The following is a 57,671-nucleotide window of genomic DNA, read 5'->3' on the forward strand; positions in this document are numbered from 1 at the left end:
CGAGGTGTTCATGCCACCCGAACTGACTTGCGTCATCGAGCTTTTGTTCGGACCGGCGTTGCTGGTGTTGCTGATGCCGGCGTCCAGGCGGCCGTACAGGGTGACGTTCGACTGGGCGTGGGCGCTGCCAGCGGCGGCGAGTACCGCCATGGCGGCCAGCGAGAATGCAGTTTTCTTCATGTAGAGTGTCTCCCTTAGATATAGTTATTAGTGATATGCCTGATCAATTTCATGAATCAGGATCACACTATATGATCGTGATCCTTTCAATTCGCTTTCAGACTGACAGGTGTCGCCGGCCAGCCACAGGCAATACCAACAAATTCATTGCGGCCCCTGTCGGCGGCGTGCCGAGAGGCTTACACTGCACCAATTCAAACGAATGGCGGAGACCATGCGCATATTATTAGTGGAAGACCATCTGGAGCTGTCGCACTGGCTGGCAAAGGCCCTGCGCGACGCGCACCTGACGGTGGAGACCGCCCACAACGGCGCCGATGCCGACGCCCTGCTGCATACGCAGGAATATTCCCTGGTGCTGCTCGACCTTTCCCTGCCGAAGATGGATGGCCTGGACGTGCTGCGCCGCCTGCGCGCACGCGGCGGCACGCGCGGCAAGACTCCCGTCATGATACTCACGGCGCGCGGCGGCCTCGATGACAAGGTGCAGGGCCTGAACCTGGGCGCGGACGACTACATGGCCAAGCCGTTCGAACTGGCCGAACTGGAAGCGCGCGTGAAAGCCCTGCTGCGCCGCAGCCAGGGCAACGAAGCGCTCGTGCACACCTGCGGCGCCCTAAGTTTCGACACCGTCACGCGCATGTTCAGCTATGCCGGCGCCCCTTTTCCCCTGACGCCGCGCGAACACGCCGTGCTCGAAGCGCTGATCACGCGCTCGGGACGCGCCGTCTCGAAGGAAAAGCTGTTCGACGAAGTCTTCGCGCTGGCCGACGACGCCAACCTGGACGCCATCGAACTGTATATCCACCGCGTGCGCAAGAAACTGGAAAACGGCGTGGAAAGCGGTTCGCCCGACGGCGCCGTCATCACCACCCTGCGCGGCATCGGCTACCTGCTGCAGCCGCGCAGCGCGATGGCGCCCGCCGCCTCAAAATGACCGTGCGCGCCCCCAGCCGGCCCCTGTTCGAGCGCCTGCGCCGGCGCTGGGCGCAGGGCCGGCCGCTGGGCAGCCTGCGCAGCCAGCTGCTGCGCTGGCTGCTCATTCCGCTGGTCATGCTGGTACTGCTCGATGCCGTTTTTGTCTACCGCAACGCGCTCGACGCGGCCGACATGGCCTACGACCGCTCCTTGCTGGCGTCGACGCGGGCGCTCGCCGAGCGCGTCTCCATCGTCAACGGCAAGGTCGTGGCCGAAGTGCCCTATGTGGCGCTCGACAGCTTCGAGACCGATACCCTGGGCCGCATCTACTACAAGGTCACGGGCATCAACGGCGAACTGGTGTCGGGCTACGGCGACTTGCCGCCCGTGCCGAAAAACGTGCCCCGTTCGCAGAATTATCCGGCACTGGTGCGGTTCTACCACGCCGACTACCACGGCAAGTCGATCCGCATCGCCGCCCTGCTGCAGCCCGTGTACGACGACTCGATGCGCGGCATCGCCCTGATCCAGGTGGCCGAAACGCTGGATGCGCGGCGCGGCCTGTCGAACCAGATCCTGTTCGACACCCTGATCTGGCAGGCGGCGATGGTGCTGGTGATGGGCGCCCTCGTGTGGTTTGCCGTGCGCCTGGTGCTGCGCCCGCTGATGCGCCTGAAAATGGAAGTCGAGACGCGCACCCTGTCCGACCTGTCCGACGTCGATCCCGCGCTGGTGCACAAGGAAATGCGTCCGCTGGTGAGCGCCATGAACGGTTCCATGTCGCGCCTGCAGCAGCTGATCGCCAGTCAGCGCCGCTTCATCGCCGACGCCTCGCACCAGCTGCGCACGCCGTTGACGGTGCTGAAAACCCAGGCCGAACTGGCCATGCGCGAGTGCGACCGCCAGGCGGGTGCGCCGCCGGACATCGCCGCCCTGCGCGACATCGTGCGCTCGATCGCCGTCACCACCGATTCGACCGTGCTGCTGGCCAACCGCCTCCTGACCTTGGCGCGCATCGAGCATGGCGGCGAAAACCTGGCGATGGACACCGTCGCGCTGCGCGATGTGGCGCAGCAGGTGGGACTGGAAATGGCCATGGCCGCCGTCGCCAAAAATATCGACCTGTCGCTGGAAGCGCCCGACGAAGCGCCCGTGCATGGCCAGGCGCTGCTGCTGCACGAACTGGTCGCCAACCTGGTCGACAACGCCCTGCGCTACACGCCACAGGGCGGCAGCGTGATCCTGCGCGTGCGCGCGGGCGGTCATGGAAACGAAACGGTGCTGGAAGTGGAAGACAGCGGCGCCGGCATCCCGCCAGCCGAACGCGAGCGCGTGTTTACGCCGTTTTACCGCGTCGGCGCGGCGCTCGAGAGCAACCCCGGCGGCGCGGGACTGGGCCTGGCCATCGTGCGCGACATCGCCGCCCTGCATGGCGCCAGGCTGGAACTGGCGACGGCGGCGAATGGGCACGGCTTGAAAGTCAGCGTGCATTTCAGCGGCGCCGCATGAGGCGCCAGACAGATATGTCTTCGATATTGAATGTTGCATCAAAACAACAAGTACATTATTTGTAATATTTTTTAAATAATTGCCTTACATAAACATATTCATCCCTATACAATTCGGTTCCCATTAAGCGGCGAGGCAGTCTCTCCGCATTAATTATCTAGGATTAATATGAAAAAGCAATTGTTTGCAGTAGTTGTTGGCGCCGCCCTGGCATTCCCATTGTTCGCCCAAGCTGAAGGCGCTTACGTCGGCGTTAACGTCGGCCGTTCCGAATTGAAAGCATCGGACGAATTTGATTCGATCAAAAAAAGCGACACCGGCTACAAAGCTTACGCTGGCTATGACTTTACGCAAAACTTCGGCGCGGAAGCTGGCTATGTTGACTTCGGCAAACTGACAGAGAAATTTGACGGCGGAAAAATGGAAGTGAAAAGCCATGCATTCTACGTCGCCGCCACCGGCACCCTGCCACTGAACGAACAGTTCTCGCTGTTCGCCAAGGCTGGCGTATCGCAGAACCGCACCAAAGCCACCGTCAGCGAACTCAATTTCAGCGAGAGCGTGTCGAAAAACAAAACTTCCGCCCTGTTTGGCATCGGTGCTGCTTACAACATCAATAAAAACCTGTCGGCTGTTGCGGAATACGAAAACTTCGGCAAAGTAGCAAACGAAGATGGCTCCAAAGTGAAAGCCGACCTGCTGTCGATCGGCCTGCGCTACAAGTTCTAATTCGCACTTGCGCGAATGAATCTCCTGCCGATGTAATGGCGGATAAGAAACCGGCTGCACAGCCGGTTTTTTTTATGGGCGAATGGCGTGCAGGCGGCATGGATGCTAAGATCGCGCCCTGAGATTTTAAGAAGGCACCTTGCCATGATGACCAAAGACGATGTAAGCGAACTGTTTGACAATATCAGGGAAAACGCGCCGTGGGATTTGTCCCAGCCACTGCTGTGGGGCTATTACTTCACCAACCCGACGTCCGAGCCGCTGGAACAGGCCGCCACCTTGCTGGCGCTGCAGGGCTACCGCCCCGTGGAACTGTACCAGCCCGAGCTCGACGACCCGGCGACACCGCCCGTGTGGGTGCTGCACGTGGAAAAGGCCGAAGTGCACGGCGTCGACAGCCTGCATGCGCGCAATGGCGAACTGATGGCATTTGCGCAGGACAACCAGCTGGCCAGCTATGACGGCATGGACGTGGGCCCGGTCGCTACGGCGGCGTAATCCGACGACATTACGCATAAAAAAACGGCGCCCGCGGGCGCCGTTTTGCATGGATCGCTGACAACGATCAGCTGAGGTTTTCCAGGCGGATCTTGGTGACCGTGCCCACCACGCTGTTCAACGCTTCCATCTTCTCGATGGCGGCCGTGACGTTCTTTTCCTGCGTCTGGTGCGTCAGCATGATGATGTCCGTATGCGTCTCGCCCTCGGCCGGCTCTTTTTGCAGCATGGCGTCGATCGAGATTCCGCGTTCGGCCAGGATGCGCGTCAGGTCCGCCAGCACGCCCGGCTGGTCGGCCACGTGCATGCGCAGGTAGTAGCTGGTGGTGATTTCCGACATCGGCAAGATCGCGATATCGGTCATCGCGTTCGGCTGGAACGCCAAGTGCGGCACGCGGTGTTCCGGATCGGCCGTGGCCAGGCGCGTGATGTCGACCAGGTCGGCGATCACCGACGAAGCGGTCGGTTCGGCACCGGCGCCGCGGCCCGAATACAGGCTGGCGCCGACGGCGTCGCCATGCACCAGCACCGCGTTCATCGCGCCTTCCACGTTGGCGATCAGGCGCTTGGCCGGGATCAGGGTCGGATGCACGCGCAGCTCGATGCCTTCCACGCCATTGACGGTGGCGCGCTTGGTGATGCCCAGCAGCTTGATGCGGTAGCCCAGCTGCTCGGCATAGCGGATGTCGACGGCATTGAGGTTGCTGATGCCTTCCACGTAGGCCTTGTCGAACTGCACCGGAATGCCGAAGGCGATGGCCGACATGATGGTGGCCTTGTGTGCGGCATCGACGCCTTCGATGTCGAAGGTGGGGTCGGCTTCCGCGTAACCGAGTTCCTGCGCCTGTTTCAGCACGGTGGCGAAATCGAGGCCCTTGTCGCGCATCTCGGACAGAATGAAATTGGTGGTGCCGTTGATGATGCCGGCGATCCATTCGATGCGGTTGGCCGTCAAGCCTTCGCGCAGCGCCTTGATGATGGGGATGCCGCCGGCGACGGCCGCCTCGAAGGCCACCATCACGCCCTTGTCCTGGGCGGCGGCGAAGATTTCGTTGCCGTGCACGGCCAGCAGCGCCTTGTTGGCCGTGACCACGTGCTTGCCGTTGGCGATGGCCTGCATCACCAGGGTTTTCGACAGGTCGTAGCCGCCGATCAGTTCGACGACGATGTCGATCTCGGGATCGTTGACGATCAGGTAAGGGTCATTGACGACCTTGCAGCCGCCGGCGACGAGCGCTTCGGCGCGCGCCACGTCGCGCACGGCGACGGCGACGACGTCAATGCCGCGGCCCGCGCGGCGCTTGATTTCTTCCTGGTTGCGTTTCAGGACGCTGAACGTGCCGTAACCGACGTTGCCCAGGCCCAGCAGGCCGATCTTGATGGATTTCATAGTTGTGCTTGACTGCTCATAAGTGGCGCCCCCTTGGGCGGCGCCAGGTTGATCGAGATTGCTGCTGGCTTTCAGCCCCGGCCGTGACGCTTGCGATAGCCTTCGAGGAAGCGCGCAATGCGCCCCATGGCCTCGGTCAGGTCATCGGAGTTGGGCAGGAAGACGACACGGAAATGGTCGGGCGCGATCCAGTTGAACCCCGTGCCCTGCACGATCAGGACCTTGGCTTCGGCCAGTAATTCATAGGCAAACTGCTGGTCGTCGGCGATCGGGTAGATCTCCGGGTCCAGGCGCGGGAACATGTACAGCGCGGCCTTCGGCTTGACACAGGTGACGCCGGGGATATCGGTCAGCAGCTTGTGCGCCAGGTCGCGCTGTTTCAACAGGCGCCCGCCGGGCCCCACCAGGTCTTGTATGCTCTGGTAGCCGCCTAGCGCCGTCTGGATGGCAAACTGCCCCGGCGCATTGGCGCATAGCCGCATCGAGGCCAGCATGTTGAGGCCCTCGATGTAATCTTTGGCGTGGCGCTTTTCGCCCGAGACCACCATCCAGCCGGAACGGTAGCCGCAGGAGCGGTAATTCTTCGACAGGCCGTTCATGGTAATGAACAGCACGTCGTCGGCCAGCGAGGCGATCGACACGTGCTCGGCTTCGTCGTACAGCACCTTGTCGTAGATCTCGTCGGCGAAAATGATCAGTTGGTGCTGGCGCGCCAGTTCGACGATCTGCAGCAGCACGGAAACCGGGTACAGCGCGCCGGTGGGATTGTTCGGGTTGATGACGACGATGGCGCGGGTACTAGGCGTGATCTTGCGGCGCATGTCCTCGATGTCGGGATACCACTCGTTCTGCTCGTCGCACACATAATGCACGGGATTGCCGCCCGACAGGCTGACGGCGGCCGTCCACAGCGGATAATCGGGCGCCGGCACCAGCACTTCGTCGCCACTGTTGAGCAGGGCGTTCATCGACATGACGATCAGTTCGGAAGCGCCATTGCCCAGGTAAATGTCATCGATGGTCACGCCGGCGATATTCTTGCCCTGCGTGTAGTGCATGACGGCCTTGCGCGGCGCGAACATGCCTTTCGAATCCGTATAGCCGGCCGCGTTCTGCAGATTGAGCATCATGTCGCGCACGATCTCGTCGGGCGGATCGAAGCCGAATACGGCCAGATTGCCGATATTGAGCTTGGTGATCTTGTGGCCTTCTTCTTCCATTTGCCTGGATTTTTCCAGGACCGGGCCGCGGATGTCGTAGCAGACGTCCGCCAATTTATTCGATTTCTGAATCGGTCGCAAAATAAATCCCTGTCGTGATGCGGCGCGGAGACTTGAGCTTGCAGCGTGGCCGCCGCGCCAGAACTATGAACCCGTGAAACTGCGATGCGAAAGACTGCAAGGCGAAAACAACCATTCTCGCCGAAAACAGGCCATTTTATCAAATTAAACATGGCGAACTGCAGCATTTGACGCCGATTCTGCCACGCCGGCGCAGCCGGACGACTATCGGGCGGGCGCCATCTTCATCTTCCCTTAATCTTGCAGCATTACCATGGCGCCAGCATGCAGCGCCACTGTGGCGCCGAACATTGCAAATTGGAAAGGATGTTGCTTTTCAGTCGCTCTTTTCTGTCATTTATGGCATGCTTACGCCCTTGGCCGCGGCACCCAGTTTGGCCGCGCGCGTACCGATCAACCGACACGACCAGCCCCGATATCGCCATGAAACTCCACGCCAGCAGCACCCAACAATACCAGACTGTCACCGGCTATGACGAAAACGGCGTCGAGATCAATGCCCAGCCGTACAACTACAGCCTGATCGTCATGCCGGAAACGCCGCCGCGCGCGTGGGAAGTGGACAGTTTCGAACAATTGAACGAGGCGCATTTCGCGCAAATCCTGGCCGATGCGCCCGACGTGGTCATCCTCGGCACGGGCGAGCGCCAGCGCTTCGTGCACCCGAAGCTGACGGCCGCGCTGACCATGCGCCGCATCGGCGTCGAATGCATGGATAGCCAGGCTGCCTGCCGCACCTACAACATCCTCATGGGCGAGGGCCGCAAAGTCACCCTGGCACTGATCCTGGCCCCGGCCGCAGGCAAGCCTGCATGAAAATCAATGTCAACGAACTGCACTCGTCGCGGGTGCTGATGTGGTCCCTGCTGGGCATCTTCATCGTCGTCACCCTGTATGCGCTGGGCGTGCGCACCCTGGTACCGCCCGACGAGGGCCGCTACGCCGAGATGGCGCGCGAAATGTTCGTCACGGGCGACTGGATCACCACGCGCCTGAACGGCATCAAGTACTTTGAAAAACCGCCGCTGCAAACGTGGATGAATGCGCTGACCTTCGCCGCCTTCGGCCTGGGCGAGTGGCAGGCGCGCCTGTGGACTGGCCTGTGCGGCATCATCGGCGTGTGCATGACGGCGTACGCGGGCAAGAAGGTCTTCGGCCCGCGCGTGGGCCTGTATGCGGGCCTGGTGCTGGCGTCGAGCCTGTTCTGGCTCGCTTCCGGCCAGATCAATTCGCTGGACATGGGCCTGTCGGGCATGATGACCCTGACCCTGGGCAGCCTGCTGATCGCCCAGCGCGACGACGCCACGGCGACGGAGCGGCGCAACTGGATGCTGGCCTGCTGGGCCGCCATGGCGCTGGCCGTGCTGGCCAAGGGCCTGATCGGCATCGTCTTGCCGGGCGCCGTGCTGGTGCTGTATTCGCTGTGCGCGCGCGACTGGCGCATCTGGACGCGTCTGCACCTGGTCAAGGGCTTGCTGGTGTTCTTTGCCATCGCCACGCCGTGGTTCGTGCTGGTCGCCCTGCGCAATCCGGAGCAGCCGCATTTCTTCTTCATCCACGAGCATTTCCAGCGCTTCCTGATGAAGGGCCACAAGCGCGAAGGCGCCTGGTATTACTTCCTCGTGCTGCTCATTCCCGGCATCTTGCCATGGATAGGCCTGCTGCCGCAAAGCCTGGCCGCCGCCTTCCAGCGCCAGCAAGGCGCCTTCCAGCCCCGTTTGATGCTGCTGGTCTGGGCCGTCTTCATTTTCTTCTTCTTCAGCTATTCGACCTCGAAGCTGCCCGGCTATATCGTGCCCATCTTCCCGGCGCTGGCATTGCTGGTGGCGCTGTACCTGGAATCGGCGTCGCGCCGCCAGCGCCTGTTCGCCGCCGGCCTGCTGTGCGTGCTGGGCGCGGCCATCCTGATCGGCGGACCGATCGCGTTCAGCAAGGCCAGCGCGCGCGATCCGGCAGCATTGATTGCATTGAAAGGCTACCAACCATGGCTGATGGCGGCCGGCTTCTTCGCCCTGGCCGGCGGCGCCCTGGCCTTGCTGCATGCGCGCCAGCTGCGCCGCGACATGACGGTGCTGACGATCGCCGGCGCCGGCTTCCTGGCCACGCACTGCATCCTGGCCGGCTCCGAACTGTATGGCCAGAACCGCGCAGGCACCGACATGCTGCCGCAGATCCAGGCCGAACTGACGGCCGATACCAAGCTCTATTCGGTCGGCATCTACGAACAGTCGCTGACCTATTATCTGCAGCGGCCCGTGATCCTCGTCGACTACTGGGATGAATTCACGTTTGGCCTGAAACAGCAGCCGGAACTGTCGATCCCGAACATCGAGCCTTTCATCACGCAATGGACGAACGATGCCAACGCCGGCGTGCGCGACATGGCCATTATCAGCCTGGGCCGCTACAAGGAATTGCAACAACGTGGCGTACCCATGCGTGTCATTGCCGAGGACGCGCGCCGCATGGTCATTGCCAACAAATAATGTTTAACTGGGGCGCGAGGCAGCACGGATCGCGCCCCCGGCCAGCTTGCCCCGCCCCCGCATCGGCATGATTTTTTCACCGCTGAACCGGCTGCGCCGCCATACTGACGATATAAAATAGCCATGCCTGCCGGCCGCTTTTCACCGTACGGCAGCCTCGGCAACACAGATACCCTGACACCATACCGACTCAAGAACCGTGCCCCATGACCTCTACCCTGCCCTTTTTGCCTTTTTCCAAACCCACCATCGATGAGGCGACCATCGCCGCCGTCGGCGAGGTGCTGCGCTCGGGCTGGATCACCAGCGGCCCGAAAGTGCAGGCATTCGAAGCCCAGCTGTCCGAGTATTTCGGCGGGCGTCCCGTGCGCACCTTCAATTCGGGCACGTGCACCATGGAAATCGCGCTGCGCATCGCCGGCATTGGCCCCGGCGACGAAGTCATCACCACGCCCGTGTCGTGGGTCGCGACGGCCAACGTCATCATTGAAGTGGGCGCCACGCCCGTGTTCGCCGATATCGATCCCGTCACCCGGAATATCGACCTCGACAAGCTGGAAGCGGCCATCACCCCGCGTACGAAAGCCATCATCCCCGTTTACCTGTCCGGCCTGCCCGTCGACATGGACCGCCTGTACGCGATTGCTGAAAAGTACAATTTAAGGGTCGTGGAAGACGCGGCGCAGGCGTTCGGCTCCACCTGGAAAGGCAAGCGCATCGGCGCGTTTGGCGACTTCGTCTCGTTCAGCTTCCAGGCCAACAAGAACATCACCACGGGCGAAGGCGGCTGCCTCGTCCTGAACAACCTGGAAGAAGCGAAGCTGGCCGAGAAATACCGGCTGCAGGGTGTCACCCGCAGCGGCGTGGACGGCATCGACGTCGACGTGCTGGGCGGCAAATACAACATGAGCGACATCATGGCCGCCATCGGCCTGGGCCAGTTCGCCAATATCGACGCCATCACGGCCCACCGCCGCGCGCTGGCACGCCACTATTTCGCGCAGTTCGGCAGCGACTTCGAAGCACAGAGCGGCGCCCGGCTGCCCGTGCAGGACTTTGAAAACAGCAACTGGCATCTGTTCCAGATCATCCTGCCCGACAACGGCCCCGGCACGCGCGCCGCGTTCATGCAAGCCATGGCGCAGCAAAACGTGGGAACGGGCTATCATTACGCACCGATCCACCTGTTTACCATGTACCGCGAACGCGGCTTTACCGAGGGCATGTTCCCCGTCTCGGAACAGATCGGCCGCCTGACCGTGACCTTGCCGATGTTCTACGCCATGACGACACAGGACGTGGAACGCGCCGTCGCCACCGTCAAATCCATTCTCATCAAATGAGCAGCGCGCCGATGAAACCTGAACTGTCCGTAATCATTCCGATCTACAACGAGCAGGATGGCCTGGCCAGCCTGTTCGCCCGCCTGTATCCGGCCCTCGATGCCTTGCAGACGAGCTACGAGATCATCTTCATCAACGATGGCAGCCGCGACAACTCGGTGGCGATCCTGGCGGAACAGTTCCGCCAGCGCCCCGACGTCACGCGCGTGATCTTATTCAACGGCAATTATGGCCAGCACATGGCCATCCTGGCCGGTTTTGAAGCCTCGCGCGGGCAGATCATGGTCACGCTCGACGCCGACCTGCAGAACCCGCCCGAAGAAATCGGCAACCTGGTGGCGAAGATGCGCGAAGGTTACGATTACGTGGGCTCGATCCGGCGCAAGCGGCAAGATTCCGCCTGGCGCACCCTGGCCTCGAAGATGATGAACCGCTTGCGCGAACGCATCACCAACATCAAGATCACGGACCAGGGCAACATGCTGCGGGCGTATGGCCGCAATGTGATCGACCTGGTCAACCAGTGCGCCGAAGTGAACACCTTCGTGCCCGCCCTCGCCTACACGTTCGCCCGCAAGCCCACGGAAATCACCGTCGAGCACGAGGAAAGGGCCGCCGGCGAGTCGAAATATTCGCTGTACAGCCTGATCCGCCTCAATTTTGACCTCGTCACGGGTTTTTCGCTGATTCCCCTGCAAATCTTTTCCATGCTGGGCATGGCGATGTCGCTGGGCTCGGCGCTGCTGGTGGTCTTCCTGCTGGTACGCCGCTTCCTGCTGGGCGCGGAGGCCGAAGGCGTGTTCACCCTGTTCGCCATCGCCTTCTTCTTCATGGGCGTGATCCTGTTCGGCATCGGCCTGGTGGGCGAATACGTGGGACGCATCTTCCAGCAAGTGCGTGCCCGGCCCCGCTATGTGGTGCAAACCATCTTGCAGGATGGCATGGTCCAGGCGGAAGCCGAGGCGCCATCGTACGTGCGCCTGGAAAAGCGCCAGGTGAGCCGCTGATGGGCGCCCCGCGCGCCGTCGTCTTCGGCTACCACAATGTGGGCGTGCGCTGCATCAAGGTGCTGCTGGCCGGCGGCGTCGATATTGCCCTCGTCGTCACGCACGAAGACAGCCCCACGGAAAACCTGTGGTTCGAATCCGTCGCCAGCCTGTGCCAGGCCGAAGGCATCCCGTACATCACGCCTGCGGACGCGCGCGCGCCCGAGCTGCTGGCGCAGGTGCAGGCGGCCAGGCCGGACATGCTGTTCAGCTTTTACTACCGCCACATGCTGCCGGCCAGCATCCTGGAAGTCGCGCCCGCCTACAATATGCACGGCTCGCTGCTGCCGCAGTTCCGCGGCCGCGCGCCCGTCAACTGGGCCGTGCTGCATGGCGCCCCGCAAACGGGCGCCACCCTGCATGAAATGACGGTCAAGCCCGATGCCGGCGCCATCGTCGCGCAAACGGCCGTACCCATCCTGCCCGACGACACGGCGTTCGAAGTGTTCGGCAAGGTCACGGTGGCGGCGGAGCAAACCTTGTGGAACGTGCTGCCAGCCTTGCTGGACGGCACGGCGCCGCGCCAGCTCAACGATCTGCGCCAGGGCGGCTACTTTGGCGGCCGCACGCCGGAAGACGGCCGCATCGACTGGAAGTTACCCGCGCAGCAGGTGTACAACCTGCACCGGGCCGTCGCGCCCCCCTATCCCGGCGCGTTCACCGAAGTCAACAATGTTATTTACACCATCGAAAAAGCCCGTTTAAGCAAGCATTCAGCAGGAAGTTTGCCACCAGGCTTGGCGGTAGTGGATAATTGCATCTTTGGCGTCTGCGGAGACGGCCGCATGCTGGCCATTTCCGCGCTGAGGGCTGCCGGGGAGCCGATTTCGGCTCAGCAATTGCAAGCAAGTCTGACCGCCCGCGTCAGCACACACTGATATCACTCAAGAGAATCTCATATGAAAAAAGTCCTCATCTTAGGCGTCAACGGCTTCATCGGCCACCACCTGTCCAAGCGCATCCTGGAAACCACCGACTGGCATGTCTACGGCATGGACATGAACACGGACCGCATCACGGAATTGCTGGAAGATGACAACTACAAGTCGCGCATGCACTTCTTCGAAGGCGACATCACGATCAACAAGGAATGGGTCGAGTACCACGTCAAGAAATGCGACGTGATCCTGCCGCTGGTGGCCATCGCCACGCCGTCGACCTACGTCAAGCAGCCGCTGCGCGTCTTCGAACTGGACTTCGAAGCCAACCTGCCTATCGTGCGCTCGGCCGCCAAGTACGGCAAGCACCTGGTCTTCCCGTCGACCTCGGAAGTGTATGGCATGTGCCATGACGAGGAATTCGATCCGGAAAACTCGGAACTGATCTGCGGCCCGATCAACAAGCCGCGCTGGATCTATTCGAACGCCAAGCAGCTGATGGACCGCGTGATCTGGGGCTACGGCATGGAAGGCTTGAACTTCACCCTGTTCCGTCCATTCAACTGGATCGGCGCGGGCCTGGACTCGATCCACACGCCAAAAGAAGGTTCCTCGCGCGTGGTGACGCAATTCTTCGGCCACATCGTGCGCGGCGAAAACATCTCGCTGGTCGACGGCGGCGCGCAGAAACGCGCGTTCACCTATATCGACGACGGCATCGATGCGCTGATCCGCATCATCGCCAACAAGAACGGCATCGCCAGCGGCAAGATCTACAACATTGGCAATCCGACCAATAACTATTCGATCCGCGACCTGGCCGGCATGATGCTGACCCTGGCCGCCGAGTACCCGGAATACGCCGAAGGCGCGAAACACGTGAACATCGTGGAAACGACTTCGGGTGCCTACTACGGCGCCGGCTACCAGGACGTGCAGAACCGCGTGCCGAAAATCACGAATACCTGCGAAGAGCTGGGCTGGGCGCCGACCACCACCATGGCCGATTCCCTGCGCAATATTTTCGACGCCTACCGCAGCCAGGTAGCCCAAGCCAAAGCCCTGATGGATTAATGTTGAGCAAGCCGTTCCTGACCCTGAAAATCGACGTCGATACCTATCGCGGCACCCGTGAAGGCATGGGCAATCTGGTGCGCATGCTGGCCGCGCACCAGGCCAAGGCCACCTTTCTGTTCTCGCTGGGCCCCGACCACACGGGCTGGGCCCTGCGGCGCGCCTTGCGGCCCGGCTTTTTCAGCAAGGTGTCGCGCACGTCGGTGGTCGAGCACTACGGCTTGAAAACATTGATGTACGGCACCTTGCTGCCGGGACCCGATATCGGCAAGCAGTGCGCGGCGCAATTGCGCGCCGTGCGCGATGCCGGTTTCGAGTGCGGCATCCACACCTGGGATCACACCCTGTGGCAAGACAATGTGGCCAAGCGCAACGCCGCCTGGACCATTACCATGATGCGCAAGGCCGCCAACCGCTACGAACAGGTGTTCGGCAGCAAGCCGCACACGCACGGCGCGGCCGGCTGGCAAATGAATGTCAGCGCCTTTGTCGAGCACGACACGGCCGGCTACCGCTTTGCCTCCGATGGCCGCGCCATGCTCGACGCGCGCGGCGCAATGGTGCATCCGGGCAATGGCCCGCACCGCGTGCGCAATGGCAACACCATCCTGCGCTGCGTGCAATTGCCCACCACCCTGCCCACCCTGGACGAACTGCTGGGCTGCGAAATCGACGGCAAGCTGATCACCACCGGCAATGTTGCCGCGCATATCCTGTCACTGACGGCGGACAACCCGCGCGATCATGTGTATACCTTGCATGCGGAACTTGAAGGACAGAAACTCGCCCCCATTTTCGAACAACTGCTGACTGGCTGGAAAGCCCAGGGCTACCAGTTTGCGGCGATGGGCGATTATTATGAAAAGATAAAAGATGCGGACTTGCCAATTTGCCCCATCACCTGGGATGAGTTGCCCGGGCGTTCGGGACGCCTGATTGTGCAGGGCAAAGCGGCCTGAATGCTGTATTGTTGCACCTGGATGCGTTGCCAGATTAAAAACCAGCGCTGATGATCACCGTTCAGGAGAGAACCTGTGGCTGATAGCCAATCCCTCGTTAGCATACCCGACTTTAGTGCCGCCATGACCAGCGGCAAGACCTTTCAGTTGCTGGGCCGCCCGGCCAAGGCCACGGTACTGTTTTTCTATCCGAAGGACAACACCCCTGGCTGCACCACTGAAAACATGGCCTTCCGTGACGCGTATCCGCAATTTGTCGCCGCCGGCGTGGAAATCTACGGCATCAGCCGCGATTCCCTGCGCTCGCACGAAAGCTTCAAAGCCAAGCTGGAGCTGCCGTTCGAGCTCATTTCCGACCCGGACGAAGCCGTTTGCCTGCTGTTTAACGTCATGAAGATGAAACAGATGTACGGCAAGACCGTACGCGGCGTCGAGCGCAGTACGTTTGTGATTGACGCCCAGGGCCGATTGGTGAAAGAATGGAGAGGCGTGAAGGTCGCAACTCACGTGGAAGAAGTGCTGGAATTCGTAGCGCATCTGAATTGATCGTTCATTTTGATCCAATGCGCGTTGTCGGCTTCCAGCAAGTCTGGTTCAACCGCAGTTCAGTTCACGGTACCTATCGCCATTTTGAGTCAACGAAGCGCCTCCATCCACTCCGCCAGACGGGCCTGCAGCCCGCCGATGGCGTCCATGACCGGCCATGCTGCCGGCCTCCCGGCAGTTATTCGTCCTGTAGCATTGTTGTTCCCCCGCATCCACCCCATGAGAAGTGCCGCCAGAAGCTGGCTGCCCATGGGCGATTCATTCCAGAAATTTTTTGATTGAGATCCTGATGCCACTGCCAAAATTACCGAGCAAGCCAGCCACCATCCTGGCCACCCAAGATTACCCAACCGCAGGCGCAGCGCGCCCGGCCACCAAAACCCCGGCAGCCAAGAAAGTGGCTGCACCGATCATTGAAGCGGCGATCGCCGAAGTTGCCAAACCGGTCCGCAATGCGGCCACGAAGATCAAGCAAGTGGCGGCCCTGATGGTCGCCAAGCCAGTGCCAGCCCCGGCGCCGGTTGCGGCCGCGCCTGCCGCCGTTGCCGCGCCTGCAGCGAAAGCCAAGCCGGCGGCAAAAGGCAAGGTCACGCCGATCAAGCCCGTCAAGCAGGCAGAGCAGCCGCATCCGGCCAAGCACAAGCCTGTGGAAGTGCAGCTCAAGTCGTCCGCCAGCCGCGCCGCCGATCAGCGCGGCATCAGCAAGCTGTTCGTGCTCGACACGAACGTGCTGATGCACGATCCATCGTCGCTGTTCCGCTTCGAGGAACACGATGTGTACCTGCCGATGATGACCCTGGAAGAGCTGGACAACCACAAAAAGGGCATGACGGAAGTGGCCCGCAATGCGCGCCAGGTGTCGCGCACGCTCGATGCCCTGATCAGCAACACGGATGACGACGCCATCGAACACGGCATCCTGCTGTCCAAGCTGGGCAACAAGGACGCCAAGGGCCGTCTGTTCTTCCAGACGCGTTTGCAAAGCGCCGACCTGCCGGCAGGCTTGCCAGTGGGCAAGGCCGACAACCAGATCCTGGCCGTCGTGCGTTCGCTCGAGTCGGAACAGGAAGGCCGCCCCGTCGTGCTGGTGTCGAAAGACATCAACATGCGCATCAAGGCGCGCGCCCTGGGCTTGCCGGCCGAAGATTACTTCAACGACCATGTGCTGGAAGACACGGACTTGCTGTACTCGGGCATCGTGCAATTGCCGGACGACTTCTGGAACAAGCACGGCAAGGACATGGAATCGTGGCAGGAAAGCAAGAACGGCTACAGCTCCACCTTCTACCGCGTGACGGGCCCGTTCATTCCATCGTTGCTGGTCAACCAGTTCATCTACCTGGAACCGAAAAACGGCGAAACGCCGTTCTACGGCCAGGTGAAGCAGATCAACGGCAAGACGGCAGTGCTGCAAACCCTGCGCGACTTCAGCCACACGAAGAACAATGTGTGGGGCGTGACGGCGCGCAACCGCGAGCAGAACTTCGCGCTGAACCTGCTGATGAATCCGGAATGCGATTTCGTCACCCTGCTGGGTCAGGCCGGTACCGGCAAGACCCTGCTGGCCCTGGCTGCCGGCCTGGCGCAAGTGCTGGAAACCAAGCTCTACAATGAAATCATCGTCACCCGCGTGACGGTGCCCGTCGGCGAAGACATCGGTTTCCTGCCAGGCACGGAAGAAGAAAAGATGTCGCCATGGATGGGCGCCTTCGACGACAACCTGGAAGTGCTGAACAAGTCCGACTCCGATGGCGGCGAATGGGGCCGTGCGGCAACGCAAGACCTGATCCGCTCGCGCATCAAGATCAAGTCGCTCAACTTCATGCGCGGCCGCACCTTCGTCAACAAGTTCCTCATCATCGATGAAGCGCAAAACTTGACGCCAAAACAGGTCAAGACCCTGGTCACGCGCGCCGGTCCTGGCACGAAGATCCTGTGCCTGGGCAACATCGCCCAGATCGACACGCCGTACCTGACGGAAGGCTCGAGCGGCCTGACCTACGTGGTCGACCGCTTCAAGGGCTGGACCCACAGCGGCCACGTCACCCTGGCACGCGGCGAGCGTTCGCGTCTGGCCGACCACGCCAGCGAAGTGCTGTAAATTATAGCGGGCGGCGCAAGCTGCCCAGTCATTCGAAGCCCCGGCTGCAGCGATGCAGGCGGGGCTTTTTTCATGTGCGCGACTTTTTCCTGCGGCATGTTCTAATACCGCTCCTTTCTTTCTGAACACCTTGCCGATGCCTCCCGCCCTGCAGTTGCTGCTCTGCTTCATCGTTTTTATGCTCCTCCACATTTCCGTCATGGCGGCCTGCGCCAGGCTGTTCGGCATCACGGTGCGCAGCATCAGCTATGGCGTCGGTCCCACCCTGCTGACCTGGGGCAAAGTGCGCGTCAAGCTGCTGCCGCTGGCCGGCAATCTGGTGCTGAAAGATACGCGTGAGGAAACTTTGTATGACGACGATCCCTGCCTTGACGCCTACAACTTCCAGCCGCTGTGGAAGCAGGTCCTGCTGCCCTTGAGCGGCGTGGCCGTGCTGCTGGCCTTGTCACTGGGCATCATGGGAGCCTCGGGCTGGGAGCGCTTTATCGCCGCCTTCGGGCACATCGTCGCTGGCGCGCTGGCGCCGTTGTCGAGGGCGCAGGAATTGCTGGGTGAAGGGGAAACATTTGCCCGTACGCATGGTTTTGCACTGGTGTTCGCCCTGTTCTCGCTGAAACTGTGCGCCTTTAATCTGCTGCCGTTTGCCGGTCTGAATGGCGGCCAGGCGCTGCTGGCCATCGCGCGCGGCGGCAAGCCGTATGTGACGTGGGAAGAGACGGCAGCAAAATGGCTGTTGCTGCCGGGGCTGGCGATCTTGCTGGCGTGGGCAGCGGCGTTCGGCTGCTATGGCTGGCAGGCGCTGGGGGCGTAAGGAAACGCCCCCAAGGTCGCCCGGTCAGCCGACCAGCACCAGCTTGCGGTTGACGAATTCCATGATGCCCAGGTCGGACAATTCGCGGCCGTAACCCGAATGTTTCACGCCGCCAAATGGCAGTTCAGGCGCCGTGACGGCGGGCGAGTTGATGAATACCATGCCCGTGTCGATGCGGCTGGCCAGGCGCTTGCCGCGCGCGACGTCTGCCGTGATGATGGTGCCACCGAGGCCGAAGGGAGAATCGTTGGCCAGGGCGATCGCCGCGTCGTCATCCTTGACGCGGAAAATCATGGCGACGGGGGCAAAGAATTCCTGGTAGTAGACGGGATTGCCAGGCGTGACTTCGGTGAGGATGGTCGGTGCCATGAAGTAGCCGGCACGCTCAATGCGCTTGCCGCCCAGCAGCACTTTCGCGCCGCCTTCAACGGCCTGGCCGACTTGCTTGACGGCCAGCTCCAGCGCCGATTTGCTCGACAGCGGCGCCAGGGTCGTGGCGGCATCCATCGGGTCGCCTGGCTGCAGCTTGGCCAGTTCGGCCTGGAAGCGCTCGACAAAAGTATCGGCAATGCTGTCGAGCAGGATAAAGCGTTTCGAGCCGTCGCACACCTGGCCCGCATTCTGGATGCGGCCGATGACGGCCAGCTTGACGGCCAGGTCCATGTCGGCGTCGTCCAGGACGATGAAGGCATCGCTGCCGCCCAGTTCCATCGTGGTTTTTTTCAGGGCCTTGCCGGCCGTGGCCGCCACAGAGGCGCCGGCGCGCTCGCTGCCCGTCAGCGCCACGCCCTGCACGCGCGGGTCGGCAATGGCGGTGGCCACTTGCTCGCTGGACAAGAATGCGTTGCTGTAGGCGCCTGCCGGCGCGCCCGCGTCAAGGAACAGTTTTTCAAAGGCCAGTGCGCACTGGGGCACGTTGGACGCGTGTTTCACTACCAGGGTATTGCCCGCCATCAAATTCGGACCGGCGACCCTGGCCAGCTGGTAATACGGGAAATTCCACGGCTCGACGCAGAAGATCACGCCCAGCGGCGCGATTTCCACGCTGGCCTCGCCGCGCTTGACGTCAAGTTGTTTGGGAGCGAGAAATTGCTCGGCATTATCCGCGTAGTAGTCGAGGATTTTCACGCACAGCGACACTTCCTGCTGCGCTTCCTTGAACAGCTTGCCCATTTCCACGGTGATCAGCTTGGCGAAGGCATCGCCTTGTTCCTTCAGCAGCATGGCCGCTTTCTTGACGACTGCCTTGCGCTCGGCAAAGCTGCGCTGGCGCCAGTCGCTCTCGAAAGCAGTGGCTGCCTGGGCCAGTATATTGTCCATTTGCGCATCGCTATGCGATGTGAAGGTCTGCTCGATCTGTTCGCTGTAGGGATTCGTGGTCTGATAGCTCATCTGGTTTCCTTGGTCTTGGCACCCCGGGACTGCGTGGGGTAGCTGGGCAGTATGCTGGCGGACGCGCCGCGCGACAGTACGCACGCGAACATAGCGGCGAATGGCCGCAGGCGGCATGGCGAGCACCGGCCTATCTCTCTTTGCCACGTGTCCCATGCATGCGGGCTTGCCGCTATTCTTTTTTGCAGACCTGTCGTATGCTCGAGTCAGTGCCGCAAGGCAAACGGCAAAGGAAGCAATATTTTCACCTTCGACACCTGCGGCAAGCACCTGGTCCTGTGGGCGATCCGCGTCTACCAGCGCCATCTATCTCCCTGGAAAGGATTTCGCTGCGCCTACCGCGTGCTGACGGGGCGCGACAGCTGCTCCGCCTATGGCTACAAGGTCATCGCGCGTCACGGCTTGCGCGCCGGACTGGCGCTGCTGCAACGGCGTCTGCGCGCCTGCGGCGAACACCATCGCCGATACCTGGCGCTGCATCCGCAGACGCGGCGCAGTGCGCGCCGCCAGGCCCAGGCGGGATTTTGCGACTGCGACGTGCCTCTGCTGGACTGCGCTTGCGACTGCGCCGACGTGGCCAGCCTGGCTGACTGCTCCCGGCCGGGCCGCGGCAAGAACCCGGCGTGGTTCCGCAACGGCTATACGGCCAGTGCCGCACTGAAACGGCAGCAGGAAGAACACCGCAAGAAGATCAGGCAGCGACAGGAATCGGATAGCTAAATTCACACAATAACTTACAAATGAAATATTCATTCATGAAATGAATAATACCCATTATCACTGTGAATTGGCTGGAAACGGATCGGCGGCCTATACTTAAACCGTCTCCCCTACACTGCTTCCCATGCACACCCTGCTCAGCCCGCATACATCGCGGGCTTTTTGTTCCCGGCCATTGCCACTGCATCTTTCCTCTTTTACCGATTACCGGGCCCGCCCTTCCCCGCCAGCCCAGCCCCCAGCAAGGAGCGCAGCATGATCGTGCGCGAGCGCCCTTCGGCGCTAAGGCTGTTCCTCGTGGTGCGCGGCTCCGTCCTGCCGCGCATCCGCACCACGCTCATCGTCAATACCCTGATCGCCACCCTCGTCACCTGGTGCCACGGCACCTTGTTCGACCACAAGGTGATCTTGACCACCATCCCGTTTACGCTGATCGGCTTGCCGCTGGCCATCTTCCTGGGCTTTCGCAACACGGCCGCCTATGACCGCTACTGGGAAGCGCGCAAGCTGTGGGGCGAACTGGTCTTGCGCAGCCGTAATTTCTCGCGCCAGTGCCAGACCATGATACGCGGCGACACGCCGGCCCACGCGAGGCTGGGCCTGGAAGATGTGCGCGTGCGCATGATTTACCGCACCATCGCCTTTTGCCACGCCCTGCGCCACCAGCTGCGCGACACGCGCGGACCGGCCGACTTGCGGCCGCTGCTGCGCCCGGCCGAATGGGAAGCGGCTTGCCAGGCATCGAATCCATCGGACTACCTGATGCTGCAGATGGGCCACGACCTGGCCGACTGCGTCCGGCAAGGCCGCATCGACAGCATCCTCACCGCACAGATCGATAACACGGTTTCGGCCATGGTAGCGGCGGGCGCGTCGTGCGAACGCATCCGCAGCACGCCGATTCCGTTTTCGTATTCGCTGTTGCTGCACCGCACAGCCTATCTGTACTGCTTCCTGCTGCCGTTCGGCCTCGTCGATTCGCTAGGCTTCATGACGCCCTTCGTCGTCGCCATCGTTGCCTACACTTTCTTTGGCCTCGATGCCCTGGGCGACGAGATCGAGGAGCCGTTCGGCGAAGACGCCAACGACCTGCCGCTGTCGGCCATGTGCCGCGCCATCGAAATCAGCTTGCGTGAATCCGTGCAGGACGAGAACGTGCCGCCGCCCATGCAAGCGGACGATTTCCTGCTGAATTAATGCGCACGCCAGCTTCCCCTTGACCTTCCCACCGGGGCAAGGATTACAGTGAACGTACCTAATCATTCAAGGAGTGCTTGCCATGTATCAGTTACAAGTTGAAAACATGAGCTGCGGCCATTGCGTCGGCTCGGTCACGAAAGCGGTGCAGGCGATCGATCCGCAAGCCCAGGTGCAGATCGACCTGGCCAGCAAGCGCGTCACGGTGGAATCACCCGCCGAACTGGGCGCCATCAGCGCCGCCATCGTGGAGGCGGGCTACCCCGTTACCAGCGCGCAGTAACAGCCACAGCAGCATTACGACAGCCGGCCTTTGCGCCGGCTGTTTTTTTATCCGTCCAGCTCGGGGGAGTGGCGGAAGATACCTTCCTCATTGAACGCAATTCTGCGCTTCGACTTCAGGTAGCGGGCGATGTTCGGCCGCGCCGCCACCATATCGTGCAGCTCGGACAGGAACGGATATTCGGGCGCCAGGCGCGCCATGGCTTGCGGAAACGCATAACGCAAGCCGGCCAGCATCTGGAACAGCGACAGGTCGCCATACGTGAGCTTTGCGCCCACCAGATACTGGCCCCGGCTGCGATTATTCAGCAGGACCTGGGTGAAATAATCGAGGAATTTCGGCAGCCGTGTTTCGCGGAAATCCGCGCTGCGCAGCATGGCCGCCTGTTTCTGTTCCTCATAATATTGATTCATCGACAGCGGATGGTGCGTGTCGTGCACTTCCGTCAGCCAGTCGGCCATGGTCAGTTGCAGCTGGTTCAGCCATAAACGGCCGCTTTCCGCGCGCGGTGCCAGGGCCAGGCGCCGGCCCAGATACAAGAGGATATTCGTCGTCTGGCCGATCAGCAAGTCGCCGTCGCGCAGCACGGGCGGTGCGTAGGCGGCCTGTGGCGTAGCACCGCCATCGAGGCAGGCCAGCATGGCGGGAACGCCTTGCCCCTTGCGTTCAGGCAAACGGGCGATATCGCGGTAGTCGGCACCCGCCTCTTCCAGGGCCAGGCGGATGAATTCGCCGCGTCCCTGTATCGTGGGCCAGTAATACAGTTCATACGCCATACGCACCTCCGTTGATTTAACTCAATGGCAGCAAGCCTTCGCTTCCGTGTCGCTGGCCAGCCCCAGGCTTTGCAGGATGGGGCAATCGGGCTTGTCATCGCCATGGCACGACTGCGCCAGGTGGGCCAGCGTGTCGCGCATTTCCGTCAGTTCGGCGATGCGCTTGTCGAGCTCGGCGACGTGGGCCAGGGCGATGCCTTTCACGTCCGCGCTGGCGCGCTGGTCGTTTTGCCACAACGACAGCAGTTCGCGGATCTGTTCCAGCGAAAAACCCAGTCCCCGCCCGCGCTTGATGAAGCGCAAGGCGTGCAAGTCGTTCGGCGTGTAGATGCGGTAGCCGGCGTCGCTGCGCGCGCTGGGTTTTAACAATGAAATACTCTCGTAGTAGCGTATCATTTTTGCCGATACGCCCGTTTCACTGGCTGCCTGGCCGATATTCATCCTATGACTCCTTGGTATGCGCGCTGCCTGCATGACTGCGGGCTTTCCAGCGGCGCAGCAACAGGGCATTGCTGATCACGCTGACGGAACTGAAGGCCATCGCCGCGCCCGCCACCATGGGGTTGAGCAAGCCGAAGGCGGCCAGCGGAATGCCGATCAGGTTGTAAATGAAGGCCCAGAACAGATTCTGCCGTATCTTGCTGTAGGTGCGGCGCGAGATATCGATGGCGTCCGCCACCAGGGCCGGATCGCCGCGCATCAGCGTGATGCCGGCCGCATGCATGGCCACGTCCGTGCCCGTCGACATGGCGATGCCCACGTCGGCAGCGGCCAGCGCGGGCGCATCGTTGATGCCGTCGCCCACCATGGCCACCTTCGCGCCCTCGCCTTTCAGCGCAACAATTTTAGCGGTTTTATCGGCCGGCAGCATTTTCGCCGCCACCGTGTCGATGCCCAGCAGCTTGCCGACGGCGTCGGCGCTGCCCTGGTTATCCCCGGTCAACATCACCGTGCGGATGCCCAGGCTGTGCAAATGGGCAATAGCCGCCTGCGCATTCGGCTTGACCTGGTCGCTGAAGGCGAACAGGCCCAGCAATTGCGTACCCGAGGCCAGCCAGGAAATCGTATTGCCCGTGTTTTCCAGGGACAAGGCCCGGTCCGCCAGCGGCGCCATGTCCACCTGTAACTCCTGCATCAGCCGCGTGCTGCCCAGTTTCAGGTCCAGGCCGTCGACATGCGCCGCCAGGCCGCGGCCCGGCAAGGCCGCCAGGGCCGTGGCCGGCAAGGGCTCGACGTGGCGCGCGGCCGCCGCATCCAGCACGGCCGTAGCCAGGCTGTGCTCGCTGCCACGCTGGATGCTGGCCGCCAGCTGCAACAGCCGGGCCTCGTCGATGCCGTGCGCATGCAGGGCCGCCAGGGCGGGCTTGCCGATAGTCAAGGTGCCCGTCTTGTCGAACACGACGGTATTGACGGCGTGCGCCACTTCCAGCGCTTCCGCATCCTTGATCAGGATGCCGTAGCGGGCGGCCACGCCCGTGCCGGCCATGATGGCCGTCGGCGTGGCCAGGCCCAACGCGCATGGGCAGGCGATGACCAGCACGGCCACTGCATTGATGATGGCGTTCTCCAGCTCGCCGGTGGCGAACCACCAGCCCAGCATGGTCAGCAGCGCCAGCACCAGCACCACGGGAACAAAAATCGCGCTGACCTTGTCGACCAGATGCTGGATGGGCGCCTTGGCGGCCTGCGCGTCTTCCACCAGGCGGATGATGCGCGACAAGGTCGTCTCGCCGCCCACGGCCTGGGTACGTACCAGCAACAAACCATCGGCATTGATGGCGCCGCCCGTCACCTTGTCGCCCGGATGCTTATCGACCGGCAAGCTTTCGCCCGTGATCAGCGACTCGTTGACCTGGCTGGCGCCTTCCACCACCACGCCATCGACGGCCACCCGTTCACCGGGGCGGATAACCACCAGGTCGCCCACTTTCACCTGTTCCACGGGCAAATCGAGCTCGACGCCGTCGCGGCGCACGCGGGCCGCCTCCGGGCGCAAGACTTGCAGCGCGCGGATGGCCGAAGCCGTCTGGCGCTTGGCGCGGCTTTCCAGCCATTTGCCCAGCAACACCAGCGTGATGACGACGGCCGACGCTTCAAAGTACAGGTGCGGCAGCATCTCGCCCGCCGTCAGCCATTGATAGACGGACAAGCCATACGCGGCGCTCGTGCCCAGCGCCACCAGCAAATCCATATTGCCGCTGCCGGCGCGCGCCGCCTTCCAGCCCGCCTTGTAGAAACGCGCACCAAAGTAAAACTGCACGGGCGTGGCCAGCGCGAATTGCAGCCAGCCGGGCAGCATCAAATGGATGCCGGCCCACTCGAACAGCATGGGCAGCATCAATGGCAAGGCCAGAACGGCCGCGAACGCCACTTTCATGCCGTCGCGGTTGGGCGCCGCCGCGGGCGCGCTGGCGTGGCTGGCGGCGGGCACCGTGGCGGCATAGCCGGCCTGGTCGATGGCGGCGATCAGGACGCCCGCATCGGCGTCGCCCGTCACCTTGACGCGCGCGCTTTCCGTGGCCAGGTTGACGCTGGCGGCCAGCACGCCGGGCACTTTCAGCAGGGCTTTTTCCACCCGGCCCACGCACGAGGCGCACGTCATGCCGGCGATGCTCAGGTCGATCTCGCGCTGCGCCACCGCATAGCCGGCCTTGTCCACGGCCGCCTGCAAGGTGGCCAGCGGAACGTTCTGGCTGGACGCCACCCTGGCCGTATCGGTGGCCAGGTTGATGCTGGCGCTGGTCACGCCCGGCACGGCCGCCAGCGCCTTTTCAACGCGGGCCACGCACGAGGCGCAGGTCATGCCTTCGACCGTGAACGATTGCAAATAAGGGGAAGCTGGCTGCATGGCGCTGATCCTGTAGATAAGAGGTGATGTCTACAGGATCGTCCCTACCATGATGGGAAGGTCAAGCGAAACTTAGCGTACTTCGCAGTCGACGTTGTTCGACTTGCCGGGCGTGGTACTGCTGGCGGTCGGGGGCATGCTGGAATTGAACACGGGCGGCGGCGCAAACTTTATGCCCGGATTGGCCGGCAGCACCACCGGCGGCTGCCGGAAATTCGGCGTATAGCCGAACTGGCCGGCGCTGAAATTGAGTGTGTCGGCAGGATTGGTCAAATTGATCAGGCCATCGAGCACTTGCACATACAGGCCGGGAGCCCGAGGCATCGACGATGCAGGCGCCGACAGCACAGGCGTCAACAGTGCAGGCGTCGACGGGCCAATATACTCGGCAATAAATGTCGTGCCGCGAATGCCGATGGTAGCGGCCGGCGTCTTCATCTCGAAGCGCTCCTTGTTGCGCTTGCCCAGCAGCCCCGTGACGGAACGCAAGCCCCCCTTGAGCAGGCTGAAGACGGCGTGGTCGCCATCGGGCTGCTCGGCCGTGTAGCTGAATTGCTCGATCACGAAACTGGTATTCGGTTTCAAGGTGATTTCGCTATTGTCGATCAGCTTGATCAAGGCATAGGTCTCCTTTTCCGTCAGCAAGGTGTCGCCCTGCTCGACTTCCGACTTGATGGCCAGTAATTTCACCTTGCCATCGGCCTTTTTCGCCATCAGCGGACCGCTCAATTGCATGACGGTGCCGGCCACCTGGCCGGCCCAGGCATGCGCGCCCACGCACATCAGGGCCAGCCACAAGAAGGCCTTAATTGCAGTACATTTTTTTAACAGATTCATTTTTTGTAGGTCCTGTTGAGTTACCTGCGGAGGCGGCAACATCCTTGTCGTCCGGCACCTTGTCAGCAGGCTTGGCCGGCAGTTTGGAAGCGAGCGGGACGTTGGAATAGTCGGCCTGCTTAATAATGCGCAAGGCGTCATTGATGGCCGCGCTCGTGGCGGCGTCGATCACGGGCTGTTCGACGGTCGTGACGGGCAGGAAGATGGCATCCGCCATGCTTACCGTGCCATTCGGCGCCTGCAAGCCGACGCTGGTGCGCTGGCGATTGATACGCACGCCCTGCGTGCCCGAGATGCTGCCCGTTTTCGCCAGCACGCTCATGCTGGCAGCGGCCGGCAAAGTGAAACTTGCCGTGTCCGCAAACAGCACATTGCCTTCCGCGCTGGCGGTAAAATTGCCGCCGCTGGCTACGCGGGAGTTGCCATTGATACTGATGTCGCGTCCCGCCATCAGGCTGATGTCACGCGCCGCCGCCAGCTGCGCGCCATCGCCCAGCACCACGTCGGTGCTGGCATTGAGCGCGATGTCATTGCCCGCGATCCTGCCGTTGACGGTGACGGGGCTGTGCGCCGTCACGCTGACGTTGCCGCCATTCGCATCGATATTGCCAGCCATGACGCCGCCCGTGTTGTCGATGGCGATATTGCCCGCGCCAGTGGTCAGTGTTCCCAGGGTCAAGATGCCCGGCGCCGAGGTATTGTTCAGCGCAATGCCGCCCCCGGCACGATTGCTGGCGCTAAAACTGCTGACCTGATTGCCCGCATTACTCAGCACGATGCCGTCGCGCGCCTGCACGGTCAGGCTGCTGGCGAGCAGCGCACCGTCCTGGCCGATGGCGCCGTTCAAGGCGCTCAGCTGCACATCGTTGGCCGCCAGGCTGGCGAAGCGCAAGTCGCCAGCCGCTTGCGTGATGGCCAGCTGGCCTGCCAGCCGGATGGCGCCGGCAGTCTGATTAAAGCTGTTGGCGACGAGCAAGTTGCCATTGCCGCTCAACACGCCGCCGCCTTGCACGTAACGGTCCGCCGACAGGCTGCCGTTCAGCAACAGGCTGCCGCCGTTGACTTCCAGGCTGGCCAGCAGGGAACTATCCGGCGCCTTGTCACCGAGGGTCAGGCTGCCGCCCGTCAGCAGTAAGCCCGCGGACGCCGTCAGGTTTTTCAGGATGGTGTTGCCGGCCGCCGCGCTGTAGGTCACGATGCCCTTGCTGTTGCTAAAGTCGACAGCCAGCACGTTCGCGCCTTCCGGCACCACGCCGCCGTCCCAGTTGGCCGCATCGCTCCACAAGCCGCTGCCGCTGCCTACCCAGGTCGACAATTGTTTTTGCGCAATCGTCGCCTGCGTCGTGCCGCCCGTCGAGGTCAGCAGGTAATTACCCGCATCGGCACCGCCCAGGCTCAGGTTCGTCACGAATACCGTCTTGCCCGCGCCCGCATTCTTGTCGCTGAAGCTGGCCAGGGCCGACAGGTCCAGGCGGTCACCGGCAACCCGGTCATCGCCAAAACCCAGCGCGGCGCCCGTCGTGCCGTCATAGATCTTGTTGACGCCGTTAAATTGCACATTGAGGGTGCGCGGCGTGATGGCGAAGGTCGTCGTGCCACCCATGGTGATGTCGTACTTGGTCGACCACAGGCCCGTCGCCGCATAGCTGCCCACGTTGCGCGCGTTGCTGCCGTAGCCGAGGCTGCCATTCACGCCCGTGTCGCCGTCGATCAATCCCACATAGGCGATCGAACCGAGGAAGGCGGCCAGCTGGCCATCGTAGACCTTGCCCGTGGCATTGCCCGCGAGGTTCACTTGCAGCGGCTTGAGGAAAGCCTTCAGCATCGGCGTCGTGTAGCCTTCGTAAATGCGCCACACGCTGCTGAAATTGTAGTCGCTGAAGCTGCCCTGCTGCCGCATCTGCGCCGTGCTGCGGCCGCTGGAGCCGCCGCCACCGGTCTGCACCAGCGATGTTTCATAATTGAAAAAGCCATAGCTGAACGGGGAACCGGCGGACACGCGGCCGGCCACCGCGCCCACGGACGCGTAGCCGTCGCCGCTCACGGCGCCGCTGCTGAAGACATGGCTGACGCTGCCCGTGCTTTCACCGACCAGCCCGCCCATGTTTTCCATGGACAGGATGGGATCGGCGGTAACGGCCCGGCCCACGGCGCCGCTGGCATATGCATCGTCGATGCTGCCGCCGTTCAAGCCCACCAGGCCGCCGATGCTGCGCGCGCCAGTGACATTGCCGGTGGCATAAGACTGGCTCAGCGCGCCCTGGTTGTTGCCGACCAGGCCGCCGATCATTTCGCGCGCGCCCGTCACCACGCCGGTGGCGTACGAAGTCGCGATGCTGGCGCCGGACGCATTCGATCCCGCCAGGCCGCCGATGGCGCCGCCGTTGTCGGCATTGACGCCGGTGACGGCGCCGCTGCTGGCCGACAGCGTGATGGCGCCGCCGTTGCTGCCCACCAGGCCGCCCACATTGCGCTGGCCGCTGACGGCGACGCCGCTGTTCACGCCGGATATAGTGCCGCTGACGACCTCGCCCGCCAGCGCGCCCACGTTCGCCCTGCCGGTGACGCTGCCGCCGCTCAGGGTCAGGTTGCGCAAGGTGCCGCCCTGCACCGTGCCAAACAGGCCTGCCGCCAGGCCAGGCACCAGGCTGCGGTCGATTTTCAAATTGCTGAGCGTAAATCCGCCGCCATCGAACACGCCGGAAAAACCGCTGCCGCTGCCGGCGATCGGCACAAAGCCCTGGCCATCGTTCCAGTTCGCCGTGCCGCTGGCGTCGATATTGCCGGCCAGGCGATAGCTGTTGCCCAGACCGAGGCTGGCGATGCCTTGCAAGCCATAGATATCGGCGAGCAGATAAGGTGTGGCGGCACCGTCGCCGCCGGCCACGCGCAGGAAACTGGCGCCGCTGCCGATGGTGAAGTTTCTGGCGCTAAATCCTGGCAGGGCCGCCGCATTTTGCACCCAGGCGCCACCGTCGAGCACAAAGCTGCCGCCCACCGTCACGGCGCCCGTGGCCGTGATGGCGGAACCGGAATTGAGGTGCAGATCGCCGGTCCTGGCAAGCGCATCCGATATCCGCAAGCCGCCCGTGTTCGTGCCGTCGCCGATGGTCAGCGACGCGGCCGAGATGCCGGCCAGCTCAACCGCGTTCAAACTGAGGGCCGTACCCGATTTGGTGCCCAGGTCGATGCTGCGCGCACTGCTTAGGGGCTTGATGATGACATTTGCGCCGCCCGCCGTGCCGCCGACGTCGATGCCGCCGGCAACGGTGATATTGTCGGCCTGCAGGGTCACCGTCTGGCCGGCGATGCCGTTGCCAGCAAGCTGGCCGGCGCCGCCCGACAGATTGATGCCGCCCAGCGCGTCATTCGCGCGCAAGCTCAGATTGCCGTTGCCGACATGGACCGTGGCGGCGCCCTCGATGCTGGCGCCCGATAGCGAAATGTTGCCGCCGTTGCTGGTAATGGCCGCGTTCAGATTGACGTTCGATCCCGGGCCATAGTTGCCGCTGGTGCTAGCAGGGTCATTCGCCGACAGGGTCACATTGCCGCCGTTGGTGGTGATGGCGGCGTAGACATTGATGGTTTCGCCCGCCTGCGCGGTCAGGCTGACGCCGGAATTGAGCATGTTCACCGAACTGCTGAAATTGATGCGATGCAGGGCTTGCAAGGTGACGTCGCTGGTGGCGCCGGAGATCGTATCGGCGCCGATGCTGGTGCTGCCGGTCGACGGCATATCGCTGAACTGATCGACATTGGCAAGGTTGCCGCCCGGTCCCTGCACCACGTCGATATCATACGGATCGAGCAGCCAGTTGCCGCGCTTGCCGCGCGCCGCGCTGGTATTGACGCGGATGCCGTCGACGGCCAGGTAATGGCCGGACGTTTCCACGAAGCCGCCGTCGCCGCCTTGCGCGCCGCCGCGCGCGGAAATGCTGCCGTGCACCTGGGCCGATTCATTGCCCCAGGCGATGACCTTGCCGCCGTTGCCGCTGACAATCGCATCGGCATTGACGCTGGCATCCTTGCCGACGAGTACTTGCCGCGCATTGTGCACGGCCGCGTTCTTGCCCTGGTAATCACCGCCCAGCAAGACCGTGCCGCCGCCCGTGGCGCCGCTGGCATCGATCTTCGCATTGCCCAGCAAACCCACTTGCTCGCCCAGCACCTGGATCTGGCCGCCCGTGCCGGCCGCGCCCGCGGCGCTGGTGACGCTGCCCGCTTCGAGCAGCGCCTTGCCGCTGGCCTTGAGCACGATCCTGCCGTTCTCGCCGACGACGGCGCTGTTGGCGTTGAGCACGCCGCGCTGGCTGACCAGCGCGCCGGCCATGCCGATGCTGCCGCCCTGGGCGATGATCTGGCCCAGGTTCAGCGCCTGGTCGGCCGGCGCAGAGACCAGTACGCGCAATTGCGGATTGCCGGGGTCGGCCAGCTGCACGCTGCGCCCGGCCGCCAGGATCACTTCGCCATTGGGCGCCGTGATGATGCCCGTGTTTTCCACGTTCGGCGCGATCAGCAGCACTTGCCCGCCCTTGCCCGCGTTAATCATGCCCGCATTGCTGACGCCGCCGGCCACGCCGCCGGCCGTGAACTGGCGCTTGCCGGCCAGGAAATCCTCATTCGTCATGCCCAGGCTGGAGGCGACCAGCCCGTTCACGTCCACTTTCGCCCCCTGGCCGAAAACGATGCCGTTCGGGTTGATCAGGAAGACCTTGCCGTTCGATTCGAGCGCGCCCAGGATCTTGCTGGGGTCTTGTCCCGTAATGCGGTTCAGTACGGCGCTATTGCCGCTTTGCTGGATGAAGCGCGTGATTTCGCCCGCATGGATGGAAAAACTCTGCCAGTTGATGATGGTGTTGGGCGTGTTCGTGATCGAAAAGATGTTGCCCTGCTGGCTGAACGTGGCCTGTCCGTTGACCACCTGCGGCAAGGCGGGGTTGGCCTGCGCGGCGCCGAAACAGCCGGCCAGCAGCAGTGCCAGCGCCGTGCGGCGCAGGGGCGGCGCAAGCGGTAATGAACAGGCGGGCGTCAGGATGAAAGCGGAGGCGTGCTGGACGTGGTTGTGCATGGTGTTCATCCTGATGCTAGTAGGCCAAGGCGAGGCGGAAATGCAGGCGGTTGGCGCCCCGCTGTCCCGTGTCGCCGCCATTGACGACATGGGCGTAATCGAGTTGCAGATTGGCGTAGCGGCTCAGCAGCAAACGCAGGCCGAGGCCGCCGCTGCTGATGCCTTGCGACGCGCTTTCGCCGGGCAGCGCATGGTTGCGGCGCAGCCAGGCCGTGTCATAGAACGCCAGCGCGCGGCACTGGTAAGCGAGCGCCTGGCCGCACCAGTTCGGCGTGTACAGTTCCAGGTTCAGGTTGACGCCCGAATCGTTCGATACCTCGCGCTCGGCAAAGCCGCGCACGGACGCGGCGCCGCCGGCGCCGAACTGCTCGCCCGGCACCAGCGCGTCGGGCGTGATCTGCGCGTTGGCGAGCGCGCGCCATTGCCAGTCGCCGGCCAGCACGCGTCCCGCACTGGCGCTCAGGCGCACCGTGTTGTAGGCCGCCTTGGCGTGCGCGCGCACGCGGTCGAAATCGGCTTGCGCGCCGTGCTTGCCGCCAGGGATATTGTGCGCGAAGGTGACCGCCACGCTGGTCTCGCCCGTGGGCAAGGTCCAGTTGCCGATATAGCTGACGCTGAGCGGATGCACGGTGACGTCGGCGCCCAGTTCCATGCCGAACAGCTGCACGCTGTTGCGGTAAGCCTTGTAGTCGATGCCGTACACGAGCTTGGGTTCGAAATCGCCGCTGCGGGCAAAGTTCTGGTTGTAGCGGATGCCGGCCATGCTGCCCTGGCCGCTGACGGCCAGGTCGAAAATGCCGGCCGAGACGCTGCCCGAATCGACGTTCGAATAGCTGGCAAAAAAATCCATCGAGTCGCCCAGCGCATACAGCGGCAAGTGGTAGCCGGCGCCATACACGCCCACCTTGTCCGGCTTTTCCAGGCTGCTCGTGTATTGCAGGCTGGCGACATGATCGAGGCCGAACAGATTCGCATGCTGCAGCACCACACCCACGTGCGTCTTGCCCGTTTGCGCATTGCCCGTATTGTCCACGTTGAGCATGGCTTTCCAGGGCTTTTCATCGGCCACCGTAACGATGGCGTCGATGGTGCCCGCCGGTTCATCGGCTTGCAGGCGCACTTCGATCTTGCGCGCCGGGTTTTCATTGGCCAGCCTCAGGCTTTGCGACAGCGCCGGCAAGTTCGGCGTCTCGCCTTCGCGAAGAGACGGCAAGGCGCGTCGCACGTTGGCCTCGTCCACATGCGTATTGCCGCCGATGGCAAGCTTGCCCAGCGGCGTTTGCAGCACGCTCAGGCGCACCACGCCGCGCTCCAGTTCCTGCTCGGGCAATTGCACCTGCACGGCGCTGTAACCGCGCTCGCGGTAAGCCCCCTCCAGTGCCTCGACGGCGCGCGCGATGTCGGAAAAATCGCGCTGCGCTCCCGTGTAGGGCGCCAGCAGGGCCTGCACTTGCGCGGACGTGAGCAGGGTATTGCCCTGGACGTCGAAGCGGCGGATCTCGAAGCGCGGCACGCCGTCGCCCTGCGTGGCAGGCGCGGCGTCATCCATGGAAACAGCGGCGCCGGCGGCGCCGACGGCGAACAGCAGCGCGGAACCCGCAAGCAGGTGCACCAAACGATATGTCATGTGAAGGATTTCTTGTGTAACCGGACAAGCGCGCGGCCCGCAGGCGCCAGCATGTCCGGCAATGGATTGAAGACAAATTTTAGACGGCTTTTAGTTTCCAGTCAGAAATTTCTAACATTTCCCCCTGTTTTTTATCGCAATGCAACAAACAATGCGCACGCCATGGTAAAAAATGCCGCAATCGCTTGCCTTTTCCGGCGAATGGCGGGCTATTTGCTGTGCAATGCTGTCACGCCATCCCAGTCCCATGGCGGTGGCGCGTTACGGTACTGCTCCAGGCGCGCCGCGTACAGCCGGTACAGGCCATCGCCGGGAAAGTCCGCCTGCAAATGGGCCAGCTGCGCACCTGCCTGCGCCCAGTCGCGCGCGCGCAGCCGGGCCAGCACCGCGTGCCAGCGCTCAAGCTGCGCCAGTTCGGCCGCTGCGGCACCGGCCAGCAGGCAGCGCGGCTCGAAGATCGCCACCGCTTCCTGCTTGCCCAGCACCCTGATCCGGTCGAGCTCGCGGTACAGGAAATCCGGGGCGGCCGCGCGCGTGGCCTCGCCCACCACGATGCCCACGCCATACAGCTTGCTGGCGCCTTCCAGGCGCGCGGCCAGGTTGACGCTGTCGCCCATCACGGTATAGGCGCGGCGGATGCGCGAGCCCATGTCGCCCACATGCATGGGCCCCGTATTGATGCCGATGCCGATGCGCAGCGCCGGCCAGCCGCGCGCGCAAAATTGCTGGTTCAGCCGCGCCGCGCTGGCCTGCATCAGCAGGGCGCTGGCCACGGCCCGGCTGGCGTGATCGCCAAAGGCGACGGGCGCGCCCCAGAACGCCATCACGGCGTCGCCGATGTATTTGTCCAAGGTGCCGCCATGGCTGTCGCGGATATCTTCCGACATGGCCGTCAGGTATGCGTTGATGTATTCGCGCAGCGCGGCCGGCGCCAGCTGCTCGGAAATGGCCGTGAAACCGCGCACGTCGGCAAACAGCACCGTCAGTTCGCGGTTCTCGCCCTCCATCGTGTAGCGGCGCGGATCGTCGGCCATCTCGGCCACCAGCTCGGGCGCCACGTACTCGCCGAAACGGGCCACCAGCGCGCGTCCCTTGCGCACCTCGAAAAAGTAACCCCACGCCAGGTTGGCGATGAACAGCGCAAGGATCAGCAGCAACAGCACGGCACCGCCCAGCACCAGATCGTGCACGGCGTACAGGTACAGGTTGATGCCGATGGCGGCGGCCAGCGCGGCCACGGTAGCCAGCATCACGCCAGCCGGCGGCAGCACGGCCAGGGCGCCCGCCAGCAGCAGGCCAAACAGCACGATCTGCACCAGTTCCAACGCCAGCGCGTAGTCGGGCCGCGCCTTGAAACGCCCGTCGAGCATGGACTTGATCAGGTTGGCGTGCACCTCCACCCCCGGATATTCGGCATTCACGGGCGTGGCGCGGATATCGTTCAAGCCGGGCGCCGTGGTGCCCACCAGCACGATGGCGCCCTTGAGCAGCGCGGGCGGCACCGTGCCGGCCAGCACGTCGGCGGCCGACACGTAGCGGAAGGCGCCGCCATCGGGGCCGCCCGCGCCGCGGTACTGCACCGTGGTCGTCAAGGCTTCGCCGACAGGAATCGCCATCGCGCCGCGCGGCGTGAACAGCATGATGTGTTCGAGGCCGCCATTGGCCAGTTCGCGCGCCGACAGGGTATCGGCCGTGCCCGTGAAACGGGGAGCGATGGCGCGCGCCTGCAGGTAGACGGCGACGGTGGCCAGCGACAGCGAAGGATAATAGCCGTCGCCGATGCGCTGCAACAGGATCGAGGAACGCACGACGCCGTCGGCATCGGTCAGCGCCGTGAAGATGCCGGCGCCCTGCGCGGCCGCCTGCAGGGGTGCGATATTGGCTTCGTAGCCGCGCGCCACGTAGGCCGTGACCGTGCGCCCGTTCAAATCGGCGACGGTAAAGGCGGGCCTGGGCAGCACGCCCTTCCTTTGCTGCTCCGAGACGCTGTAGCCGAGCACCACGGGCTGGCCGCGCATGGCCTCGGCAAACAGGCCGTCGTAGTCCATGGCCGGGCGCAGCTTTTCCAGCTGCGCCGGCAAGCCGGCCACGCCGGCCAGTTCGCCGCGCGCCAGGCCTTGCAGCACGGCGTAACCGGAACTGGTGTCCGCTTCGGGAAACGAGATATCGAAACTCAGCGCGGCCACCCCGTAATGGCCGGTGAGCTGGCGCACCAGGCGCGCCTGCACGTCGCGGCTCCAGGGAAAACGGCCCACGCGGGCCAGGCTTTGCTCGTCGATGTCGACGATGACGATGCGGCGGTCGAGCTGCGGCGCATCAAAGCGCATGCGCCAGTCGCCCAGCATGGCGTCAAGCCGCGCGATCGTGTCGTTGCCGGCCAGGCACAGCACGGCCGCCGCCACGGTCAGCATTATGCCCAGCAGCGACCGCGCCCCATGCTTGCGCCAGGACTGCGGCAGCTTCAAGGGGTATAGCCCGGAATGGCCGCCTCGTCGACGGCATCGATCTGGCTCGGATGCATGTGCTTTTCAGCGAAGGTCAGATAGACCTTGCTGCGGATGAAAACGTCGAACAGCTCCGGGTCGATATGGCCGTTCAGGCTGAAGTTACCGAGGATGCGCAGCGATTCGGACAGCGACTTGCCCTTTTTGTAGGGCCGGTCGCGCGCCGTCAGCGCCTCGAAAATGTCGGCAATCGCCATCAGCCGCGCCGGCACCGACATCTGCTCTTTCGTCAGCCCGCGCGGATAACCCTTGCCATCCATGCGCTCATGGTGGCCGCCCGCATATTCGGGCACCTTTTGCAGGTGCTTGGGCCACGGCAGCGCTTCGAGCATGCGGATCGACACGCTGATATGGTTGTTGACGATGGCCCGCTCGGCCGCCGTCAGGGTGCCGGCGCGGATGGTCAGGTTCTCCGTCTCGTCGGCGTCGAGAAAATCGCGCAGTTCGCCGTCGGCCGCGCGCCAGCGGCGCCGGGCGATCTGCCGCACCCTTTCCTGGTCGGCCTGCGCCATGCTCTCGCCGCCGATGTTGACCGTGCGGATGAAATCGCGCTCTTCGCGCAGCGCCGCCTGCTCCTGCTCCAGCGCGCGGGCAATGGCGTCCTTCTGTTGCGGCTGCGCGGCCTGCAGGCGCAGGGCCTCGATCTCGGCGTCGCGCAGCAGCACTTCGTAGCGCGTGTCGATCAGGGCGATGCGGTCGAAAATGGTTTCCAGCTTGGTGGCCTTGTCGACCACGTGCACGGGCGTGGTGATCTTGCCGCAATCGTGCAGCAGGCCGGCCAGCCACAGCTGCTTGCGCTCGTTGTCGCTGAGCCGGAAATCGGCCAGCGGCCCCGTTTGCGTCGCATGCGCGGCGTCGGCCAGCAACATCGTCAGCTCGGGCACGAACTGGCAATGCCGTCCCGTGTACGGCGACTTTTCATCGATGCCGATATTGATCAGGGTAACGAGCGACTCGAGCAGCTCTTCCAGCTGAGAGATGAGCAGCTGATTCGTCAGCGCCACGCCCGCCTGCGCGGCCAGCGCCTCGATGAAGCGCTGGTCGGTGGAGGAAAAGGCGCGCACCTGGCCCGTCTCGCCATCCTTGGCATTGACCAGCTGCAGCACGCCGATCAAGTCGCCCTCGTGATCGCTCATGGGCACCGTCAGGATCGATTGCGTGTGGTAGCCATGGTGGCGGTCAAACTCGCGCATGCCGGAAAAATTGAAGACCTCGTCGCGGTAGACGTCGGCGATATTCACGCTGCGGCGCATGTTCGCCGCATACGCGGCCACCGACGCCAGGTTGGGCTGGCCGGCGCCATCGAACAGGGGTACGCCCGGCAAACCCATGTCCGCCCCCTGCGCGATGCCCAGGCTGTCGTTGACGCTGATGTCGAACGCCAGCTGGCGCCCGTCAAGCGCGGGCCGGTACAAGGTGGCGCCGTCGGCGCCGCTCATGCTTTTCGCCAGCAGCACGATGCGCTGCAGCAGCGCGCCAATGTCGCGCCCCTCACCGCCCAGGCCGTGGCCGAGCGCGACGCTGAGTTCGGTCAATTGCTCCAGTCTGTGGGCGATTTTCTCAGGGTGCAGCTGAGGCATATTGGTGGCAATCAGGTAATGGGCAAGCAAAAAAGGGGAAGTCGGCAAGCGCCAGTGTAACGGCGACCCTGCGCACTGTACATTACTTAGTCACAACAAAATGAAATTACTTTCCGTAACGCAACACGCATAAATGTTGCCGCCAATCTCATTAATTAGAATAGAATCAACAATAATTACACTGTAACAAGGTACTGAATGAAATTCACGTTCAGGGGCGTGCGCGGCTCCATCCCCTCCCCCGGCCCGCGCACGGCGCGCTATGGCGGCAACACCACGTGCATCGAAGTGCGCACGGACAACGACAGCCTGATCATTCTCGATGCCGGCAGCGGCATCTTCGCGCTGGCGCAGCAACTGCCGCCGGGCCAGCCCGTCGACGCGCACGTCTTCATCACGCACAGCCACTGGGACCACATCCACGGCTTGCCCATGTTCTCGCCCCTGTTCGTGGCCGGCAACCGCATGCGCCTGCATGGCGCCCTGGACGGCAACAGCGGGCGCGGCATCGAGCACGTGATGGCGGTGCAGCTGCAGGGCAGTTATTTTCCCGTCAGCGAAGCGGCCATGGCGGCCTGCATCGAGTACCGCACCCTGGCGCCCGGCGAAGCCGTCGACGTGGGCGGCGCGCGCGTGCGCGGCGCGGAAATGAACCATCCGGTGGTCAACCTCGGCTACCGCATCGACTGCGGCGGCGCCTCGCTGTTTTTCAGCGGCGACCATGAACCGTTCTACAACCTGCATCCGCCCGGCCACGCCGAGCATGCGGCCTGCGCGGCGCGCAATGCGCAGCGCCAGGCCGGCATCGATGCGCTGGTCGCCGGCGTCGATGCGCTGATCATGGATTGCTCGTACACGCGCGAAGAATACCCGGGCAAGCAGGGCTGGGGCCACGGCACCTTCGACGCCGCCTTCGACCTGGCCCTGCGCTGCGGCGCGCGGCACCTGTACTGCACCCACCACGAACCGACCCGCAGCGACGAGCAGCTCGAGGCCGTGTTTGCCGACGTGATGGGCCGCTATGCGAGCCGCCTGGCCGGCCTGCAGGTGTTCCTCGCCAGCGAGGGGCTGACGGTGGAACTGGCCGGCGCATAAAAAAAGGGAGCCGCAAGGCTCCCTTTTTACTGGCGTTGGCTATCCATTACATGATGTGGTGGCCAATCCACCAGGCCACTGCCGCCACGAACGCGGAAGCGGGAATCGTGAAGATCCAGGCCCAGACGATATTGCCGGCAACACCCCAGCGCACGGCCGACATTTTTTGCGCCGAGCCGACGCCGACGATGGCGCCCGTGATCGTGTGCGTGGTCGACACGGGAATGCCCAGCGCCGTCGAGACGAACAGGGTAATGGCGCCGCCCGTTTCGGCGCAGAAGCCGCCGACGGGTTTCAACTTGGTGATCTTCTGGCCCATGGTCTTGACGATGCGCCAGCCGCCGAACAGGGTGCCGAAGCTAATGGCCGTGTAGCACGAGATGATGACCCACATCGGCGGCATCTGGTCGTTCACGTTCGAGTAGCCGGCCGCGATCAGCAGCATCCAGATGATGCCGATGGTTTTTTGCGCATCGTTGCCGCCGTGGCCCAGGCTATAGGCCGCGGCCGATGCCAGTTGCAAACGGCGGAACCACTTGTCGACCTTGCGCGGCGTCGAACGGACAAAAATCCACGACACGATCAGCATCATGATGGAGCCGAACACGAAGCCCAGCACGGGGGCGATGACGATGAAGGCCACGGTTTTCCACAGGCCGGCCGCGACCAGCGCGCCCGTGCCCGACTTGGCCACAGCGGCGCCCACCAGGCCGCCGATCAGGGCGTGCGAGGACGACGAGGGAATGCCGTAGTACCAGGTAAACAAATTCCAGAAGATGGCGCCCATCAGCGCGCCGAAGATCACGTACTGGTCGATCACGGCCGGGTCGATGGTGCCCTTGCCCACCGTGGCGGCCACGGTCAGCTGGTGGAACACGAAGATGGCGACGAAGTTGAACGTGGCGGCCATGGCAACCGCGGTCTGCGGTTTCAATACGCCCGTCGAGACCACCGTGGCAATCGCGTTGGCGGCATCGTGGAAGCCGTTCATGAAGTCAAACAGCAGCGCGAGGACGATCAACAGGCCTAGCACGTAGATGCTGATTTGTATGGTCATTATAGTTTCTTTTCTGATTCTGGTTCAGGACAGGCCCAACGCTTACGCGTTTTCGACGATGATGCCTTCGATAATATTGGACACATCTTCGCAACGGTCGGTCACGGTTTCCAGAATTTCGTAGATCGCTTTCAGCTTGATCAGGTTGCGCACGTCCGGCTCGTCGCGGAACAGCTTGGACATGGCGGCGCGCATCACGTGGTCGGCGTCCGATTCCAGGCGGTCGATTTCTTCGCAGATGGCGACGATCTTGCGCGAGTTGTCCATGTTGTGCAGCATGGCGACGGCGTCGCGCACTTTCTCGGTACAGGCCAGCACCAGTTCGGCCAGGCGCTTGGCTTCCGGCGTGACGGCTTTCAAGTCGTACAGCGAGACGGTTTGCGCCGCGTCTTCCAGCAGGTCGAGGATATCGTCCTGGCGCGTGATCAGCTGATGGATGTCGTCGCGGTCGATCGGCGTGATGAAGGTCTTGTGCAGCATTTCCACGGTGGCGTAGGTGACTTTGTCCGCCTGTTTCTCGATGCTTTCGATCGCGTGCACGCGGTTTTCCAGGTCGTCGAAATTGGTCATCAGGCCGAGCATCTCTTTCGCGCCCTTGACGCACAGTTCCGCGTGCTGGTTAAACAATTCAAAAAACTTGCCCTCAGTGGGCATCAAGCGTCCAAACATGTCATTCTCCGTTAAGCATTGAGTCGTGTTATTTACTACAGAAAGCCGCCCCGTATGAGGGGGCGGCCAATGGAATATCAGTGCTGCTGAGTCTTAGTCGCCTTGGTAAAGCGCCAGGCCACCACTGTAATTGCCAAATTTGGTGTACTGCCCCATGAAGGTGAGGCGGATGCTGCCGATTGGACCGTTACGTTGTTTGCCGATGATGATTTCGGCCGTCCCCTTGTCCGGCGAGTCGGGGTTATACACCTCGTCGCGGTAAATGAACAGGATCACGTCGGCATCCTGCTCAATAGCGCCCGATTCGCGCAAGTCGGACATCACGGGACGCTTGTTCGGGCGTTGTTCCAGCGAGCGGTTCAACTGTGACAGCGCGATCACGGGGCAACCGAGTTCTTTCGCCAGGCCTTTCAAGCCACGCGAAATCTCGGAAATCTCCGTGGCGCGGTTGTCGCCCGGCGTATTGGCCGACATCAGTTGCAAGTAATCGACGATGATCAGGCCCAGCTTGCCGCACTGGCGCGACAAACGGCGCGAACGGGCGCGCAATTCGATGGAATTGAGCGCCGGCGTTTCATCGATGTACAACTGCGCGTCGTTCATCTTCTGGATTGCATTCGTCAGGCGCGGCCAGTCTTCGTCGTTCAGGCGGCCCGTGCGCAGGCGGTGCTGGTCCAGCTGTCCGACGGAGCCGAGCATACGCATGGCCAGCTGGGCGCCGCCCATCTCCATCGAGAACACGGCCACGGGCAAGCCGCTGTCGATGGCCACGTTTTCGCCGATGTTGACGGAAAACGCCGTCTTGCCCATCGACGGACGGCCCGCCACGATCACCAGGTCGCCCGGCTGCAGACCCGAGGTCATGCGGTCGAGGTCGATGAAACCGGTGGGCACGCCCGTGATTTCACTCTGGTTGTCGCGGCTGTACAGTTCGTCGATGCGCTCGACCACTTGCGTCAGCAGGGGCTGGATGGCGGTCCAGCCCTGGGCGCCGCGCGCGCCTTCTTCGGCGATGGCGAAAATCTTCGACTCGGCCTCGTCAAGCATCTGCTTGACTTCCTTGCCTTGCGGGCTGAAGGCCGTGCCGGAGATATCGTCGGCGACGGTGATAAGTTTGCGCAGTACGCCGCGGTCGCGCACGATCTCGGCATAGCGCCGGATGTTCGCGGCCGATGGCGTGTTTTGCGCCATGGCGTTCAGGTAAGCGAGTCCGCCCACGTCATCGGCCTTGCCGAGCTGGGTCAGGGTTTCAAAAACAGTAATGACATCGGCTGGCTTGGAAGCGTTAACCATCTTGACGATTTGCTCGAAGATGATGCGATGGTCATAGCGATAGAAATCCTCCGCATGCATGAAGTCGGCGATGCGGTCATAGGCGGCATTGTCGCGCAGCAGACCACCGATAACGGATTGTTCTGCTTCGATCGAATGCGGCGGAATACGGAGGGAATCCAGTTGCGGATCAGAGGGGGCGTTCATGGCGCGAATTATACCCGCTTCGGCGTGCCGGCAAAAATAAAGGGCTGAAAATGAGCGAAAAAAAGGCCACAAAAAAGCCGGGCGAACCCGGCTTTTCATAGTGCGGCAGCGCTTGCGGGCCAGGCCCGCAGGCGATTACGCGTTCGCGTCTGGAACGACAGCGATAACAACTTCCACGACCACGTCGGTGTGCAGAGCAACCGAAACGTTGTGCTCGCCAACGATCTTCAGCGGGCCGGTAGGCATGCGGATTTGTGCTTTTTCAACAGCAAAACCTTGCTTGGTCAGCGCTTCAGCGATGTCGAAGTTGGTGACGGAACCGAACAGACGGCCATCGACGCCAGCTTTTTGAGCAACTTGAACGGTCAGGCCGCTCAGTTTTTCGCCCTGGGCTTGCGATGCGGCCAGTTTGGCGGCAGCAGCTTTTTCCAGTTCGGCGCGCTTGACTTCGAATTCAGCCACAGCGGTTGCCGTAGCACGACGTGCCAGGCGTTGCGGGATCAGGAAGTTACGTGCGTAACCGTCTTTGACTTTGACGACTTCGCCGAGGTTACCGACGTTTACAACTTTTTCTAACAGAATGATTTGCATAGTTCTTCTCCAGGAATATCTGACCGATTAAGCGTGGTGCAGATCGGTGTATGGCAGCAGCGCGAGGAAGCGAGCGCGCTTGATTGCGGTGTCGACTTGGCGCTGGTAGTGCGCTTTGGTACCGGTCAGGCGTGCTGGCATGATCTTGCCGTTTTCCTGGACGAAGTCTTTCAGCGTGTCGACGTCTTTGTAGTCGACTTGCTCAACGTGAGCTGCCGTGAAGCGGCAGAACTTCTTACGTTTGAACAAAGGGTTTTGCTGTTTGCGTTTTTCTTTAAGCTTGAGCTTATTTTTGTCGAACTTTTTACCGAATGCCATGTCAGGCTCCTGTATCTAAAATGCGCTAGTCAGAATTGACTGCACTAAAATCAATGATGTGAAACACCAAACTCTTGCTGTTGCGGCTCTTCCTGGCCAGGAAACCCGTGAACTGATACACCCCGCCCAAGCTTGCCTGACTGAACCGGCCTGAAATTTCGCCAGCGGCTAGCGCGGCAACATCAAACTCGGTCAAACGGGCAATCCCTGCTTCCATCTGCTGCGAACTGTGTTGCAATACTGCATTCACAATCGGCAGCCCTGCCGGGGTATAGCGCAATATTTCGCGCTCGGCAATGATGGCGGTGACTTGTAGCTGGTTCAGCGCACGATCCTGGTCAAAAATTAAGCTGCTGCTGCGGCTGGAGCGGCTGCTGGTGCTTCGGTGCGGTGGCTTTTGGCCGCGTCTTCGCGTTGTACCGATTTCATCATCGGCGAAGGAGCTGTTTCAGCTTTCTTCATTTTAACGGTCAGGTGACGCAACACGGCATCATTGAATTTGAATGCTGTTTCCAACTCGACCAGGGTCTCGTTGTCGCATTCGATGTTCAGGCAGATGTAGTGTGCTTTAGGCAGCTTTTGGATCGAGTAAGCCATTTGACGGCGGCCCCAATCTTCCACGCGGTGAACCGAACCGCCGCGGGTGGTTACGCTGGCTTTGTAGCGTTCGATCATCGCGGGCACTTGCTCGCTTTGGTCCGGATGGACGATAAAGACTATTTCATAATGACGCATGCAAACTCCTTCAGGTCGGATTGATAATCGCCCACCCCGGCGTCAAGACGGGTGTGGGAAGGTCAGCCGAAGATTATAACCGCCTTTTGCAAACGTTTCAATCATTGCTTGCGCCAGTGCCCGAAAAGCCCGCGGACCACCGTGCTTTTCGACCGGGAACAAGTATTTCTTGCGAAATTCGCCGAAAACACGGAAATCCCCTTGCATAGTGGGCGATACTGTACAAAAATACAGACTGTTCATATAGACAGCATTTTAGTATGCACCCACCGCTCATGATCAAGCTGACAGCACGACAAGAACAAATCCTGAACCTGATCAAGGACGCGATTGAAAACACGGGCTTTCCCCCCACCCGTGCCGAAATTGCCAATGAACTGGGTTTCAAATCGGCCAATGCGGCCGAGGAGCATTTGCAGGCCCTGGCCCGCAAGGGCGCGATCGAGATTTCGCCCGGCACCTCGCGCGGCATCCGCCTGATCGGCGCGGCAGCCGAAGCGCCGCCATCGAAAGTGCCGGCGGCGCTGCTGATGTCGCTGCCCCTGATCGGCAGGGTGGCCGCCGGTTCGCCCATCCTTGCCCAGGAAAACCTGGAAGCGAGCTACAACGTGGACCCGGCCCTGTTCTCGGCCAAGCCCGACTTCCTGCTGAAGGTGCGCGGCTGGTCCATGCGCGACGCCGGCATCATGGATGGCGATTTACTGGCCGTCAAAAAGGTCGACAGCGCCAAGAATGGCCAGATCGTCGTGGCCCGCATCGGCGACGAAGTCACGGTCAAGCGCTACAAGAAGACGGGTTCCGTCATCGAATTGCTGCCGGAAAACCCGGATTTCAAGGTCATCACCGTGTCGCCGGAAGATGAATTTGCCCTGGAAGGCCTGGCAGTCGGCTTGATGCGCAGCTGGCATTAAGTTGCCTGCCGGGGTCAGACCCGCCGGGTCTGACCCCAGTTTTTAGTTGCGGCCCCTTCTCATGCCTGACACCTAAGTTCTGACACCTAAGTTTCCGTCATCGAACTGCTGCCGAAAGATGAATTCGCCCTGGAAGGCCTGGCTGTGGGACTGATGCGCAACTGGCATTAAACGACTGCACGAACAAAGGGCCGCAACAGCATGACTGTTGCGGCCCTTTTCATTTGTCCGGCGACTTATACATCGAGTGCTTGGCGGAAATCCTCAAGCAGATCCACCTCATCCTCGATACCGACGGAGACGCGGATCAGCGATTCGGCGATGCCCATGCTGGCGCGGCGCTCGGCGCCCATCTCATAGAAGATCGTGTGGGCGACGGGAATGACCAGGGTGCGCGTGTCGCCCAGGTTGCTCGCGGGAATAGCCAGATTCAAACGATTGAGGAAATCGAAGCAATCGATGCCATCCTTCAATTCAAAGCTGAACAGCGAACCATAGCTGCGGAACAGGTCGCTCGCCAAGGCGTGCTGCGGGTGCGACGCCAAGCCCGGGTAGTGCACGGCCGCCACTCGCGGATCGGCGGCCAGCATGGTGGCCAGCGCCAGGGCGTTCGAGCAGGTGCGGTCCATGCGCAAGGCCATGGTTTCCGCGCCGACGGCGATATGGTGCGCCGCTTCCGGCCCCAGGGACGCGCCGAAGTCGCGCAAGGCCTTGGCACGGATCTGCGCGATGCCCCACTGCGCGGGCGCCGCCTTCTTGTAATTCTCGAAAATATTCGGATACTGCGTCCAGTCGGACACGCCCGTGTCCGTCAAGCTGCCGCCCAATGCATTGCCGTGACCGCCGATGGATTTCGTCAAGGCATTGACCACGAGGCCCGCGCCCACGGCTTTCGGGCGGAACAAATACGGCGTCGTCATCGTGTTGTCGACGATGTACAAGATGCCCTTTTCGCGGCACAGGTCACCGATTTTTTTCAGGTCGGCGATCTGCGTGCGCGGATTGGCGATGGTTTCCACGAACACGATGCGCGTGGCAGGCGTGATGGCGGCCGCCACGTTGGCCACCTCGGTGGCGTCGACGAAGGACACGGCGATGCCCTGCCCCGTCACCGTTTGCCACAGGCTGTTGGTGTTGCCAAACAAAAAGGCCGACGAGACGACATGGTCGCCCGCGCGCAGCAGCGACTGCACCACGGCGCCGATGGCGCCCATGCCGGTGGCGAAGCACAAGGTCGCGACGCCGTCTTCCATCTTGTTGACCTTGTCTTCCAGCGCGGACACGGTGGGGTTGCCCTGGCGGCCATAGCGGAAACCGGGTTCCTTGCCCTGGAATACGGAAGCGAGCTGGCGCGCATCGGCATAACCAAACGCGACGGAAGTGTGCACGGGCTTGTGCAGCGAACCATGCTCGATGCCCTTGCGGCGGTCGTTATGCAGGATGGTGGTGGTAAAGCCGTAGTTTTTTTTATCGTTCATGATCGCGGAGCAAAAAAAGCCCGGCGCTAGCCGGGCAAGATAATTACGCTTCTGTCGTTGCCAGGTTCAGGTTCAGCTGGGAACGCGGCGTATCTTCGGGCGCTGCCGCCTTCGGATGGTGGCGCGCATATTCCAGACGGTCCAGGTATTCCTGCGACACGTCGCCCGTCACGTAGACGCCGTCGAAGCACGAGGCCTCGAAGTTGGTCAGGGCCGGGTTGACGTCGGCGATCGCCTGCTTGAGCGCGCCGATATCCTGGTAGACCAGGTAGTCGGCCGTGATTTCGCGGCACACTTCTTCCGTCGTGCGGCCGTAGGCGATCAGCTCGTCGCGCGTCGGCATGTCGATGCCGTACACGTTCGGATAGATGACGGGCGGCGCGGCCGAGGCGAAGATGACTTTCGTCGCGCCCGCTTCACGCGCCATCTGCACGATTTCACGGCTGGTGGTGCCGCGCACGATGGAATCGTCGACGAGCAAGACCACTTTATCCTTGAATTCGGACGGGATCGCGTTGAGCTTCTGGCGCACGGATTTCTTGCGCGCCGCCTGGCCCGGCATGATAAAAGTGCGGCCGATGTAGCGGTTCTTGATGAAGCCTTCGCGGTATTCGATGTTCAGCGCCATGGCCAGCTGGATGGCGGCCGGACGCGAGGAATCGGGAATCGGCATGACCACGTCGATATGCACGCCTGGCAATTCGGCGCGGATCTTCTCGGCCAGGTATTCGCCCATTTTCAGGCGCGTGGCGTACACGGAGGCGCCGTCGATGACGGAGTCGGGACGGGCCAGGTAGACGAATTCGAACACGCACGGGTTCAGGCTGGCATTGTCGGCGCACTGGGCGCTGTGCAATTTCTTGTCGGCATCGATGAAGACGGCTTCGCCGGGGCCGATGTCGCGCACGAAGCGGAAGCCCATGCCTTCCAGGGCCACGGATTCGGAAGCGATCAGGTATTCGGGACCCTGCTCCGTTTCATTGATGCCCAGGCACAGCGGACGGATGCCGTGCGGGTCGCGGAAGGCCAGCAAGCCCACGCCGGCGATTTGCGCGACGGCGGCATAGCCGCCCTTGACGCGACGGTTCAGCACAGTCACGGCCTTGAAGATGGCTTCCGGGTCCAGGTTCAGGCCCGTCGTCGCTTCCTGGATTTCATGCGCCAGCACGTTGAGCAGCACTTCCGAATCGGAATCGGTATTGATGTGGCGGCGGTCGTTCTTGAACATTTCCAGCTTCAACTGTTCCCAGTTGGTCAGGTTGCCATTGTGCGCCAGGGTGATGCCGAACGGCGCATTCACATAGAACGGCTGTGCTTCCTCTTCGCTCGACGAACCGGCCGTCGGGTAGCGGCAATGGCCGATGCCCGTCGTGCCTTGCAGCGAACGCATGTTGCGCGTGCGGAAGACGTCTCGCACGAGGCCGTTGGCCTTGTGCATGGAAAACATACTGCTGTGATTGGTCGCAATCCCTGCCGCGTCCTGACCGCGATGTTGCAGGAGCAACAATGCATCATAGAGCAATTGATTGACAGGTTGATGGGAAACGACGCCGACGATGCCACACATGGTGTGCTCCTAAACTGTGCTACTGATTTTAAAAAAATTCAAAATTTCACATGCTGCGCGTAAGCGGCAGGCAGATAAGGCTTGATGGCGCGCGCGCCCTGTTCCGCGAGCGGACTGAGCAGCGCGTTTTTCCAGAATGGCTGCTGCGGTATGGAAGTCATGCCACACAAGATGACGGCGGTCAGCACGATCACAAGGCCCCGCGCCACGCCGAACAGGCTGCCCAGGGTGCGGTCGGCCAGACTCAGGCCTGTCACCTTGACGAGCGCGTCAACCGTCATGGACAGCAATCCCATCAAAATGCGCACGCCGATGAACAGCACTACGAAAGCCAGCAATAAACGGATCGCTTCGCCCGGCACGGCTTCCGGCAGAAATTTCGCCAGGGTGGCGCCATAGGCATTGGCAATGACGAACGCCACGATCCAGCTGACCAGGGACAGTATTTCCTTGACCAGGCCGCGCATCATGCTGATCAGCACGGAAGTCACCAGCACGAACAGCACCAGGTAATCGAAGATCGTCACGCGCATTCAGCCTTGCAACATCACGCCGGCACCAGCGAGCCGCCCAGGCCCAGCTTTTGCAACTTGGCGCGCGTCTTTTCCGCGTCTTCGCGGCTGCCGAACGGTCCCACGCGCACGCGGATGCGCTCGCCCGCCGGACTGGAGACTTTCTGCGTGTACGACTTGATGCCCGCTTCGCGCAGCTTGTCCTGCAATTCATCGACCTTGTCCTGCGTCGCCAGCGCCGCCACCTGCACCACGAACTTGCCGCTGCCGGCGTCGTGGGCCTTGTCTTGCGCTTTTTCTTGCGGCTTGTCTTGCGGCTTGCCTTCCAGGATGGCCAGCGCGCGCGCGGCATCGTCGGCCGATTGCGCCGGCTTGGCAGGCTTGGCCTCAGGCTTGGCTTCGGGCTTTACTTCATGCTTCGGTTCAGGCTTGGGCTCGTGTTTCGGCTCCGGCTTGGCTTCATGCTTCGGCTCGGGCTTCGGTTCCGGTTTCGGCTCCACCTTGACAGGCTTCGGTTCGGGCTTGGGTTCGGGTTTCGGCTCCACATAGGCCGGCTTGACCGGTACAGGCTGGGCGGCGGCCAGCACGGGGGCCGGCGTCGGCTTGGCCGCAGGCGGCAGCGGCGCGTCGACGATTTCCTCGGACTGGTCCAGGCCATTCGATGCGGCCTGGACCGGCACGGCCGGCACAGGCGCCGGTGCAGGCGCCGCCTTTTCCTTCGACGGAATGTCGATGGCGATATCGTTGAACGGTGCTTTCGGCTCCGAATCGAGCAGCATCGGCAAGCCGACGGCGACGCCCAGGGCCAGGGCGACGGCCCCGACCAGGCGGCGGCGTGCGCGCTTTTTTTCAGGCAAGACCGGATCCGGTGCTTCCTTGCCGCCACGGCGCGATCCGCCGCCACCCGAGGTGTTGGCGGCGCGCTTGCGGGTCGGCGACTGTGCTTCGCCAGGGACATAAAAGCCGCTGTCTTCGCCAGAGGATTCTTGCTTGTTTTTAAACAGTTTCGAGAACAAGCCCATGCGTGATTTTCAGTCGAGTGCGTTTCAGTGAAGTGAGGATTTTCGGGCCTTCATCACGCCTGCAACGGTGAGGAAAGAACCAAAGACCACAATTCTATCATTCTCACCGGCCCGGTTCATTGCATTTGCAAAAGCTTGTGCCGGATCATCGAAAATAGACACAGTATGTTCGCTGCTGTCGGGCTTATCTTCGAGCATGATCTGCACCTTGGCGGCCAGCTCGGAAGCCGTGGCCGCGCGCGGCGAAGGCAGGCCCGTCAGGCACCAGTGGTCAACGTGTTCACTCATCGCGGCCAGTACGCCATCGATATCCTTGTCGTGCATGGAACCGAATACGGCATAGGTGTACGGGTGGAAACCCATATTACCGAGGTTCTGGTTCAGCGCCGACGCCGCGTGGGGGTTGTGCGCCACGTCGAGGATCACGCTGGGGCGGCCAGGCAAGACCTGGAAGCGGCCCGGCAGTTCCACCGTCACGAGGCCCGTGCGCACTTCCTGCGCGCCCACGGGCAGTTTCAGCTTCAGCACTTCCAGCGCGGCCAGCACGGCCGTCGCATTGAGGATCTGGTTGGCGCCGCGCAAGCTCGGGTAGGCCAGCGAATTGCGGCGCTGCTCGCGCCCGCCGTAGTTCCACTGCTGCTTGTCGCCCGAATAGTTGAAATCGCGGCCCATCAGCCACAGGTCGGCGCCGATGGCCTCGGCATGGTCGATCAACGATTGCGGCGGCACGGGGTCGCTGCAGATGGCCGCCTTGCCTGGACGGAAGATGCCCGCCTTTTCAAAGCCGATCGCTTCGCGCGTGTCGCCCAGGTAATCCGTGTGGTCGATATCGACGCTGGTGACGATGGCCACGTCCGCGTCGATCACGTTGACGGCATCCAGGCGCCCGCCCAGGCCCACTTCCAGGATGGCCACGTCCAGGTTGGCTTGCGACAGCAGATGCAAAATCGTCAGGGTGGTGAATTCGAAATACGTGAGCGGCGTATCGCCGCGCACGGCTTCGACGGCCTGGAAGCTGGCGACGAGCTGCTCGTCGCTGGCCATCTCGCCCAGCACGCGCGCGCGCTCGTTAAAATCGAGGAAATGCGGCTTGATGTACAAGCCCACTTTGTAGCCGGCACGCAACAGCACGGATTCCAGCATGGCGCAGGTGGAGCCCTTGCCATTCGTGCCCGCCACCATGATCACGGGGCAAGTAAAAGCGAGCTGCATGCGCGCCTTGACGGCTTGCACGCGGTCCAGGCCCATGTTGATCTGGGTTTCCGAATGGCGGGTTTCCAGCATGGCGAGCCAGTCCGGCAAGGTGGTGGGGAGGTTTTGCATGGGAGACTTCTTGAAGGATGCGATGCGCAAGGCGCAGAAGAGATATAACGAGGCAGGACGATGTAGGTCGGGTTAGGCCAAAGGCCGTAACCCGACGCCAGCGGTAAATTAAGCCAGCACCTCAACAGCCTGGTTTTGCAACAAGGCCAGCAGACGGGCGATTTCTTCGCGCATCTTGCGGCGGTCGACGATCATGTCGACGGCGCCCTTGGTGACGAGGAACTCGGCGCGCTGGAAGCCTTCCGGCAGTTTTTCGCGCACGGTGTTTTCAATCACGCGCGGGCCGGCAAAGCCGATCAGCGCTTTCGGTTCGGCAATGACCACGTCGCCCATGAAGGCGAACGAGGCGGACACGCCGCCCATGGTCGGGTCGGTCAGCACGCTGATGAATGGCAATTTCTTTTCCGACAGCTTGGTCAGCATGGCCGTGGTTTTCGCCATCTGCATCAGCGACAGCAAGCCTTCCTGCATGCGCGCGCCACCGGTGGCGGTGATGCAAATGAACGGCACTTTCTGCTCCAGCGCGATCTGCGCGCCGCGCACGAAGCGCTCGCCCACGACCGAGCCCATGGAGCCGCCCATGAATTCGAATTCGAAGCACGCCACGACTACTGGCAGGCTCATGATGGCGCCGCCCATGACGACCATCGCATCCGTCTCGCCCGTCGCTTCCATGGCGGACTTCAGGCGATCCGGGTATTTCTTGCTGTCTTTGAACTTCAGGGTATCGACGGGCAGGATTTCCTGGCCGATTTCATAGCGGCCGCCCGCGTCGAGCAGGCTGTCGAGGCGTTCACGCGCGCGGATGCGCATGTGGTGGTCGCATTTCGGGCACACGTGCAAATTCGATTCCAGGTCCGTACGGTACAGCACGGCTTCGCACGACGGGCACTTGACCCACAGGCCTTCCGGCATGGTCTTGCGCGCGGCCGCATCAGAACGCTGGATGCGCGGTGGCAGCAGTTTTTCCAACCAACTCATATTTTCTCCTTGGGCCCTTGTAGGGGTAGCGTCGGTGGACGCCCCCGGCAGACGGTCAACGGCAACGCCCCGCGGGGCGCCACCAAAAATTTTATCTATTGCACAATAACAGGCAAATCAGTGGCCGAAGTGTAGCCGTTTATCGCCGGGCTGTCGAACTTTGCCGCCAACGCATCTTGCGTAAACGGCAAGCTTGCTCAGGCGTCCAGTGCGGCGCGGATGCCTGCCGTAAAGCTGCGCACGGCGTCGACGGCGCCCCCTTCCGGGGCATTTTCAATTTCCTGGATGATGCGGCTGCCGATCACGACGGCATCGGCCACCTTGGCCACGGCCTTGGCCGTGGCGCCATCGCGGATGCCGAAGCCCACGCCGATGGGTAATTTTACATGCTGGCGGATGGCCGCGAGGCGCTCCGCCACCTGTTCCGTATCAATGTTGCCGGCACCCGTGACGCCCTTGAGCGACACGTAATAGCTGAAGCCGCCGCCAACCTTGGCCACTTGCGCGATGCGCTCTTCGGTCGAAGTGGGCGCCAGCAGGAAAATCAGGTCGAGGCCCGCTGCGCGCATGGCGGCGCCGAACTCCTCGCACTCTTCCGGCGGATAGTCGACGACGATGGCGCCATCGGCGCCGGCCGCTTGCGCTGCTGCAATGAAGGCGGCGCTGCCGATGCGCTCGATGGGATTGGCGTACCCCATCAGCACCACGGGCGTCGTCTGGTTCGTTTCACGGAACTGGCGCACGTAGCCGAACACGTCGTGGATGCCGACATTGAATTTCAAGGCCCGTTCGCAGGCGCGCTGGATGACGGGGCCTTCGGCCATGGGGTCGGAAAACGGCACGCCCAGCTCCAGGATGTCGGCGCCGCCCTCGACGAGCGCGTGCATCAGCGGCACGGTGGCGTCAGGGCCGGGGTCGCCGGCGGTGATGAAGGTGACCAGGGCGGTCTTGTTCTTGGATTTTAATTGGGCGAAGGTAGTGGCGATACGGGACATGGTGAGCTTTCGTGGTGATGGATAGAGGAAGTAATTTCAACCCAGGAGCAAAGACCGGGGTCGGCCCCTGAGGGTCCGACCCCAGCCGTTATTGGGGTCTCAGGAGAAATTGAGTCCCATGCGCTCCGCCACGGTATGCATGTCCTTGTCGCCACGGCCCGACAGGTTGGCCAGCACGATCTGGTCTTTCGGCAAGGTGGCCGCCAGCTTGGCCGCGTAGGCCAGCGCGTGCGACGACTCCAGGGCCGGGATGATGCCTTCGATATGGCAACAGTCGTGGAAAGCCTGCAGCGCCTCGTCATCGGTGATCGACACGTATTGCGCGCGGCCCGAATCTTTCAGCCAAGCGTGTTCCGGCCCCACGCCCGGATAGTCGAGGCCGGCCGAGACGGAATGCGTCTCGATGATCTGGCCGTTGTCATCCTGCAGCAGATAGGTGCGGTTGCCATGCAGCACGCCCGGGAAGCCGGCCGTCAGCGAAGCCGAATGCTTGCCTGTGTCCAATCCCTCACCAGCCGCTTCCACGCCGATCAGTTTGACATCCTTCTGGTCGATGTACGGGTAAAAGATGCCCATGGCATTCGAGCCGCCGCCGATGCAGGCCAGCACGTAGTCGGGCTGGCGGCCCGTCATTTCCGGCATCTGCACCAGGCATTCCTCGCCGATCACGGACTGGAAGTCGCGCACCATCATCGGGTAAGGATGGGGGCCGGCCACGGTGCCGATGATATAAAAGGTGTTTTCAATGTTGGTGACCCAGTCGCGCATGGCTTCGTTCAGCGCATCCTTGAGTGTCTTCGAACCGGATTCGACGGGCACGACGGTCGCGCCCAGCAATTTCATGCGGTACACGTTCTGCGCCTGGCGCTTGACGTCTTCGCTGCCCATGTAGACCACGCATTCGAGGCCGAAGCGCGCGCAGATGGTGGCCGTGGCCACGCCATGCTGGCCCGCGCCCGTCTCGGCGATGATGCGCGGCTTGCCCATGCGCTTGGCCAGCAGGGCCTGGCCGATCACGTTGTTGATCTTGTGCGCGCCCGTGTGGTTCAAGTCTTCGCGCTTGAAATAGATTTGCGCGCCGCCGGCCATCTCGGACCAGCGCTTGGCGTGGTAGATGGGCGAGGGACGGCCGACGAAGTGTTTCAGCTCGTAGCGGAATTCTTCGAGGAATTCCGGGTCCGCGCTGTAGCGCGCATAGGCGTCTTTCAGTTCGGCCAGTGCATGCGTGAGCGTTTCGGCAACGAAGGAGCCGCCGTACGGGCCGAAGTGGCCGCGCAGGTCGGGAAACGGGTAATCGGTAGCGTGGAACAATGCGGCGGCTGCGCCGGGCGAGTTGGTGTGGTCATTCATGGTGGTTTCCTCTGGCAATGATGGCATCGGCATCCCCCACCGCGGCGATGAACGCGCGGACTCGGGATGCGTCCTTGATGCCCTTGGACGCTTCGACACCACTGCTGATGTCGACGGCGTAAGGGCGCACGCGCACCACTGCGTCAGTCGCGTTTTGTACGCTCAAGCCACCACTTAAAACGACCCGAGGCGCGAGTTCTTCTGGAATGAGGGACCAATCGAATACCTTTCCTGCACCGCCGTAGGCATCCACATAGGTATCGAGCAAGAGGCTCGAGAACAAGGGGCTGGCGGCGCGATAGCGCTGTTCGTATTCTAGCAAATCTTCAAAGCGGGTGTCGGGTTTGACGCGGAACACTTGCGTAAACGGCGTATTCACGGCGCCGGCGAGCGCCGCGCTGTGTTCGGGCGTCTCGTCGCCATGAAATTGCAGCAGAGATAAAGGCGCCACGGCCCTGGTGGCCCGCACCTCGTCCACCGTGGCATTGACGAACAGGCCCACCGTCGTCACGTAGGGGGGCATGGCCGCGATCAGGTCCGCTGCCTGCCCGGGCGTCACGTAACGGGGGCTTTTCGGATAAAACACGAAACCGATGGCGTCGACGCCCGCCGCCACGACAGCCTGGATGTCTTCGACGCGGGTCAGGCCGCAGATCTTGATGCGTGTGCGTGGCATGGCTATCCTTTATTGATGCAGATCAAAACCAGGGCAAGGCGCTGCTGCTGTCTTGCGGCAAGGCCCATTTCGGATCGTAATCGATCTGTGCCAGGTACAGGCCGTCCGGCATGAAGGTGGGCGCCGCCGCGTGGCGGTCCTTGCTTTCCAGCAAATGCCCGAGCCACTCCGGCTTTTCGCGCCCCGTGCCGATGTAGACGAGCGAACCGACCAGGTTGCGCACCATGTGGTGCAGGAAGGCATTGGCCGTAATCGTAAAAATGACGCAATCGCCGCGCCGCTCGATGCGGATGTCGTGCATCAGCTTGACGGGCGACTTGGCCTGGCATTGCGCGGCGCGGAAGGCCGTGAAATCGTGCCAGCCCAAGAGCGGCTGCACGGCCTGGCGCATCAGTTCCACGTCCAGCGGACGGAAAAAGAAACCGGCGCGCCCCTCCACCAGCGGCGAACGGGTGGCGTTGTTGTACAACACATAATGATAGGTGCGCGCGCGGGCGCTGAAACGGGCGTGGAAGTAGTCATTGACCGTCGGATCGCCGTCGAGTTCCTTGGCCCAGCGCACGGCGATCGATTTGGGCAGGAAGGCGTTGACGCCGCGCACCCACGAGTGCACGTCACGATTCAGTTCCGTATCGAAATGCACGACTTGCTCAAGCGCATGCACGCCCGTATCCGTGCGGCCGGCGCAGGTGGTGGCCAGGCGCACGCGGGCAAACTGCTCCAGCGCGTTTTCCAGCTGGTCCTGCACCGTCTGCCCGTCTTCCTGTTTCTGGTATCCATGCCAGGCCGTGCCGTCGTACTGCAGGCCGAGGACGATACGCTTCAATGGCGTTGCTGTCGTAATATTTTGCATCGAAGCATTATACCGGCGCAAAGGCGGCCCCGCCTTCCTGCCACACAAGCGCCTGAGACGGCGTTCAGGGCCAGGCGCATGGTCGAAGACAGTACGAATAGTACGGCGAGACCGTGCAACGCAGCCATGGACGTCGTATCAGGTGCTGGAAAGCGAACGAGACGGCGTTCAGGGCCAGGCGCGCGGTCGAAGACAGTACGAATAGTACGGCGAGACCGTGCAACGCAGCCATGGACGTCGTATCTGGTGCTTAGCTCAGCAAAGCTCTCATGGTATTCGCCTTGGCGACCTGCTCTTCGCTGCCACCCTTGATGACCTCATCGATCAGCTCGCGCGCGCCTTCCTTGTCGCCGATTTCCTGGTATGCGATCGCCAGGTCCAGCTTGGTATCCATTTCCATGTGGATAGCCGACAACGGGTCGTCCACGCCCACGCTGGCCGTCTTGCCATCGTTGAGATCCAGGTCGATGCCGGACAGGTCGAATTCCTGCGCGGGCGGTATCGCTTCCGGCAAGCTCGCCGGCGCTTGCGCATCGTCGAACAGGCTGTCGAGGGAAGGCTCGGCCGCCGCGACGGGCGCGACGGGCACGGCAGCCGGCGCCACGGGTTCGTCGAGGTCGAAGTGGGCCAGGTCGACATCCTTCAAGGGATCAGGCAATGGCGTCAAACCGGCGCCCACGCCATTGACGGGGCCGGCAGGCGGCTCCAGGTCCAGGCCGAAATCCATGCTGGCGTCATACTGCGCATCGTGCGCGGCAGGGACCGGCTTGCTGTCCGGCCCCGGCATGACGATCGGCTCGCTGGTGGAAACAGGTTCGAAATCGAGGCTGTCGAGGTCAAAATCAAGGGGGTCGCGCGCATCGCGGGCCCTCACGGAGGAGACCGGCTCGGCCGGCGCCAGGTCGGCCAGCGGCGCGGGCGGCTCGTCGGGCAAGTCCATGCTCTGGCCATGCACGTCGTCGCCGGCTGCCTTGCTCAGGCTGACCACGGCGTCGTCTTCCGTATCGCCATACAGGGGATTGGTGGGATCGAGCGCCAGTCCCAGCGCGGCCGCCTGCGGCCACTCCTCGCCCTGGCCACGCGTCAGACTGTAGAGCTCGCTGGCCTGGTCTTCAAACGCGCGCACGTCGTTGCGGGCCGAATAGATTTCCAGCAGCTTCAGGCGGGCCGCATGGCGTTCCGGGTGGATGCGCAAGGCTTCCTTGAGGATGTCTTCCGCCTGACCATCGCGGCCGTAAGCGATATACACGTCCGCTTCGGCGACGGGGTCCGTTTCATTCGCATCGAGCATGCTGGCGCCCGCCGCGGCGGCCACGCCGGCAGCGGCCGCGCCCGTACCGAACAGGTGATTGCTCGCTTCGGACTGCTGGTCTTCCGGCGCCAGGCCGGACGGCGGCGTCACGGGCGCTTCCGGTTCCGGCTCGACCACGGGGGCGATATCGCCCTGGGCTGGCGGCGGCGTCTCCTTGCGGCGCCGCGCGACCACCAGTGCGGCCACGGCCGCCAGCAGCGCGGCGATGCCGATGCCGATGGCGCCCAGGTGGTCATTGATCTTGTCGGTAATCGTCGGCTCCAGCGGCGATGGTTTTTTCACCAGCGGCACCGGTTTGACCTTCGGTGCGGCAGGCTGAGGTGCGGGCGGCTGCGCCTCGGCCGGCGCGCTGGCGGGTGCGCTGGCAGCGGCCTCAGCCGGTTTGGCGGGTGCGGGGGCGCTCTTGTCGGCCATGGCCTTGCTCTTGACCGCCATCAACTTTTCCAGATCGCTGACGTTCTTTTCCAGCTCCTTGACGCGGGCAGCGGCTTCATCGACCTGTTTCGCCTTGGCGATCTTGTCTTCCTCGCTGGCGACGGCGCTCTTGCTGGCCGACTTGGCCGCCGGCTCGGCTTTCGACAGTTTCAGCTTGTCTTGCGACTCGCTCACGGCCGTCGGCTTTTCCTGCACCTTGGTCGCACCGATCTTGCCGGCCGTGCTTTGCGTCGCTTGCGCGGCCTTGGCCGGCTTGCTTTGCGACACCTGACCTGCCAGCTTGTTGCGGTAGGCCTCGAAATCGATGGCGTGCGCCGTCACGATGCCCTTCGCTTCAGCCGCACCGGTAGCGCGCACGGCGTCCGCGCCAGGCACGGCCAGGATGCGCCCGGCCTGCATGCGGTTCATGTTCTCGCCCTTGAAGGCGTCGGGATTGGCGCGGTACAGGGCGACGAGCATCATGTCGAGCGACACGCCCGAAGGCTTCAGTTCGCTGGCGATGCGGCTCAGGGTGTCGCCCGTCTTGACCTTGTATTCCCCGGCCGGCTTTTTCGCCGCAGCTGGCGCAGCATCGGCCGCCGCCTTGCCTTTGCCCGGTTCGGCCGGCGCCGTCACTTGCGCGCCGCGCGTCTGGCGCGCTTCCGGCGTGTCGAGCACGAACGCATATTCGCGCACCTGGCGACCGCTCTTGCCGCTCAGTTCCAGCAAGAGATCCACCATGGGCTCGGCCACCGGTTGCGCCGAGCTGATGCGGATGAAGGGCTTGCCATTGCGGTTTTCCACGGCAAACGTCAAGGCGTTCAATGCGGGATTGAATTCCACGTTGGCCTGGCGATAGGCCTCCGGCGGCGCCAGCTTGGCCAGCAGGCTGGCTGCCTCGCCTGGCTTGATGGCCGATAATTCGACCTCGGCGCGCAGCGGCTGGCCGGCGGCGGACAGCACCGTGATCTTGCCCAGCTCGGCTGCGGATGCCGCCGGTGACAATAACACCGCACAGGCGACAGCGCTGCTGAGTGTTTTAATGGCAAGGGAGGCGACCCGGGGACGAGTGTGTACAGGCATAGTTGGCGGCATCTTAGTTGACATGGGAAAACAGTTACTTTTCCAGAGGTATCAACATATCATCATGCCCAGAGCTATGCAAGCTCCGCATGGTTGAGCCTTGACGGGCTCAGGACGAAAAAAAAGCCGGGAAAACAGCCCCGGCTTGATCCGCATCAGCAATTAATTGCTGATTTATTGCTGTTACGCATCCAGCAGAATACGCAGCATGCGGCGCAGCGGCTCGGCCGCGCCCCACAGCAACTGGTCGCCCACGGTGAACGCGGACAGGTATTCGCCGCCCATGCTCATCTTGCGCACGCGGCCGACGGGAATCGTCAGGCTGCCCGTGACGGCTGCCGGCGACAGGTCGCGCACGGACGCTTCGCGCGTGTTCGGCACGAATTTCACCCATTGATTGTTGCTGGCGATGATGTCATTGATTTCATCGAGCGGCACGTCTTTCTTCAGCTTGATGGTCAGCGCCTGCGAATGGCAGCGCATGGCGCCGATGCGCACGCACAGGCCGTCGACGGGAATTTCCTTGGTGCCGAAATCGATGCCGCGGCCGAGGATCTTGTTCGTTTCCGCGCCCGCCTTCCACTCTTCTTTCGACTGGCCGTTGCCCAGGTCCTTGTCGATCCACGGGATCAGGTTGCCGGCCAGCGGC

The 57,671-nt window shown here is 62.6% G+C and carries 50 protein-coding genes (2 of these 50 only partly in view); 19 read left to right on the forward strand and 31 right to left on the reverse strand.

Annotated elements, in window-relative coordinates; genetic code table 11:
• Positions 1–180, reverse strand: the beginning of a protein-coding gene (locus JAB4_RS22385) for a porin (RefSeq protein WP_070219145.1). 882 nt of this gene lie to the left of the window's left edge; only the first 180 of its 1,062 coding nucleotides appear in the window; the start codon lies at positions 178–180; the stop codon falls past the left edge of the window.
• Positions 181–394: 214 nt separating this feature from the next.
• Here JAB4_RS22385 and JAB4_RS22390 point away from each other — a divergent pair, with 214 nt between their 5' ends.
• From JAB4_RS22390 to JAB4_RS22405, 4 genes are all read left to right on the forward strand, one after another.
• Positions 395–1,117 carry a response regulator gene (locus tag JAB4_RS22390; RefSeq protein ID WP_070219206.1) on the forward strand — a complete coding sequence of 241 codons (723 nt, stop codon included), beginning with the start codon at positions 395–397 and terminating at the stop codon, positions 1,115–1,117.
• The gene (locus tag JAB4_RS22395; protein WP_070219144.1) at positions 1,114–2,607 is read left to right on the forward strand and encodes a sensor histidine kinase; all 1,494 of its coding nucleotides are present in this window, start codon (positions 1,114–1,116) and stop codon (positions 2,605–2,607) included. The genes JAB4_RS22390 and JAB4_RS22395 overlap by 4 nt, the downstream gene beginning before the upstream one ends.
• A gap of 168 nt (positions 2,608–2,775) precedes the next feature.
• Entirely contained in the window at positions 2,776–3,336 is a 561-nt protein-coding gene (locus tag JAB4_RS22400) for an outer membrane beta-barrel protein (protein WP_070290554.1), read from the forward strand.
• A 144-nt stretch (positions 3,337–3,480) separates the two neighbouring features.
• Complete coding sequence (locus tag JAB4_RS22405) at positions 3,481–3,834, forward strand: ribonuclease E inhibitor RraB (protein ID WP_083286943.1); 354 nt, start codon at positions 3,481–3,483, stop codon at positions 3,832–3,834.
• A gap of 67 nt (positions 3,835–3,901) precedes the next feature.
• Here JAB4_RS22405 and JAB4_RS22410 read toward each other — a convergent pair whose 3' ends face one another.
• Both JAB4_RS22410 and JAB4_RS22415 read right to left on the reverse strand, forming a co-directional pair.
• The gene (locus JAB4_RS22410; protein WP_070219142.1) at positions 3,902–5,224 is read right to left on the reverse strand and encodes a homoserine dehydrogenase; all 1,323 of its coding nucleotides are present in this window, start codon (positions 5,222–5,224) and stop codon (positions 3,902–3,904) included.
• 71 nt (positions 5,225–5,295) lie between these two features.
• Complete coding sequence (locus JAB4_RS22415; protein WP_070219141.1) at positions 5,296–6,525, reverse strand: pyridoxal phosphate-dependent aminotransferase; 1,230 nt, start codon at positions 6,523–6,525, stop codon at positions 5,296–5,298.
• A gap of 423 nt (positions 6,526–6,948) precedes the next feature.
• Between JAB4_RS22415 and JAB4_RS22420 the strand changes: the two genes are divergently transcribed.
• From JAB4_RS22420 to JAB4_RS22465, 10 genes are all read left to right on the forward strand, one after another.
• Positions 6,949–7,341 (forward strand): Mth938-like domain-containing protein, encoded by a 393-nt coding sequence (locus JAB4_RS22420; protein WP_070219140.1) that lies wholly within the window; start codon positions 6,949–6,951, stop codon positions 7,339–7,341.
• The gene (locus tag JAB4_RS22425) at positions 7,338–9,011 is read left to right on the forward strand and encodes a glycosyltransferase family 39 protein (RefSeq protein WP_070219139.1); all 1,674 of its coding nucleotides are present in this window, start codon (positions 7,338–7,340) and stop codon (positions 9,009–9,011) included. Before JAB4_RS22420 ends, JAB4_RS22425 begins: the two co-directional genes overlap by 4 nt.
• A gap of 206 nt (positions 9,012–9,217) precedes the next feature.
• Positions 9,218–10,354 (forward strand): DegT/DnrJ/EryC1/StrS aminotransferase family protein, encoded by a 1,137-nt coding sequence (locus tag JAB4_RS22430; protein ID WP_070219138.1) that lies wholly within the window; start codon positions 9,218–9,220, stop codon positions 10,352–10,354.
• 11 nt (positions 10,355–10,365) lie between these two features.
• A complete protein-coding gene (locus JAB4_RS22435) occupies positions 10,366–11,361 on the forward strand; it encodes a glycosyltransferase (protein ID WP_070219204.1) in 996 nt (331 codons plus the stop codon).
• Positions 11,361–12,278, forward strand: a complete 918-nt coding sequence (locus JAB4_RS22440; protein ID WP_070219137.1) for a formyltransferase — start codon at positions 11,361–11,363, stop codon at positions 12,276–12,278. Before JAB4_RS22435 ends, JAB4_RS22440 begins: the two co-directional genes overlap by 1 nt.
• Before the next feature lie 21 nt (positions 12,279–12,299).
• Positions 12,300–13,352 (forward strand): bifunctional UDP-4-keto-pentose/UDP-xylose synthase, encoded by a 1,053-nt coding sequence (locus JAB4_RS22445; protein WP_070219136.1) that lies wholly within the window; start codon positions 12,300–12,302, stop codon positions 13,350–13,352.
• Positions 13,352–14,311 (forward strand): polysaccharide deacetylase family protein, encoded by a 960-nt coding sequence (locus tag JAB4_RS22450; protein WP_070219135.1) that lies wholly within the window; start codon positions 13,352–13,354, stop codon positions 14,309–14,311. The genes JAB4_RS22445 and JAB4_RS22450 overlap by 1 nt, the downstream gene beginning before the upstream one ends.
• Before the next feature lie 75 nt (positions 14,312–14,386).
• Positions 14,387–14,857 (forward strand): peroxiredoxin, encoded by a 471-nt coding sequence (locus JAB4_RS22455; protein ID WP_070219134.1) that lies wholly within the window; start codon positions 14,387–14,389, stop codon positions 14,855–14,857.
• A 289-nt stretch (positions 14,858–15,146) separates the two neighbouring features.
• Entirely contained in the window at positions 15,147–16,958 is a 1,812-nt protein-coding gene (locus tag JAB4_RS22460) for a PhoH family protein (protein WP_070219133.1), read from the forward strand.
• Positions 16,959–17,094: 136 nt separating this feature from the next.
• On the forward strand, positions 17,095–17,769 hold the full coding sequence (locus JAB4_RS22465) for a site-2 protease family protein (protein WP_070219132.1): 675 nt from the start codon (positions 17,095–17,097) through the stop codon (positions 17,767–17,769).
• 24 nt (positions 17,770–17,793) lie between these two features.
• On the opposite strand, the gene JAB4_RS22470 is transcribed toward JAB4_RS22465, so the two are convergent.
• Positions 17,794–19,161 (reverse strand): NAD-dependent succinate-semialdehyde dehydrogenase, encoded by a 1,368-nt coding sequence (locus JAB4_RS22470; RefSeq protein WP_070219131.1) that lies wholly within the window; start codon positions 19,159–19,161, stop codon positions 17,794–17,796.
• 51 nt (positions 19,162–19,212) lie between these two features.
• Here JAB4_RS22470 and yidD point away from each other — a divergent pair, with 51 nt between their 5' ends.
• From yidD to JAB4_RS22485, 3 genes are all read left to right on the forward strand, one after another.
• Entirely contained in the window at positions 19,213–19,881 is a 669-nt protein-coding gene (gene yidD, locus JAB4_RS22475) for a membrane protein insertion efficiency factor YidD (protein WP_083286942.1), read from the forward strand.
• Positions 19,882–20,136: 255 nt separating this feature from the next.
• A complete protein-coding gene (locus JAB4_RS22480; protein WP_070219129.1) occupies positions 20,137–21,078 on the forward strand; it encodes a bestrophin family protein in 942 nt (313 codons plus the stop codon).
• Positions 21,079–21,160: 82 nt separating this feature from the next.
• Positions 21,161–21,361 carry a heavy-metal-associated domain-containing protein gene (locus JAB4_RS22485; protein ID WP_070219128.1) on the forward strand — a complete coding sequence of 67 codons (201 nt, stop codon included), beginning with the start codon at positions 21,161–21,163 and terminating at the stop codon, positions 21,359–21,361.
• A 47-nt stretch (positions 21,362–21,408) separates the two neighbouring features.
• Here the strand turns inward: JAB4_RS22485 and JAB4_RS22490 are convergent, their stop codons facing one another.
• The 8 genes from JAB4_RS22490 to JAB4_RS22525 form a co-directional block, all read right to left on the reverse strand.
• Entirely contained in the window at positions 21,409–22,137 is a 729-nt protein-coding gene (locus JAB4_RS22490; protein ID WP_070219127.1) for a glutathione S-transferase, read from the reverse strand.
• Positions 22,138–22,158: 21 nt separating this feature from the next.
• Complete coding sequence (cueR, locus tag JAB4_RS22495; RefSeq protein WP_070219126.1) at positions 22,159–22,578, reverse strand: Cu(I)-responsive transcriptional regulator; 420 nt, start codon at positions 22,576–22,578, stop codon at positions 22,159–22,161.
• A 1-nt stretch (position 22,579) separates the two neighbouring features.
• Entirely contained in the window at positions 22,580–24,985 is a 2,406-nt protein-coding gene (locus JAB4_RS22500) for a heavy metal translocating P-type ATPase (protein WP_070219125.1), read from the reverse strand.
• Positions 24,986–25,057: 72 nt separating this feature from the next.
• Complete coding sequence (locus JAB4_RS22505; protein WP_070219124.1) at positions 25,058–25,822, reverse strand: FecR domain-containing protein; 765 nt, start codon at positions 25,820–25,822, stop codon at positions 25,058–25,060.
• Positions 25,791–30,890, reverse strand: coding sequence for a filamentous hemagglutinin N-terminal domain-containing protein (locus JAB4_RS22510; RefSeq protein WP_070300424.1), 5,100 nt, complete (start codon positions 30,888–30,890; stop codon positions 25,791–25,793). Before JAB4_RS22510 ends, JAB4_RS22505 begins: the two co-directional genes overlap by 32 nt.
• Positions 30,891–30,906: 16 nt before the next feature.
• Positions 30,907–32,517 carry a ShlB/FhaC/HecB family hemolysin secretion/activation protein gene (locus tag JAB4_RS22515; RefSeq protein WP_070221145.1) on the reverse strand — a complete coding sequence of 537 codons (1,611 nt, stop codon included), beginning with the start codon at positions 32,515–32,517 and terminating at the stop codon, positions 30,907–30,909.
• Positions 32,518–32,726: 209 nt separating this feature from the next.
• Positions 32,727–34,928, reverse strand: coding sequence for an adenylate/guanylate cyclase domain-containing protein (locus tag JAB4_RS22520; protein WP_070221161.1), 2,202 nt, complete (start codon positions 34,926–34,928; stop codon positions 32,727–32,729).
• Positions 34,929–34,978: 50 nt separating this feature from the next.
• Complete coding sequence (locus tag JAB4_RS22525) at positions 34,979–36,601, reverse strand: HD family phosphohydrolase (protein ID WP_070221163.1); 1,623 nt, start codon at positions 36,599–36,601, stop codon at positions 34,979–34,981.
• A 198-nt stretch (positions 36,602–36,799) separates the two neighbouring features.
• On the opposite strand from JAB4_RS22525, the gene JAB4_RS22530 reads away from it, so the two are divergent.
• Positions 36,800–37,696 (forward strand): MBL fold metallo-hydrolase, encoded by an 897-nt coding sequence (locus tag JAB4_RS22530; RefSeq protein WP_070221143.1) that lies wholly within the window; start codon positions 36,800–36,802, stop codon positions 37,694–37,696.
• Between the two features lie 46 nt (positions 37,697–37,742).
• On the opposite strand, the gene JAB4_RS22535 is transcribed toward JAB4_RS22530, so the two are convergent.
• The 7 genes from JAB4_RS22535 to rpsF form a co-directional block, all read right to left on the reverse strand.
• Positions 37,743–38,756 (reverse strand): inorganic phosphate transporter, encoded by a 1,014-nt coding sequence (locus tag JAB4_RS22535; RefSeq protein ID WP_070221141.1) that lies wholly within the window; start codon positions 38,754–38,756, stop codon positions 37,743–37,745.
• A 39-nt stretch (positions 38,757–38,795) separates the two neighbouring features.
• On the reverse strand, positions 38,796–39,422 hold the full coding sequence (locus tag JAB4_RS22540) for a DUF47 domain-containing protein (protein ID WP_010400015.1): 627 nt from the start codon (positions 39,420–39,422) through the stop codon (positions 38,796–38,798).
• 93 nt (positions 39,423–39,515) lie between these two features.
• Entirely contained in the window at positions 39,516–40,901 is a 1,386-nt protein-coding gene (locus tag JAB4_RS22545; protein WP_034750488.1) for a replicative DNA helicase, read from the reverse strand.
• A gap of 135 nt (positions 40,902–41,036) precedes the next feature.
• Positions 41,037–41,492 carry a 50S ribosomal protein L9 gene (gene rplI / locus JAB4_RS22550; RefSeq protein ID WP_034783456.1) on the reverse strand — a complete coding sequence of 152 codons (456 nt, stop codon included), beginning with the start codon at positions 41,490–41,492 and terminating at the stop codon, positions 41,037–41,039.
• A gap of 27 nt (positions 41,493–41,519) precedes the next feature.
• On the reverse strand, positions 41,520–41,810 hold the full coding sequence (rpsR, locus tag JAB4_RS22555) for a 30S ribosomal protein S18 (RefSeq protein ID WP_010400024.1): 291 nt from the start codon (positions 41,808–41,810) through the stop codon (positions 41,520–41,522).
• A 25-nt stretch (positions 41,811–41,835) separates the two neighbouring features.
• Positions 41,836–42,135: a primosomal replication protein N gene (gene priB / locus JAB4_RS22560; RefSeq protein ID WP_034783455.1), complete on the reverse strand. Its 300-nt coding sequence runs from the start codon at positions 42,133–42,135 to the stop codon at positions 41,836–41,838.
• A 20-nt stretch (positions 42,136–42,155) separates the two neighbouring features.
• The gene (gene rpsF, locus JAB4_RS22565) at positions 42,156–42,545 is read right to left on the reverse strand and encodes a 30S ribosomal protein S6 (RefSeq protein ID WP_034750499.1); all 390 of its coding nucleotides are present in this window, start codon (positions 42,543–42,545) and stop codon (positions 42,156–42,158) included.
• Positions 42,546–42,820: 275 nt separating this feature from the next.
• Here rpsF and lexA point away from each other — a divergent pair, with 275 nt between their 5' ends.
• Complete coding sequence (lexA, locus tag JAB4_RS22570; protein ID WP_034750502.1) at positions 42,821–43,456, forward strand: transcriptional repressor LexA; 636 nt, start codon at positions 42,821–42,823, stop codon at positions 43,454–43,456.
• A 236-nt stretch (positions 43,457–43,692) separates the two neighbouring features.
• Here lexA and JAB4_RS22575 read toward each other — a convergent pair whose 3' ends face one another.
• From JAB4_RS22575 to asd, 12 genes are all read right to left on the reverse strand, one after another.
• Positions 43,693–44,934 (reverse strand): cystathionine gamma-synthase family protein, encoded by a 1,242-nt coding sequence (locus JAB4_RS22575; RefSeq protein WP_070221140.1) that lies wholly within the window; start codon positions 44,932–44,934, stop codon positions 43,693–43,695.
• 43 nt (positions 44,935–44,977) lie between these two features.
• On the reverse strand, positions 44,978–46,501 hold the full coding sequence (gene purF / locus JAB4_RS22580; protein ID WP_034750508.1) for an amidophosphoribosyltransferase: 1,524 nt from the start codon (positions 46,499–46,501) through the stop codon (positions 44,978–44,980).
• 38 nt (positions 46,502–46,539) lie between these two features.
• Positions 46,540–47,028: a CvpA family protein gene (locus JAB4_RS22585; protein ID WP_070221159.1), complete on the reverse strand. Its 489-nt coding sequence runs from the start codon at positions 47,026–47,028 to the stop codon at positions 46,540–46,542.
• Positions 47,029–47,048: 20 nt separating this feature from the next.
• A complete protein-coding gene (locus JAB4_RS22590) occupies positions 47,049–48,035 on the reverse strand; it encodes an SPOR domain-containing protein (RefSeq protein WP_070221138.1) in 987 nt (328 codons plus the stop codon).
• A 24-nt stretch (positions 48,036–48,059) separates the two neighbouring features.
• A complete protein-coding gene (gene folC, locus JAB4_RS22595) occupies positions 48,060–49,358 on the reverse strand; it encodes a bifunctional tetrahydrofolate synthase/dihydrofolate synthase (RefSeq protein WP_070221136.1) in 1,299 nt (432 codons plus the stop codon).
• A gap of 108 nt (positions 49,359–49,466) precedes the next feature.
• A complete protein-coding gene (gene accD, locus JAB4_RS22600) occupies positions 49,467–50,339 on the reverse strand; it encodes an acetyl-CoA carboxylase, carboxyltransferase subunit beta (RefSeq protein WP_010400390.1) in 873 nt (290 codons plus the stop codon).
• 197 nt (positions 50,340–50,536) lie between these two features.
• Positions 50,537–51,334 carry a tryptophan synthase subunit alpha gene (gene trpA / locus JAB4_RS22605; protein WP_070221134.1) on the reverse strand — a complete coding sequence of 266 codons (798 nt, stop codon included), beginning with the start codon at positions 51,332–51,334 and terminating at the stop codon, positions 50,537–50,539.
• A 99-nt stretch (positions 51,335–51,433) separates the two neighbouring features.
• On the reverse strand, positions 51,434–52,684 hold the full coding sequence (trpB, locus tag JAB4_RS22610; protein WP_139143062.1) for a tryptophan synthase subunit beta: 1,251 nt from the start codon (positions 52,682–52,684) through the stop codon (positions 51,434–51,436).
• On the reverse strand, positions 52,677–53,360 hold the full coding sequence (locus tag JAB4_RS22615) for a phosphoribosylanthranilate isomerase (protein ID WP_070221132.1): 684 nt from the start codon (positions 53,358–53,360) through the stop codon (positions 52,677–52,679). Before JAB4_RS22615 ends, trpB begins: the two co-directional genes overlap by 8 nt.
• Before the next feature lie 22 nt (positions 53,361–53,382).
• Positions 53,383–54,186: a tRNA pseudouridine(38-40) synthase TruA gene (truA, locus tag JAB4_RS22620; protein WP_070221130.1), complete on the reverse strand. Its 804-nt coding sequence runs from the start codon at positions 54,184–54,186 to the stop codon at positions 53,383–53,385.
• 277 nt (positions 54,187–54,463) lie between these two features.
• Positions 54,464–56,950 (reverse strand): FimV/HubP family polar landmark protein, encoded by a 2,487-nt coding sequence (locus JAB4_RS22625; RefSeq protein ID WP_227742015.1) that lies wholly within the window; start codon positions 56,948–56,950, stop codon positions 54,464–54,466.
• Between the two features lie 255 nt (positions 56,951–57,205).
• On the reverse strand, positions 57,206–57,671 hold the final stretch of the coding sequence (gene asd, locus JAB4_RS22630) for an aspartate-semialdehyde dehydrogenase (protein ID WP_071650193.1). The gene runs 662 nt beyond the window's last position; the window shows 466 of its 1,128 coding nt (coding positions 663–1,128); its start codon lies off the right edge, out of view — the gene reads right to left on this strand; it ends in the stop codon at positions 57,206–57,208.

Source organism: Janthinobacterium sp. HH102 (assembly GCF_001758625.2).
Classification (GTDB): domain Bacteria; phylum Pseudomonadota; class Gammaproteobacteria; order Burkholderiales; family Burkholderiaceae_D; genus Janthinobacterium.

Bases quoted from the DNA above. Each gene is read 5' to 3' on its own strand.
- JAB4_RS22470 (WP_070219131.1), bottom strand. From the start codon at position 19,161: ATGAGCTATCAGACCACGAATCCCTACAGCGAACAGATCGAGCAGACC.
- JAB4_RS22505 (WP_070219124.1), bottom strand. From the start codon at position 25,822: ATGAATCTGTTAAAAAAATGTACTGCAATTAAGGCCTTCTTGTGGCTG.
- JAB4_RS22460 (WP_070219133.1), top strand. From the start codon at position 15,147: ATGCCACTGCCAAAATTACCGAGCAAGCCAGCCACCATCCTGGCCACC.
- trpB (WP_139143062.1), bottom strand. From the start codon at position 52,684: ATGAATGACCACACCAACTCGCCCGGCGCAGCCGCCGCATTGTTCCAC.
- JAB4_RS22515 (WP_070221145.1), bottom strand. From the start codon at position 32,517: ATGACATATCGTTTGGTGCACCTGCTTGCGGGTTCCGCGCTGCTGTTC.
- JAB4_RS22420 (WP_070219140.1), top strand. From the start codon at position 6,949: ATGAAACTCCACGCCAGCAGCACCCAACAATACCAGACTGTCACCGGC.
- JAB4_RS22405 (WP_083286943.1), top strand. From the start codon at position 3,481: ATGATGACCAAAGACGATGTAAGCGAACTGTTTGACAATATCAGGGAA.
- JAB4_RS22490 (WP_070219127.1), bottom strand. From the start codon at position 22,137: ATGGCGTATGAACTGTATTACTGGCCCACGATACAGGGACGCGGCGAA.
- lexA (WP_034750502.1), top strand. From the start codon at position 42,821: ATGATCAAGCTGACAGCACGACAAGAACAAATCCTGAACCTGATCAAG.
- JAB4_RS22425 (WP_070219139.1), top strand. From the start codon at position 7,338: ATGAAAATCAATGTCAACGAACTGCACTCGTCGCGGGTGCTGATGTGG.
- JAB4_RS22465 (WP_070219132.1), top strand. From the start codon at position 17,095: ATGCCTCCCGCCCTGCAGTTGCTGCTCTGCTTCATCGTTTTTATGCTC.
- JAB4_RS22525 (WP_070221163.1), bottom strand. From the start codon at position 36,601: ATGCCTCAGCTGCACCCTGAGAAAATCGCCCACAGACTGGAGCAATTG.
- rpsF (WP_034750499.1), bottom strand. From the start codon at position 42,545: ATGCGTCATTATGAAATAGTCTTTATCGTCCATCCGGACCAAAGCGAG.
- JAB4_RS22545 (WP_034750488.1), bottom strand. From the start codon at position 40,901: ATGAACGCCCCCTCTGATCCGCAACTGGATTCCCTCCGTATTCCGCCG.
- JAB4_RS22390 (WP_070219206.1), top strand. From the start codon at position 395: ATGCGCATATTATTAGTGGAAGACCATCTGGAGCTGTCGCACTGGCTG.
- JAB4_RS22480 (WP_070219129.1), top strand. From the start codon at position 20,137: ATGATCGTGCGCGAGCGCCCTTCGGCGCTAAGGCTGTTCCTCGTGGTG.
- folC (WP_070221136.1), bottom strand. From the start codon at position 49,358: ATGCAAAACCTCCCCACCACCTTGCCGGACTGGCTCGCCATGCTGGAA.
- JAB4_RS22530 (WP_070221143.1), top strand. From the start codon at position 36,800: ATGAAATTCACGTTCAGGGGCGTGCGCGGCTCCATCCCCTCCCCCGGC.
- JAB4_RS22450 (WP_070219135.1), top strand. From the start codon at position 13,352: ATGTTGAGCAAGCCGTTCCTGACCCTGAAAATCGACGTCGATACCTAT.
- JAB4_RS22445 (WP_070219136.1), top strand. From the start codon at position 12,300: ATGAAAAAAGTCCTCATCTTAGGCGTCAACGGCTTCATCGGCCACCAC.
- JAB4_RS22520 (WP_070221161.1), bottom strand. From the start codon at position 34,928: ATGCTGACCGTGGCGGCGGCCGTGCTGTGCCTGGCCGGCAACGACACG.
- JAB4_RS22540 (WP_010400015.1), bottom strand. From the start codon at position 39,422: ATGTTTGGACGCTTGATGCCCACTGAGGGCAAGTTTTTTGAATTGTTT.
- JAB4_RS22485 (WP_070219128.1), top strand. From the start codon at position 21,161: ATGTATCAGTTACAAGTTGAAAACATGAGCTGCGGCCATTGCGTCGGC.
- JAB4_RS22395 (WP_070219144.1), top strand. From the start codon at position 1,114: ATGACCGTGCGCGCCCCCAGCCGGCCCCTGTTCGAGCGCCTGCGCCGG.
- JAB4_RS22440 (WP_070219137.1), top strand. From the start codon at position 11,361: ATGGGCGCCCCGCGCGCCGTCGTCTTCGGCTACCACAATGTGGGCGTG.
- JAB4_RS22410 (WP_070219142.1), bottom strand. From the start codon at position 5,224: ATGAAATCCATCAAGATCGGCCTGCTGGGCCTGGGCAACGTCGGTTAC.
- JAB4_RS22435 (WP_070219204.1), top strand. From the start codon at position 10,366: ATGAAACCTGAACTGTCCGTAATCATTCCGATCTACAACGAGCAGGAT.
- cueR (WP_070219126.1), bottom strand. From the start codon at position 22,578: ATGAATATCGGCCAGGCAGCCAGTGAAACGGGCGTATCGGCAAAAATG.
- rpsR (WP_010400024.1), bottom strand. From the start codon at position 41,810: ATGGCATTCGGTAAAAAGTTCGACAAAAATAAGCTCAAGCTTAAAGAA.
- JAB4_RS22615 (WP_070221132.1), bottom strand. From the start codon at position 53,360: ATGCCACGCACACGCATCAAGATCTGCGGCCTGACCCGCGTCGAAGAC.
- purF (WP_034750508.1), bottom strand. From the start codon at position 46,501: ATGTGTGGCATCGTCGGCGTCGTTTCCCATCAACCTGTCAATCAATTG.
- JAB4_RS22590 (WP_070221138.1), bottom strand. From the start codon at position 48,035: ATGGGCTTGTTCTCGAAACTGTTTAAAAACAAGCAAGAATCCTCTGGC.
- JAB4_RS22430 (WP_070219138.1), top strand. From the start codon at position 9,218: ATGACCTCTACCCTGCCCTTTTTGCCTTTTTCCAAACCCACCATCGAT.
- trpA (WP_070221134.1), bottom strand. From the start codon at position 51,334: ATGTCCCGTATCGCCACTACCTTCGCCCAATTAAAATCCAAGAACAAG.
- yidD (WP_083286942.1), top strand. From the start codon at position 19,213: ATGCTGGCGGACGCGCCGCGCGACAGTACGCACGCGAACATAGCGGCG.
- JAB4_RS22500 (WP_070219125.1), bottom strand. From the start codon at position 24,985: ATGCAGCCAGCTTCCCCTTATTTGCAATCGTTCACGGTCGAAGGCATG.
- JAB4_RS22400 (WP_070290554.1), top strand. From the start codon at position 2,776: ATGAAAAAGCAATTGTTTGCAGTAGTTGTTGGCGCCGCCCTGGCATTC.
- rplI (WP_034783456.1), bottom strand. From the start codon at position 41,492: ATGCAAATCATTCTGTTAGAAAAAGTTGTAAACGTCGGTAACCTCGGC.
- accD (WP_010400390.1), bottom strand. From the start codon at position 50,339: ATGAGTTGGTTGGAAAAACTGCTGCCACCGCGCATCCAGCGTTCTGAT.
- JAB4_RS22510 (WP_070300424.1), bottom strand. From the start codon at position 30,890: ATGCACAACCACGTCCAGCACGCCTCCGCTTTCATCCTGACGCCCGCC.
- JAB4_RS22575 (WP_070221140.1), bottom strand. From the start codon at position 44,934: ATGAACGATAAAAAAAACTACGGCTTTACCACCACCATCCTGCATAAC.